The 57,671-nt window shown below is 62.3% G+C and carries 48 protein-coding genes and 1 other RNA gene (1 of these 49 running past the window's edge); 35 read left to right on the top strand and 14 right to left on the bottom strand.

From position 1 onward, the window contains the following. Positions 1-325 precede the first annotated feature (325 nt). The 5 genes from AC07VG_RS03930 (at position 326) to AC07VG_RS03950 (ending at position 11,785) form a co-directional block, all read left to right on the top strand. Positions 326-3,073, top strand: a complete 2,748-nt coding sequence (locus AC07VG_RS03930; RefSeq protein WP_495020527.1) for a winged helix-turn-helix domain-containing protein — start codon at positions 326-328, stop codon at positions 3,071-3,073. A 345-nt stretch (positions 3,074-3,418) separates the two neighbouring features. After that, positions 3,419-5,113 (top strand): putative bifunctional diguanylate cyclase/phosphodiesterase, encoded by a 1,695-nt coding sequence (locus tag AC07VG_RS03935; protein WP_495000614.1) that lies wholly within the window; start codon positions 3,419-3,421, stop codon positions 5,111-5,113. Between the two features lie 115 nt (positions 5,114-5,228). Next, entirely contained in the window at positions 5,229-9,515 is a 4,287-nt protein-coding gene (locus AC07VG_RS03940) for a CHASE domain-containing protein (protein ID WP_495020651.1), read from the top strand. Between the two features lie 43 nt (positions 9,516-9,558). After that, on the top strand, positions 9,559-10,854 hold the full coding sequence (locus AC07VG_RS03945; RefSeq protein WP_495020528.1) for an MFS transporter: 1,296 nt from the start codon (positions 9,559-9,561) through the stop codon (positions 10,852-10,854). A 97-nt stretch (positions 10,855-10,951) separates the two neighbouring features. Beyond that, positions 10,952-11,785 (top strand): YiaD family glycine zipper/OmpA-like lipoprotein, encoded by an 834-nt coding sequence (locus AC07VG_RS03950; protein ID WP_495000616.1) that lies wholly within the window; start codon positions 10,952-10,954, stop codon positions 11,783-11,785. Positions 11,786-11,865: 80 nt separating this feature from the next. Here the strand turns inward: AC07VG_RS03950 and AC07VG_RS03955 are convergent, their stop codons facing one another. Then, a complete protein-coding gene (locus tag AC07VG_RS03955; RefSeq protein ID WP_248798878.1) occupies positions 11,866-12,300 on the bottom strand; it encodes a Z-ring associated ZapG family protein in 435 nt (144 codons plus the stop codon). Between the two features lie 149 nt (positions 12,301-12,449). Between AC07VG_RS03955 and AC07VG_RS03960 the strand changes: the two genes are divergently transcribed. From AC07VG_RS03960 to zapE, 3 genes are all read left to right on the top strand, one after another. Then, entirely contained in the window at positions 12,450-13,079 is a 630-nt protein-coding gene (locus tag AC07VG_RS03960) for an alpha/beta hydrolase (protein WP_495000617.1), read from the top strand. Positions 13,080-13,093: 14 nt separating this feature from the next. Further along, positions 13,094-14,449 (top strand): tryptophan--tRNA ligase, encoded by a 1,356-nt coding sequence (locus AC07VG_RS03965; protein WP_495020529.1) that lies wholly within the window; start codon positions 13,094-13,096, stop codon positions 14,447-14,449. Between the two features lie 91 nt (positions 14,450-14,540). Continuing rightward, the gene (gene zapE, locus AC07VG_RS03970) at positions 14,541-15,635 is read left to right on the top strand and encodes a cell division protein ZapE (RefSeq protein ID WP_495020530.1); all 1,095 of its coding nucleotides are present in this window, start codon (positions 14,541-14,543) and stop codon (positions 15,633-15,635) included. Positions 15,636-15,671: 36 nt separating this feature from the next. Here zapE and AC07VG_RS03975 read toward each other — a convergent pair whose 3' ends face one another. Continuing rightward, on the bottom strand, positions 15,672-16,463 hold the full coding sequence (locus tag AC07VG_RS03975; RefSeq protein WP_495020531.1) for an MBL fold metallo-hydrolase: 792 nt from the start codon (positions 16,461-16,463) through the stop codon (positions 15,672-15,674). A gap of 71 nt (positions 16,464-16,534) precedes the next feature. Between AC07VG_RS03975 and AC07VG_RS03980 the strand changes: the two genes are divergently transcribed. Next, positions 16,535-17,521, top strand: coding sequence for a GlxA family transcriptional regulator (locus tag AC07VG_RS03980; RefSeq protein ID WP_495020532.1), 987 nt, complete (start codon positions 16,535-16,537; stop codon positions 17,519-17,521). Positions 17,522-17,735: 214 nt separating this feature from the next. On the opposite strand, the gene AC07VG_RS03985 is transcribed toward AC07VG_RS03980, so the two are convergent. From AC07VG_RS03985 to AC07VG_RS04005, 5 genes are all read right to left on the bottom strand, one after another. Continuing rightward, complete coding sequence (locus tag AC07VG_RS03985) at positions 17,736-18,719, bottom strand: asparaginase (RefSeq protein WP_495020533.1); 984 nt, start codon at positions 18,717-18,719, stop codon at positions 17,736-17,738. A gap of 259 nt (positions 18,720-18,978) precedes the next feature. Beyond that, positions 18,979-20,157, bottom strand: a complete 1,179-nt coding sequence (locus AC07VG_RS03990) for a hypothetical protein (RefSeq protein WP_495020534.1) — start codon at positions 20,155-20,157, stop codon at positions 18,979-18,981. An 11-nt stretch (positions 20,158-20,168) separates the two neighbouring features. Continuing rightward, positions 20,169-21,065, bottom strand: a complete 897-nt coding sequence (locus AC07VG_RS03995) for a nitrilase family protein (protein WP_495020535.1) — start codon at positions 21,063-21,065, stop codon at positions 20,169-20,171. A 112-nt stretch (positions 21,066-21,177) separates the two neighbouring features. Then, positions 21,178-23,157: a flavin monoamine oxidase family protein gene (locus AC07VG_RS04000; protein WP_495020536.1), complete on the bottom strand. Its 1,980-nt coding sequence runs from the start codon at positions 23,155-23,157 to the stop codon at positions 21,178-21,180. A gap of 137 nt (positions 23,158-23,294) precedes the next feature. Next, positions 23,295-24,191 carry a GlxA family transcriptional regulator gene (locus AC07VG_RS04005; RefSeq protein WP_495000788.1) on the bottom strand — a complete coding sequence of 299 codons (897 nt, stop codon included), beginning with the start codon at positions 24,189-24,191 and terminating at the stop codon, positions 23,295-23,297. Positions 24,192-24,453: 262 nt separating this feature from the next. On the opposite strand from AC07VG_RS04005, the gene AC07VG_RS04010 reads away from it, so the two are divergent. Next, the gene (locus AC07VG_RS04010; RefSeq protein WP_495000626.1) at positions 24,454-25,590 is read left to right on the top strand and encodes an acyl-CoA dehydrogenase family protein; all 1,137 of its coding nucleotides are present in this window, start codon (positions 24,454-24,456) and stop codon (positions 25,588-25,590) included. Between the two features lie 173 nt (positions 25,591-25,763). Here the strand turns inward: AC07VG_RS04010 and AC07VG_RS04015 are convergent, their stop codons facing one another. Continuing rightward, positions 25,764-26,804: an NADP(H)-dependent aldo-keto reductase gene (locus AC07VG_RS04015; RefSeq protein ID WP_495000627.1), complete on the bottom strand. Its 1,041-nt coding sequence runs from the start codon at positions 26,802-26,804 to the stop codon at positions 25,764-25,766. A gap of 245 nt (positions 26,805-27,049) precedes the next feature. On the opposite strand from AC07VG_RS04015, the gene rplM reads away from it, so the two are divergent. The 7 genes from rplM to AC07VG_RS04050 all read left to right on the top strand — a co-directional run bounded on the left by rplM (position 27,050) and on the right by AC07VG_RS04050 (position 31,979). Next, complete coding sequence (rplM, locus tag AC07VG_RS04020) at positions 27,050-27,478, top strand: 50S ribosomal protein L13 (RefSeq protein ID WP_191486125.1); 429 nt, start codon at positions 27,050-27,052, stop codon at positions 27,476-27,478. Positions 27,479-27,492: 14 nt separating this feature from the next. Beyond that, entirely contained in the window at positions 27,493-27,885 is a 393-nt protein-coding gene (rpsI, locus tag AC07VG_RS04025; RefSeq protein WP_495000628.1) for a 30S ribosomal protein S9, read from the top strand. Positions 27,886-28,162: 277 nt separating this feature from the next. After that, entirely contained in the window at positions 28,163-28,759 is a 597-nt protein-coding gene (petA, locus tag AC07VG_RS04030) for a ubiquinol-cytochrome c reductase iron-sulfur subunit (protein ID WP_495020537.1), read from the top strand. Further along, positions 28,759-29,970 carry a cytochrome b gene (locus tag AC07VG_RS04035; RefSeq protein WP_100941287.1) on the top strand — a complete coding sequence of 404 codons (1,212 nt, stop codon included), beginning with the start codon at positions 28,759-28,761 and terminating at the stop codon, positions 29,968-29,970. Before petA ends, AC07VG_RS04035 begins: the two co-directional genes overlap by 1 nt. Beyond that, a complete protein-coding gene (locus tag AC07VG_RS04040) occupies positions 29,970-30,752 on the top strand; it encodes a cytochrome c1 (RefSeq protein ID WP_495000630.1) in 783 nt (260 codons plus the stop codon). Before AC07VG_RS04035 ends, AC07VG_RS04040 begins: the two co-directional genes overlap by 1 nt. Before the next feature lie 184 nt (positions 30,753-30,936). After that, the gene (locus tag AC07VG_RS04045) at positions 30,937-31,554 is read left to right on the top strand and encodes a glutathione S-transferase N-terminal domain-containing protein (protein WP_495000631.1); all 618 of its coding nucleotides are present in this window, start codon (positions 30,937-30,939) and stop codon (positions 31,552-31,554) included. A gap of 11 nt (positions 31,555-31,565) precedes the next feature. Then, complete coding sequence (locus AC07VG_RS04050; protein WP_495000632.1) at positions 31,566-31,979, top strand: ClpXP protease specificity-enhancing factor; 414 nt, start codon at positions 31,566-31,568, stop codon at positions 31,977-31,979. Between the two features lie 166 nt (positions 31,980-32,145). On the opposite strand, the gene AC07VG_RS04055 is transcribed toward AC07VG_RS04050, so the two are convergent. From AC07VG_RS04055 to AC07VG_RS04070, 4 genes are all read right to left on the bottom strand, one after another. Next, positions 32,146-32,724 carry a BON domain-containing protein gene (locus AC07VG_RS04055; protein WP_495000633.1) on the bottom strand — a complete coding sequence of 193 codons (579 nt, stop codon included), beginning with the start codon at positions 32,722-32,724 and terminating at the stop codon, positions 32,146-32,148. Beyond that, entirely contained in the window at positions 32,721-33,314 is a 594-nt protein-coding gene (locus AC07VG_RS04060; protein WP_040070768.1) for a phosphoheptose isomerase, read from the bottom strand. Before AC07VG_RS04060 ends, AC07VG_RS04055 begins: the two co-directional genes overlap by 4 nt. 138 nt (positions 33,315-33,452) lie before the next feature. Continuing rightward, positions 33,453-33,824 carry a YraN family protein gene (locus tag AC07VG_RS04065; protein WP_495000634.1) on the bottom strand — a complete coding sequence of 124 codons (372 nt, stop codon included), beginning with the start codon at positions 33,822-33,824 and terminating at the stop codon, positions 33,453-33,455. After that, positions 33,824-35,635 (bottom strand): penicillin-binding protein activator, encoded by a 1,812-nt coding sequence (locus AC07VG_RS04070; protein WP_495000635.1) that lies wholly within the window; start codon positions 35,633-35,635, stop codon positions 33,824-33,826. Before AC07VG_RS04070 ends, AC07VG_RS04065 begins: the two co-directional genes overlap by 1 nt. Positions 35,636-35,871: 236 nt before the next feature. Between AC07VG_RS04070 and rsmI the strand changes: the two genes are divergently transcribed. The 18 genes from rsmI (at position 35,872) to lpxC (ending at position 55,318) form a co-directional block, all read left to right on the top strand. After that, entirely contained in the window at positions 35,872-36,726 is an 855-nt protein-coding gene (gene rsmI / locus AC07VG_RS04075) for a 16S rRNA (cytidine(1402)-2'-O)-methyltransferase (RefSeq protein WP_495000789.1), read from the top strand. A 132-nt stretch (positions 36,727-36,858) separates the two neighbouring features. Next, positions 36,859-37,212: RNase P RNA component class A (gene rnpB, locus AC07VG_RS04080), an RNA gene on the top strand. 310 nt (positions 37,213-37,522) lie between these two features. Next, positions 37,523-37,978 (top strand): division/cell wall cluster transcriptional repressor MraZ, encoded by a 456-nt coding sequence (mraZ, locus tag AC07VG_RS04085; protein WP_100941295.1) that lies wholly within the window; start codon positions 37,523-37,525, stop codon positions 37,976-37,978. Beyond that, positions 37,975-38,922, top strand: coding sequence for a 16S rRNA (cytosine(1402)-N(4))-methyltransferase RsmH (rsmH, locus tag AC07VG_RS04090; RefSeq protein ID WP_370868312.1), 948 nt, complete (start codon positions 37,975-37,977; stop codon positions 38,920-38,922). The genes mraZ and rsmH overlap by 4 nt, the downstream gene beginning before the upstream one ends. Next, positions 38,919-39,212, top strand: coding sequence for a cell division protein FtsL (ftsL, locus tag AC07VG_RS04095; protein WP_040070760.1), 294 nt, complete (start codon positions 38,919-38,921; stop codon positions 39,210-39,212). Before rsmH ends, ftsL begins: the two co-directional genes overlap by 4 nt. Next, positions 39,212-40,948, top strand: a complete 1,737-nt coding sequence (locus AC07VG_RS04100; RefSeq protein WP_495000790.1) for a peptidoglycan D,D-transpeptidase FtsI family protein — start codon at positions 39,212-39,214, stop codon at positions 40,946-40,948. Before ftsL ends, AC07VG_RS04100 begins: the two co-directional genes overlap by 1 nt. After that, positions 40,948-42,411, top strand: a complete 1,464-nt coding sequence (locus tag AC07VG_RS04105) for a UDP-N-acetylmuramoyl-L-alanyl-D-glutamate--2,6-diaminopimelate ligase (RefSeq protein WP_495020538.1) — start codon at positions 40,948-40,950, stop codon at positions 42,409-42,411. Before AC07VG_RS04100 ends, AC07VG_RS04105 begins: the two co-directional genes overlap by 1 nt. Then, entirely contained in the window at positions 42,404-43,786 is a 1,383-nt protein-coding gene (locus AC07VG_RS04110; RefSeq protein ID WP_495000637.1) for a UDP-N-acetylmuramoyl-tripeptide--D-alanyl-D-alanine ligase, read from the top strand. The genes AC07VG_RS04105 and AC07VG_RS04110 overlap by 8 nt, the downstream gene beginning before the upstream one ends. Continuing rightward, the gene (mraY, locus tag AC07VG_RS04115; RefSeq protein ID WP_495000638.1) at positions 43,786-44,868 is read left to right on the top strand and encodes a phospho-N-acetylmuramoyl-pentapeptide-transferase; all 1,083 of its coding nucleotides are present in this window, start codon (positions 43,786-43,788) and stop codon (positions 44,866-44,868) included. Before AC07VG_RS04110 ends, mraY begins: the two co-directional genes overlap by 1 nt. Positions 44,869-44,873: 5 nt before the next feature. Further along, positions 44,874-46,220 carry a UDP-N-acetylmuramoyl-L-alanine--D-glutamate ligase gene (murD, locus tag AC07VG_RS04120; protein WP_495020539.1) on the top strand — a complete coding sequence of 449 codons (1,347 nt, stop codon included), beginning with the start codon at positions 44,874-44,876 and terminating at the stop codon, positions 46,218-46,220. Further along, a complete protein-coding gene (gene ftsW, locus AC07VG_RS04125; protein WP_495000640.1) occupies positions 46,217-47,431 on the top strand; it encodes a putative lipid II flippase FtsW in 1,215 nt (404 codons plus the stop codon). The genes murD and ftsW overlap by 4 nt, the downstream gene beginning before the upstream one ends. Next, positions 47,421-48,491, top strand: a complete 1,071-nt coding sequence (gene murG / locus AC07VG_RS04130) for an undecaprenyldiphospho-muramoylpentapeptide beta-N-acetylglucosaminyltransferase (RefSeq protein WP_495020540.1) — start codon at positions 47,421-47,423, stop codon at positions 48,489-48,491. The genes ftsW and murG overlap by 11 nt, the downstream gene beginning before the upstream one ends. Continuing rightward, a complete protein-coding gene (gene murC, locus AC07VG_RS04135; RefSeq protein WP_495000642.1) occupies positions 48,484-49,938 on the top strand; it encodes a UDP-N-acetylmuramate--L-alanine ligase in 1,455 nt (484 codons plus the stop codon). The genes murG and murC overlap by 8 nt, the downstream gene beginning before the upstream one ends. Next, positions 49,935-50,891, top strand: a complete 957-nt coding sequence (locus tag AC07VG_RS04140) for a D-alanine--D-alanine ligase (RefSeq protein WP_495000643.1) — start codon at positions 49,935-49,937, stop codon at positions 50,889-50,891. The genes murC and AC07VG_RS04140 overlap by 4 nt, the downstream gene beginning before the upstream one ends. 4 nt (positions 50,892-50,895) lie before the next feature. Beyond that, positions 50,896-51,765: a cell division protein FtsQ/DivIB gene (locus tag AC07VG_RS04145; protein ID WP_495000644.1), complete on the top strand. Its 870-nt coding sequence runs from the start codon at positions 50,896-50,898 to the stop codon at positions 51,763-51,765. Positions 51,766-51,779: 14 nt separating this feature from the next. Then, on the top strand, positions 51,780-53,045 hold the full coding sequence (gene ftsA / locus AC07VG_RS04150) for a cell division protein FtsA (protein WP_248798936.1): 1,266 nt from the start codon (positions 51,780-51,782) through the stop codon (positions 53,043-53,045). Positions 53,046-53,100: 55 nt separating this feature from the next. Continuing rightward, on the top strand, positions 53,101-54,294 hold the full coding sequence (gene ftsZ / locus AC07VG_RS04155) for a cell division protein FtsZ (RefSeq protein WP_495000645.1): 1,194 nt from the start codon (positions 53,101-53,103) through the stop codon (positions 54,292-54,294). A gap of 112 nt (positions 54,295-54,406) precedes the next feature. Then, the gene (gene lpxC, locus AC07VG_RS04160) at positions 54,407-55,318 is read left to right on the top strand and encodes a UDP-3-O-acyl-N-acetylglucosamine deacetylase (protein WP_495000646.1); all 912 of its coding nucleotides are present in this window, start codon (positions 54,407-54,409) and stop codon (positions 55,316-55,318) included. Positions 55,319-55,367: 49 nt separating this feature from the next. On the opposite strand, the gene AC07VG_RS04165 is transcribed toward lpxC, so the two are convergent. Together AC07VG_RS04165 and AC07VG_RS04170 are read right to left on the bottom strand one after the other, a co-directional pair. Further along, positions 55,368-56,861 (bottom strand): sensor domain-containing diguanylate cyclase, encoded by a 1,494-nt coding sequence (locus tag AC07VG_RS04165; RefSeq protein ID WP_495000791.1) that lies wholly within the window; start codon positions 56,859-56,861, stop codon positions 55,368-55,370. 155 nt (positions 56,862-57,016) lie between these two features. Then, on the bottom strand, positions 57,017-57,671 hold the 3' end of the coding sequence (locus AC07VG_RS04170; RefSeq protein ID WP_495000647.1) for a heavy metal sensor histidine kinase. The gene runs 710 nt beyond the window's last position; the window shows 655 of its 1,365 coding nt (coding positions 711-1,365); its start codon lies off the right edge, out of view — the gene reads right to left on this strand; its stop codon occupies positions 57,017-57,019.

The following is a 57,671-nucleotide window of genomic DNA, read 5'->3' on the forward strand; positions in this document are numbered from 1 at the left end:
GTGCTTGCCCGCGAAGGGGCCGTTAAAGTCGCTAAAAGCTTCGCGGGCAAGCACCGCTCCCACAAAAGTTCTGCCCCCAAACAAGTTCTGCTCCCAAATAGACATCGCTCCCACATGCAACCCCGTTACAAGCGCAGGCGCATCCTGCGTTGAAACGCCCCGGCTGGTTCGGGGCGTTTTTTTGCTTGCGGGATATATGTCGCTAAATATTTCAAAGTCGATGCTTTTCGACAAAATTACGACAATAAGCCTTCATTACGGCGCTTTTTACCGCTAGTCTGCGAACAACTGCCCGCCGATAACAGCCCTTCAACAAGAGCCGGCCATGACTGATCTGTCCCGTATGCAAGGTCCCATGGGCCCGGCCATACCTGCCTCGGAAGGACGCTTCTACCGTCCGCCATTGCCGGACGGCTATGTGTTGCGACCCCGCCTGTGCGAACGCCTGGGTGCCGGGTTGCACGGCCGTCTGTTGCTGGTCAGCGCCCCGGCCGGTTTCGGCAAGAGTTCGTTAGCGGTGGAGTTCTGCCAGAGCCTGCCCGAACACTGGCAAAGCCTGTGGCTGGGGCTCAGTCCGCGGGACAACGATCCGGGACGTTTCCTCGAGCGCCTGCTCGACGGCCTGCAACACTACTTTCCAGACCTGGGCAGCCAGGCGCTGGGCCTGTTGAAAATGCGCCAGCGCCATCAACCCTTCGCTTTCGAGGAGTGGCTGGACGGCCTGCTCGACGAACTGGCGCTGCGCCTGTCCAGCAGCACACCGCTGTTGCTGGTGCTCGACGATTACCATCTGGCCCAGGGCCCGGTGCTGGATCGTTGCCTGCAGTTCTTCCTCAACCACCTGCCCGCGGGTTTGCTGGTGCTGGTCACCAGCCGACAGCGGCCGGAGTGGCACCTGGCACGCCTGCGACTGTCGCGGCAACTGCTGGAGTTGAACGAGCAAGACCTGCGCCTGACCCACGGCGAATCCCTGGACCTGTTCGAGCGCCACAGCAGTTCCTTGCGTGGCGAAGCGCTGAACAACCTGATCGAGCGCAGCGAGGGTTGGGTCGCCGGTTTGCGCTTCTGGTTATTGGCCGCGGCGCAGGCCAGCAGCGATACGGCGCTGCCTCAGGTCCTGCAAGGTGGTACCGGGTTGATTCGCGACTACCTGCTGGAGGAGGTGATCGACTGCCTGCCAGCCGAGGTCCAGAGCTTTCTCTACGACACCGCGCCCCAGGAGCGCTTTTGCAGCGAACTGTGCGATGCGCTTCGCGAGTCCCACGACAGCGCGCAGATCCTCAGCTACCTGCAATCGCACCAGGTGTTCCTGGTGCCGCTGGACCAACACGGCCACTGGTTCCGTTATCACCACCTGTTTTCCGATCTGCTGCGCAGCCGTCCACCGAGCAATGCGCTGGTCCCGGCCGCCAGTCTGCATCTGCGGGCCTGCCGCTGGTTCAGCAGCCAGGGCTTGCTCGACGAGGCGGTGGAACAGGCCCTGCGCGCCGGGCATCTGGATGTGGCGGCGAACCTGGTGCAGAACCTCTCGGAAGAGCAACTGCTGGCCGAACAGAACGTCGGCATGCTGCTGCGCTGGAAAAGCGACTTGCCCGATCGCCTGCTGGTCAGCACACCGCGGCTGATCGTGCTCTACGCCTGGGCTTTGGGACTGGCCTGCCAACTGGATGCGGCCGAAGAGCTGGCCAGTCACTTGAGCCGCTTCCTGCCCGCACCCTCGGCCACCGCGCAGAAGTCCATGCTCGCGCAATGGCTGGCCCTGAGCGGGATCATCGCCCGTGGCCGTGGCGATCGCCAGAAGACCCAGGCCTATTGCGGCGAAGCCTTGCTCAGCCTGCCGCACAAGCGCTATGGCCAGCGTCTGGTGTGCCTGTCGACCCTGTCCAACCTGGCGATTGCCGACGGTGACCTGTGGCGTGCCCGTGGCCTGAATCGTGAGTCGTTGGAGCTGGCCCAGCGGGTCGGCAACCCCTTGTTCGAGGCCTTGGCCCATTACGATCGGGCGCGGGTGCTGCAGGCCCGTGGCGAGGTATTGCGTGCGCTGGATGAGGTCCGCCAGGGCTTGCAGCGCCTGGAGGGTTTGTCCGCCCAGCGGCTGTATGCCGCCCGCGCCCGGTTGACGCTGTACGAGGGTTACCTGCTGACCCTGCGCCAGCAACCCGAAGCCGGGCGCCTTCGCTTGTTGGCGGGTCTTCACGAGGCCCGGGCCTGCCGCGATATCAGCGTGCTGGTGGGGCATTGCGTGATTGCCGGCCAGGAAGGGCGCAACGGTGAGTTCGCCAAGGCCTTTGCCGAACTGGCCGAGGCCGAGCGTCTGATGCATATCTGGGATGTGCCGCCGATTTATTACCTGGCGATGATCACCTTGATGAAGTGCCAACTGTGGCTGGCCCAGGGCCGCATCGACCTGGCCGAAGCCTGGCTGGGGCGCCTGGAACAGACCTATAACGGCGCTCAGCCGGCGGCGGCGCCGGAGTTCCACCCGCAACTGCCCTTGCATATCCAGTTGCAGCAGGCCTTGCTCGAAGCCATGCGCGGCCAGCCCGCGGCCGCGCAGCAGCGCCTGGCGAAACTGGTGGAGCAGGGCCAGGCCAGCGGCGCTCAACTGCTCAGCGTGATGGCCTGGAACCAGTGGCTGCTGGTGTTGCTGGCGACGGCCCGCGAGGCCGAAGCCCGGCCGCTGTTCGCCCGCGCGGTGGAAGCCACCACGGGCGGCGCTTTGTTGCCGTTCCAGGCCTTGGCCAAAGCGCATCCGCAGTGGATGCGTGAGCAATTGCTGCAAGGCCCGGACACGCCGCTGCGGCAAAGCCTGCTGGCGCTGCTGCCAGCCCAGGCGGTGCGCGAGGCCGGAGAGCTGGCGCAGCCCATCGACAGCCTGAGTAGCCGTGAACTGGCCGTCCTGCATTTGATCGCCCAGGGCTGTTCGAACCAGGAGATCAGCGACCAGTTGTTCATTTCCCTGCATACGGTGAAAACCCACGCCAGCCATATCAACGGCAAACTGCGGGTCGAACGGCGCACCCAGGCGGTGGCGCGGGCGCAGGAACTGGGGTTGCTGGGCGAATCGCGCTGACTGGCTTGAGCCGGGCGCTGGACAACACCACGACTCCTTGTAGGCGCCGGCTTGCTGGCGATAGCGATGTATATGACGCAGATGATGTGGTGGAGGTACTGGCCTCATCGCCGGCAAGCCGGCTCCTACGGGTTCGCGTATACCGGGATACCTGCTATTTGACCAAATGTACCGTCGAAGACGCTTCGGCGGGGTGGCTATGTGCCTTGCGTCAGCTATAACCAATAGACGTCTACCCTCCCTTTCAACGCCTGGAGTGACTGAAGGCTGGCGAGGGTGCAAAGAATGGGGCCACGTCAGCGCTCTTTGTTCATGAATTACAAAGGAATTGCCTGGGAGCAAGGAATGCGCGAGTCCACATTTAGCCCCGCTCCAGTCGTCCTGATCGTCGACGACCAAGCGACCGACGCGCTGATCCTCCGCGAGTCGGTACGGGATCTGGCCCAGGTGCATGTCGCCACCAGCGGTGAAGAAGCGTTGCGAGTCGCGCGCCAATGCCGTCCCGATGTGGTCCTGCTCGATATCGAGATGCCCGGCATGAACGGCTTCGAGGTCTGCAAGGCGCTGAAGGCCGACCCCAAGTTGTCCGACGCCGCGGTGATTTTCGTCACCTCCCATGCCCAGGCCGATTACGAACTCCAGGCCCTGGGCTACGGCGGCATCGACTTTATCCAGAAACCCTTGAATATCCCGGTGGCCAGGGCTCATATCAACGCCCATATCACCCTGCGCAATGAAGCCAAGCGCCTGGCCAACCACGACGCCCTGACCGGCTTGCCCAACCGTATGCTGTTGCAGGATCGTGCCGAGCAGGCGCTGAAAATGGCCCGGCGCAATCACGGGCGGCTGGCGATGCTGTTGCTGGACCTGGACAACTTCAAGGCCATCAACGATTCCATGGGGCATTCGGTCGGTGACCAGATGCTCAAGTACGTGGCGACACGCCTGTCGATGCTGCTGCGCGGCATGGATACTCTCAGTCGCCAGGGCGGCGACGAGTTCATCATCCTGTTGTCGGAGGTGGACGGTTTCGAGGCGGTGGGGGATTTTGCCGAGCAGGTGCTGACGGCCATTTCCAGCCCGTTTTCGCTGCAGGGCACGCGCTACGACCTGAGTGCCAGCATTGGTATCGGGGTCTTCCCGGAAGACAGCGACGACCTTGAGTCGCTCTACCGACATGCCGACGCCGCGATGTATCAGGCCAAGCTGGCGGGGCGTAACCGCTACCTGTTCTTTTCTCCCGGTATCGAAAGCGGCATGCGCGCCCGGCACCTGCTTGAACGGCATATGCGCGCGGCCATCGAGGAAGGGGTGTTCGAGGTGTTCTACCAGGCCAAGGTCGATGCCCGGGACCTGCGCGTGGTCGGCATGGAGGCGCTGATCCGCTGGCGCAACGGCGACGGCAACCTGGTCTCGCCGGCGGACTTCATTCCCCTGGCCGAAGAAACCGGCTTGATCATTCCCATCGGTAAATACGTGCTGCTCCAGGCCTGCAAGGACACCTGCAAATTGCATGAACTGGGCCATCCAGTCTGTGTCAGCGTGAACATCAGCGCCGTGCAGTTTCGTGAAGAGTCGTTCCTCGGCATGGTCAAGGGCATCCTGCGCGACTCCGGTCTGGCGCCGCAATGGCTGGAGCTGGAAATCACCGAAGGGGTCCTGGCCCGGGACATCGACAACGCCCGGGAAACCCTGATGGCGCTCAAGGAGTTGGGCGTACACGTGGCCATCGACGATTTTGGCACGGGTTATTCGAGCTTGGCCTATCTCAAGCGTTTTCCCATTGATGTGCTGAAGATCGACCAGAGCTTCGTGCGCGACATGCTCCTCGACAAGAGCGATCTGGCCATTGTCGAGGCGATCATCAAGCTGGGGCAGGCGCTGGGTCTTGAGCTGGTGGCCGAAGGCGTGGAGACCCAGCAGCAGGCCGACCTGCTGCTGGAGCAGGGCTGCCGGATCATGCAGGGCTTTCTGTATTGCCGACCGGTGCCGTTTACCCAGATAAGCACCTTCTTGTCTTCATGGTCACGAACGGTATGAGGGCAGCAAGGCCAGTCGCCGAAGATCGACATCCCGGCCCCCGGGATAGCCGCATTGCTCAAAGGAGTCTGTATTGAAACGAAAGAGTCTGTCTGCCCTGAATGGGCGCGCTGCGATGATCCTGGCCCTTGGGTTGGTGGTGACGGTCATCGGATGTCTGCTCCTGCAGAACAGTAATGAACAACGCACCCGCGAAGCTCTCGGCGTCACCGCCGAAAGAGCGCTGCAGTCGGTGGTGACCCGGTTGGAGTTGTATCAGTACGGGTTGCGCGGTACCCGTGGCGCGATTGTCACTGCCGGCGAGGATGGCATGACGCGGGAGATCTTCCACCGCTTCAGCCAGATGCGCGACGTGTCCAAGGAGTTTCCCGGTGCCCGCGGGTTCGGTTTTATCCGCCGGGTGTCGCCTCAGGACCTCGGGACATTCCTGCAGCAAGCCCGCGCCGATGGTGAGCCGGACTTCAGCATTCACCAGTTTGCGCCCCATGAAGGCGACCTTTATGTGGTCCAGTACCTGGAGCCCAACGCCGATCACTCCGCGGCGTTCGGCCTGGACATCGCCTCGGAGGCTGACCGGGCCGAGGCGGCACGGGCGGCCGCGCGCACGGGCGAAGCGCGGCTCACCGCGCCGATTACGCTGGAGCAGTCGCTGGACAAGCCGGAACAGGCGTTCTTGATTCTGTTGCCGATCTACAAGCACGGTATTGTGCTGCCCACCGAGTCGGAGCGAGAGGCGGCGATTGTCGGTTGGGGCTATGCGCCTTTGCAGATCGAGAATGTTCTGGAGGGGTTGGTGCCGCAAGGCGAGGCGGTCAACCTGCGGCTCAGGGACATCACTGTCCCGGGAGCCCCTGAGCAGTTTTACCAGAGCACTTATGAGTCGGGCGCCCAGCCGGCGGCCTTGATGAGCCATACCCTGGAACGGAATGTCTTCGGTCGGCGCTGGCAGATAGAGGTGCAGGCACTGCCGCTGTTCGCGCAGCACCTGCACCTGGTGTCGCCGATGCTGGTGCTTTTCCTTGGCATCCTGGCCAGCTTGCTGCTGGCCGCGCTCGCCGCCATTGCCAGGATCAGTTCCCAGCGGCGTCTGCAGGTGATCGCCCAGCAGGCCCGGTTGGCCTCGATCGTCGAAGGCTCGGCGGACGCGATCATCGGCAAGACCCTTGAAGGTATCGTCACCAGTTGGAACAAGGGCGCGCAGAACCTGTTGGGCTATACCGCGCAGGAGGCGGTGGGTCAGCCGTTGGTGAAGCTGATCGTGCCGCCTGAGCTGGTCTCGGAAGATATCGAGATCCTGAGGGGCATTGCGGGCGGTAAGGCGATTACCCATTTCGACACTCTGCGGCGCTGCAAGGACGGTCGCCGCATCTATGTTTCGGTGAACGTTTCACCCATCTGTGACGAAAGTGGCCGGGTGATCGGCGCATCGAAGACGCTGCGCGATATCAGCGCGCAGAAAGCCGCCGAGGCGCGGATTCTCGAGCTCAACTCCAGCCTCGAAGAGCAGGTGGCAGCGCGGACCTCGGAGCTGCGGCGGATCAACCTGTTGTTCAGCAGTGTGCTGCGTTCGGCCTCCGAGGTGTCGATCATCGCCACCGATCTGGACGGTGTGATCAGTGTATTCAACGAGGGCGCCGAGCACATGCTCGGTTATCGCGCCGAAGAACTGCTGGGCAAGGCCACCCCGGCGATCCTCCACGTGGAGCAGGAAATCATCGAGCGTGCTGCTGAACTCAGCGCGGAGTATGGACAGGTCATCGAGGGTTTCAGGGTCTTAGCCCACAAGCCGGAGTTCGAGCACTCGGAAACCCGCGAATGGACCTATGTGCGCAAGGATGCCTCCCATGTGCCGGTCAGCCTGGTGGTGACCGACCTGCGTGATGACGAGGGGCAACTGATCGGCTATCTGGGCATCGCCGTCGATATCACCCAGCGCAAGGCCGCCGAGCATCAACTGGAAGTGAGCCTGCAGGCGAGCCGGGTGATCCGCGACCAGTTGCTGATGGCCGCCGATGTGGCCGAACTGGGTATCTGGACCTGGACCCTGGCGGACAACAGGTTGCAATGGAACGACCGGATGTTCGAGTTCTATAGCCAGCCGCTGAGCTTGCGCGATAACGGTTTGAACTATGCACACTGGTATGAGCGGGTACACCCTGAGGACGTCGAGGCGGTGGCCGCGCAGTTGACTGCGGCCGTTGCCGGGGAGGGGGTGTATGACCCGATCTTCCGGCTGCTGGCGCCGGATGGGCGGATACGTTTCATCCAGGCCGGCGCCCAGGTCGAGCGCGATGCCCAGGGCCAAGCTCTGCGGGTGACCGGTATCAACCGCGATATCACCACCCAACGCGAGTTGGAATCGCACCTGCTGCGGGCCAAGAACCGCGCCGACAGCGCCAGCGCCGCCAAGTCGTTTTTCCTGGCCAACATGAGCCATGAAATCCGCACGCCGATGAACGCGGTGATGGGCATGTTGCAGTTGGTCCAGCACACCGACCTCAATGCCCGCCAGCGCGACTACGTGGTCAAGGCCCAGACGGCGGCCAAGTCACTGCTGGGCCTGCTCAACGACATCCTCGACTACTCCAAGATCGAGGCCGGCAAGCTGCGCCTGGATCCGCACCCCTTCGAGCTCGAACCGCTGATGCGTGACCTGGCGGTGGTGTTGGCGGGCAATCAGGGCAGTAAGGAGGTCGAGGTGATGTTCGACCTGGATTCCAACTTGCCCGGCAGCCTGGTGGGCGACAGCCTGCGCTTGCAGCAAGTGCTGATCAATCTGGCCGGCAACGCCCTGAAGTTCACCCAGCAGGGCCAGGTGGTGGTCAGTATCCGGCAGTTGCGGCGCCTGCACGGCTCGGTGAAAGTTCGGGTCGAGATTTGCGATACCGGCATCGGCATCAGTGCCGAACAACTGCAGCGCGTCTTTGACGGCTTCACCCAGGCGGAAGCCTCGACCAGCCGCCGTTTCGGCGGTACCGGACTGGGTCTGGTGATCTGCAAGCGGCTGGTGGGCCTGATGGGCGGCGAGTTGCAGGTGGAGAGTGAGGTGGGTGTCGGCAGCCGGTTCTGGTTCGATATCAGCCTCGACGTGGCCCGCGAGGAAGCCCTGCGGCTGTCCTGCCCCGGTGTCGATTCGACGATGCGCCTGCTGGTCGCCGACGACAACTCCATGGCCTGCGAACTGCTGCTGCGAACCGTGCGTTCCCTGGGCTGGACCGCCGACACGGTGAGTGGCGGCACGCTGGCGGTCGAGGGGGTGCGCAAGGCGCAGTTGCGTGGCGAACCCTATGACGTGGTGTTGATGGACTGGCGCATGCCGGACATGGACGGCCTCAGTGCCGCCCGCTTGATCAGCTTGCAGGAGCAAGCCGCGCCGCCGCCGATGGTGATCATGATTACCGCCTACGGACGTGAGGTTCTGGCGGATGTGCACCACGAAGGCGATGCGCCCTTTGTCGGTTTTCTCACCAAACCGGTGACGCCGCGGCAGTTGGCCGATGCGGTCCAGCGCGCTTTCAGCACCAGCGAGCCGCTGCCCGAAGCGTTGCCCGGCCCCGCCCGTCCTCGGCGCCTGGCCGGCTTGCGCTTGTTGGTGGTGGAAGACAATGCCCTCAATCGCCAGGTCGCCGACGAGCTGCTGAGAGGCGAAGGCGCCCAGGTCAGCCTGGCGGAAGGCGGATTGGAGGGCGTCAGCCAGGTCATGTCGGCTTCGACGCCGTTCGATGCGGTGCTGATGGATATCCAGATGCCGGACATCGATGGCCTGGAGGCGACGCGGCGGATTCGCCGCCACGCGCATTTTGCCCTGTTGCCGATCCTGGCGATGACTGCCAATGCCTCCAACAGCGACCGTGAAGCCTGTATCGCGGCGGGCATGAATGACCATGTGAGCAAACCCATCGACCTCGAGCAACTGGTGCAGACCTTGCGCGTCCAGACCGGGCGCGAGGCACCTCAACCCCTGATGATGAGCGAGGTGCATGGGTATTCAGTCGATAGCGTGCTCGAGGCGCGTGCGTCGATCATGAGTCGCTTCGGTAGCAATCTCGAGCTGATCTCCACCGTCTTGTACAGTTTCGGTTCCGAGTTGGAAAAGCAGCTGGCGCTGCTCCCGGCGCACCTGCAGGACCGCGACGGGCCGGCGGTGGCGGCGGTGCTGCATGCGATCAAGGGCAGCTCCGGCACCATGGGCGCGCAGGCCTTGTCACTGCGCGCCAGTGCCCTGGAGCGTGAGCTGTTGTATGGTGATGCGGCGGCGGTGAGGCGCGTGCTGGAGGATCCGCAATGGTTGCCGGAGCTCAAGGAATTGTTGGTGCGCAGTGTCGAGCAATTGAAGGCGACGTTTGGGACCGGGTATCGAGGGGATTCGTCTCGGGAGGCCGCCTCGGGGTCGTTCTCCTGAAACCCTGGTCTGCGTTTGGAGAGGGATTGCACCCGGATGCTTGATGAAACTGTTTAGGCCGCTGCTTCAGCGGCCGGTGGCGTTGCTCTGGGGCGGGCTGGCGCTCTCGGCAATCGGCGATGAGCTGTTCGCGATCGCCGTGGCCTGGATGGCGGTGCAGGTTGCCGGCAGCGATGCCAGCTGGCTCGGGGCGTTACGCGGTGCCGCGGCGTTGGCGGGTGCCTTGCTGGGCGGGATCTGGGCCGAACGCTGGGACCATCGACGCACGATGATCGGTGCCGACCTGGTGCGGTCCGGGATTGCCCTGATGCCGATGCTGGCCTGGGCGCTGGGGCTGATGAGCCTGTGGACCCTGGCGGTGCCGGTCATGCTGATGATGATCGTCAATTCCTTGTTCGAACCGGCGTTGCGCGCCAGTCTGCCACGGATTGTCGCGGTGCCGGAGCAGTTGCAGGCGCTCAACGCGCTGTTCGACGCGATCATCCGGGTGGCGCGGGTGATCGGACCGATGCTGGCGGCGGCCATCACCCTGCTGATTCCGCTGGAGCAGCTGTTTACCCTCAATAGCCTGACGTTCCTGATCTCGGCCTGGGCGCTGATGAAACTGGGCAAGGCCTTGCCGCGTCAACCCGGCAGGCTGACCAGCCGGCGTGCCGCCTTCACCGCCGGTTGGCGCAGCCTGCTCGGCCGCCGGCGGATGCAGGCGGTCTATGTGTGTGCCGGGTTGGGCAATGTCGCCTGGAGCCTGGGCGTTTCCATCGGCATGGCGCTGGCCGTGGTCAAATACGATATCCAGGGCTTTGGTGTCCATGGTTTTGCCGCCTACGGCCTGATCATGGGGGCTTATGGCGCGGGTAACCTGGTCGGCATTTTTGTCGTCGGCAACCTGCAACTGCGCCGCCTGTATGGTGGTTTCAGCTTCGGCTCGGTGGTCAACGGCCTGGGCATCTCGATCATCGGCGCGGCGGTGCTGTACCTGCCGGCGGAGCAGGTGCTGGTGGGCATGATGTTCGGCGCCGGCCTGGCCGCACTCGGCGGTCCGCTGATCGATATCTCGTTTATCCTGCTGATTCAAACCACCTTCAGGCAGGGCGAAATCGCCGGCTTGGCCAGGCTGCGTTTTGCCGCGCTGGGGGCGTCGATCCTGATTGCCGGAGCCTGTGGCGCGGCGCTGTATGCCCGCTTCGAAGCGGGCATGGTCATCGCTGGCAGCGGGATTTTTGAAATCATCGCCGGTGCCCTGGTATTGCTCGTGCCCAAGGGCAATGAGCGCGTCCCCGTTGGCCCCGACAGCCGCCTGGGCGAGGAGGTGCGCGAGAACCCTTTTATTCGCGCATGAGAAGTTTCATGGAATTTTTGCCATTCGTCATGTTCCAAGGCCAGCAGGAGTCTATTGTCAACGACTGTTGCACCTTCAATGAGTAGGAGCTTGATTCATGTTCACCTCGCGTCGCTTGATTATTGTCGCTACCGCCGTCGCCCTCGTGTCCGGCTGTGCATCGCAGAACCCCAACCCGTATGACAACCAAGGACAGGCACAGCAGCAACAAGGTTCGGGGGGCATGAGCAACACCGCCAAGTACGGCGGTATCGGCGTGCTGGCCGGGGCCGCGGCCGGTGCGCTGATCGACCACAAGAACCATGGCAAGGGCGCGCTGATCGGTGGCGCCCTGGCCGGCCTGGCCGGTGCCGGTTACGGCTACTACGCCGACCAGCAGGAAAAGAAACTGCGCGAGAGCATGGCCAACACGGGTGTCCAGGTGCAGCGCCAGGGTGATCAGATCAAGTTGATCATGCCCGGTAGCATTACCTTCGCAACCAACTCTGATGCGATCGCCAGCAGCTTCTATCAGCCGCTGAACAACCTGGCCAACTCGCTGAAGGAGTTCAGCCAGAACCAGATCGAAATCGTCGGCTACACCGACGGCACCGGCAGCCGCCAGTTGAACATGGACCTGTCCCAGCGCCGCGCTCAGAGCGTTGCCAACTACCTGACCTCCCAGGGTGTCAGCGGCGCCAACCTCTCGGCTCGCGGTGCCGGTCCGGACAATCCGGTGGCCAGCAACGCCGACGTCAACGGTCGGGCGCAGAACCGTCGGGTGGAGGTCAACCTGAAGGCGATTCCCGGCCAGCAGTACGGCCAGCCGCAGGGGCAACAGCAAGGCCAGACGCAGTATCAGCAGCAGGGCCAACCCCAGTATCAGCAGCAAGGCCAACCGCAATACCAGCAGGGCCAGCAGTATGGCCAGCCGGTGCAGCAGTACCCTTGATCACCTGACTGAACCCCAGGCGTAAAAAAGCCCGCCCGATCACTGATCGGGCGGGCTTTTTAATTGCGCTGGCAACCGGCTTATTTTTTCAGGCCGTAGTGCTCATCCAGCATGCCGGGCGCATTCGGCGCCTTGGGCGCGTAGTCGCGCGGCGGCTCCTGGCTGCGCGGTGGCGTCAGGCGTTCCCGTGGACCCGGTACCGCATCGGCGTGCAGGGCGGCGAGCAGGCGTTGGCGAGTCAGTTCGTCGAGGGCCAGGCGGTTGGCGCCCTCGGCGAGATGATCTTGCACTTCCTGGTAGCTCTGGGTGAGCTTTTTCACCAGGTTCGCGGTGCTGTTGAAGTGGGTGACCACTTCGTTCTGATAACTGTCGAAACGTTCCTGGATATCGTCCAACTGGCGCTGCGTGCTGCTCGGGGCGGCACTCGGTACCAGACGGGCGACCAGGAAACCAATGGCGACACCGGCAACCAGGGCAAGAGTCGGCAACAACCAAACTAAGAGCGAGTGTTCCACGAGTCCTTCCTCTATAAACGGCTTTGCTTTACGTTAACGGCTCGGACCTGCGCTGTATACCGCGATCTTAAGGTCGCAGTCATGTCAGGCACAGACTTTAAGCTAGACGAGTCGACCCCTTGAGAGGTCACGGAGTTCCTTCCTTGCTGATGCGTGAAACCCCTGTAATGATCGATGGCCCTGTCGGCCAACTGGAAGCCTTGTACCTGGACATGCCCGAAGCGCGTGGCCTGGCGCTGATCTGCCATCCCAACCCGGTGCAGGGTGGGACCATGCTCAACAAGGTCGTCTCGACCCTGCAGCGCACCGCCCGCGATGCCGGCCTGATCACCCTGCGCTTCAACTATCGCGGTGTCGGCGCCAGCGCCGGCAGCCACGACATGGGCCACGGTGAAGTCGATGATGCCCAGGCCGCCGCGCAATGGCTGCGCGCACAACACCCGGACTTGCCCCTGACCCTGTTCGGTTTTTCCTTCGGCGGTTTCGTCGCGGCGAGCCTTGGCGGTCGCCTGGAAGCCCAGGGCCAGACCTTGCAGCACCTGTTTCTGGTGGCGGCGGCGGTCATGCGCTTGCAAGCGGTCGACCGCCTGCCGGAACATTGCCCGCTGACCCTGATCCAGCCGGAAACCGACGAAGTGATCGATCCGCAGCTTGTCTATGATTGGTCCGCCGCGCTCGAACGTCCCCATGAGCTGCTGAAAGTGGCAGAATGCGGACACTTTTTTCACGGCAAGCTGACCGATCTCAAGGATCTGATCCTGCCGCGCCTCTCGAATTGAACAAGCGATCATCCATGACCACACGTACGCGCATCCTCACCGGTATCACCACCACGGGCACGCCGCACCTGGGCAACTACGCCGGCGCGATCCGTCCGGCGATCCTCGCCAGCCGTGCCAGCAACGCCGATTCGTTCTATTTCCTGGCCGACTATCACGCCCTGATCAAGTGCGATGACCCGCTGCGCATCCAGCGCTCGCGCCTGGAAATCGCCGCGACCTGGTTGGCCGGTGGCCTGGATGTGGACCGCGTGACCTTTTATCGCCAGTCGGATATTCCGGAAATCCCCGAGCTGACCTGGCTGCTGACCTGCGTCGCGGCCAAGGGCCTGCTCAACCGTGCGCATGCCTACAAGGCGTCGGTGGACAAGAACGTCGAAGGCGGCGAAGACCCGGATGCCGGGATCACCATGGGCCTGTACAGCTACCCGGTGCTGATGGCCGCGGATATCCTGATGTTCAACGCCCACCAGGTGCCGGTCGGTCGCGACCAGATCCAGCACGTGGAAATGGCCCGGGATATCGGCCAGCGCTTCAACCACCTGTTCGGCCAGGGCAAGGAATTCTTCGTCATGCCCGAAGCGCTGATCGAGGAAAGCGTCGCCACGCTGCCGGGCCTCGATGGGCGGAAAATGTCCAAGAGCTATGACAACACCATCCCGTTGTTCAGCAGCGCCAAGGACATGAAGGAGGCGATCTCGCGCATCGTCACCGACTCCCGCGCGCCAGGCGAAGCCAAGGATCCGGACAACTCGCACCTGTTCACCCTGTTCCAGGCGTTTTCCACGCCGGCACAGGCCGCCGAATTCCGTGGTGAGTTGCTGGGCGGGTTGGGTTGGGGCGAAGCGAAGAACCGCTTGTTCACCCTGCTCGACAATGACCTGGGCGAGGCCCGCGAGCGTTATTACGAACTGATCACCCGTCCGGCGGACCTGGAAGATATCCTCCAGGCCGGGGCGAAGAAGGCCCGCAGCGTGGCCACCCCGTTCCTCGGCGAACTGCGCGAGGCGGTGGGCCTGCGCTCCTTCGTCAAGCAGACCCAGGTGGCTGCGAGCAGCAAGAAGAAAGCCGCCAAGGCCGCGCGCTTTGTCAGCTTCCGTGAGGACGACGGCAGTTTCCGCTTCCGCCTGCTGGCCGCCGACGGCGAACAACTGCTGCTGTCGCGGCACTTTGCCGATGGCAAGAGTGCCGGCGCGGTGACCAAGCAATTGCAGTCCGGCCAGGCCCTGGACATTCGCGGCGAGGCCGGGCGTTTCAGCGTCTGGCTGGAAGGCGAGTGCGTGGCCGATAGCGCCGAGTTCGCCGACGAAGCGTCGTGTGACGCGGCCATTGAGGCGTTGCGGGTCGCTTTGACGCCGGCGCAGGACTGATTCGAGGCCTTCCCCGACCAAGGGTTGATTGCCATTCCCACGGGCCGTCGCTAAAGTGACGGCCCGTTTTTGTTACCTTGCTAACGAAATTATGACGCCCCTAGAACGATATCAAGCTGATCTGAAACGCCCCGAGTTCTTTCACGACGCGGCCCAGGAAACGGCAGTGCGCCATTTGCAGCGCCTGTACGACGACTTGATCGCGGCTTCGCAGAACAAGCCGGGCCTGCTCGGCAAACTGTTCGGCAAGAAAGACCAGGCGCCGGTCAAGGGCCTGTATTTCTGGGGGGGTGTAGGTCGCGGCAAGACCTACCTGGTGGACACCTTCTTCGAAGCGCTGCCGTTCAAGGAAAAGACCCGCACGCACTTCCACCGCTTCATGAAGCGGGTGCACGAGGAAATGAAGACCCTGACCGGTGAAAAAAACCCGCTGACCCTGATCGCCAAGCGGTTTGCCGCTGAAACCCGGGTGATCTGTTTCGACGAATTCTTTGTCTCCGATATCACCGACGCGATGATTCTCGGCACCTTGATGGAAGAGTTGTTCAAGAACGGCGTGACCCTGGTGGCCACCTCGAACATCGTGCCGGACGGCCTGTACAAGGACGGCCTACAGCGTGCGCGCTTTCTGCCGGCCATCGCCCTGATCAAGCAGAACACCGAGATCGTCAACGTCGACAGCGGTGTCGACTATCGCCTGCGTCACCTGGAGCAGGCCGAGCTGTTCCACTATCCGCTGAACGAAGCGGCGCACGAGAGCCTGCGCAAGAGCTTCCGGGCGTTGACGCCGGAGTGCACCCAGGCCATCGAGAACGACGTGCTGATGATCGAGAATCGCGAGATTCGTGCGATCCGCACCTGCGATGACGTGGCCTGGTTCGACTTCCGCGAGCTGTGTGACGGACCGCGTAGCCAGAACGACTACATCGAACTGGGCAAGATCTTCCATGCCGTGTTGCTCAGCGGCGTCGAGCAGATGAGTGTCACCACCGACGACATCGCCCGGCGCTTTATCAACATGGTCGACGAGTTCTACGACCGCAACGTCAAGCTGATTATCTCCGCGCAAGTGGAACTCAAGGACCTCTATACCGGTGGGCGTTTGAACTTCGAGTTCCAGCGCACCTTGAGCCGCTTGCTGGAAATGCAGTCCCACGAGTTCCTGTCGCGGGCGCACAAGCCTTAACCGTGATAGCCGCGCGGCCCTTGAGCCGCGCGCTGCTCAGGGCTGCGCGGGGGCGGGGAAGGTCAGGATGTCTCCGTCCTTGGGGATCAGCAGGCGCGCTTCGACACCGGCCAACTGCGCCGCGTCGGCCAGCGAGCGGCGTGTCACCGGGCAGTGACTGAGGGCTTCAAGGTGATTGGCGATCACCAGGCCCGCTGACAGCCGGGTGAACTCGACCACCTCTTCAACGCCCATGATGATGTCTCCGCCCAGATCGAAGCGCGCGCCGCCTGCCGGCACGACCGATAGCTGTGGTTGATGCTTGGTGACGAACGCCTTGACGGTCGGCGTGAGCAAGGTATCGCCACTCAGGTAGAGGCTGGGCTCGCCCGGCATTTCAATCAGATAACCCACCCCATGTTCCATCAGCTTGCCCACCAGCCCTTGCCCGTGGGTGCACCGGACCGTGCGAATCCGACCGCCGAGGAAAGGGCTGGGTTGTTCATGATCACTGGGCAACGGCTGCACATTCAAATCATGGCTGGCCAGATAGGCCGCGTCGTGGGGCGTGCAGATCACTGGCGTGCCGGTGTCGCGCAGCCATTTCTTCGCGGCGCGATCCAGGTGATCGAAGTGACCTTTCTGGCAGTGGGTGATCAGACAGTGGGTCACCGACTCGAGCGCTGCCGTTGCCGATGCCGGCAAGTCGACCAGCGGGTTGCGCTGCCGGGCGCTGAATACCCGCAGGGGCGGCAAGGAAAGTTTTCGCGCCAGCATCGGGTCGAGCAAAATACGATGGCGGCCGAACTCCAGGATAATCGTCGCATTGCGTAGCTGATGGATGTGCATGCTCATACCTCTGAGAAGAGCTTGCATTGTGTTCGACCGGGCGGTCACGCAGAATGGCAGGATTGGACATAATGGATTCTGTTTCTGCCATGCGCCGTCCCCTTCGAATCGGTTTGCTGCTTTACCCGGGGTGTCTGCCAGCGGGGCTGCTGGCCTTTGCCGATTTGCTGCATGCCGCTAACCGTCGTTCGGGAAAAACGCTCTTCGAAACGCTGTTCGTCGCCCAGCAGGTCGGCGCGGTGGCGTGTGCCCAGGGGCTGTCGTTGCAGGTGTCCAAGGCTTTGTCGGAGGCCAACGTCGATGCGCTGCTGATTGCTGGCTTCTGGGCCGAGTCGTCGCGGCAGGTCGAGAAGGCCGTGAGTGATAACAAGGCCTTGGTGGCGGCCCTGGCGGCTTGTTCGACACAGCTGCAGTTGTGGAGTTACTGCACCGGTGTCTGCCTGATCGCCGCAAGCGGGCGGCTGGAGGGGCAGGCGGCCACGGTGACCTGGTGGCTGGCGGGGACCATGGCCCAGCGTTATCCCAAGGTGAACTGGCAGAGCCAGCGTCACTGGGTGATCAACCCGTCGACCGCGACCGCGTCCGGGGTCAATGGTTATCTGCCGATTGCCCAGGCGTTGATTGAACGGGCTGTTGGCCAGGATATGTTTCACGACCTGGCGAAGCTGATGGTGCTGGCGCGCCCGGTCCAGTCTCACCCGGCCTTTGCGGCCATGAGCCTGATCGAGCAGTCCAGTTCGCTGTTGCGTCAGTTGCATCGCTGTGTTGAACAATCGCCGGCGGAGCAGATCACCGTGCAGCGGCTGGCGGAGCAGCTCGGGCTGTCCCCACGCACGTTGGCGCGCAGGGTCAGTGCGGAAACGGGGATTGCCGTGGCGGCTTATGCGCGCTGCATCAAGCTCAACCAGGTCAGTGAGCGGCTGATGCTGACGTCCACGGCGGTCAATACCATCAGCGCCGACCTGGGGTTCAGCAGTGATTCGAACCTGCGCCGGATGTTCAAGGAACTGACCGACTTGACCCCGCTTGAGTACCGGCAGCAGTTTGGGCGGCGTTGAGGAAAAATACTGCCAGGCTCAATTGTAGGCGCCGGCTTGTTGGCGATGGCGCCCGCATAAACGGTGCAAGGCTTGAGGGCCTCTTCGCGAGCAAGCTCTGCTCCTACAGGTTTATGCCAAACGCAAAATCTGTGCTTGGCGCTGTACTGTAAGAGCAGGGCTTGGTCCGGCGGCGTTCCGACGAAGCTTTTGGCGGCCTTGACTTCAACAGGGTCTATTTGAAATGGCGGAGATAATCGGGCAGTTCAACGCTTCGCTGGCAGCCGATCAGCAACCACAACAGAATCCGCGCTTTACGCGGACACAGAAAACCCGCCATCTGCGCCCCGCGCTGGATCAGGTCGATTTCGCTGCCGACAAAGCCATAAGAGTGGCTCGCTGTTGAACCGGCTCCGGTACGTGTGCCGATCACCACCGGGATCTTCAACGCCAACGACGTGATTGCCTTGGCCCAGCTTTCGCTGACGTGACCGGCGCCGAAGCCGGCGATCACCAGGCCGTCGTAGCCCAGCTCCAGCAGCCTCTCCAGCAGCAGCGTATCGGCCGACAGCGACGCTTCGAGCAGGGCGATCCGCTGTCCGCGGCGAACCGGTGACGGCAAGATTTTTCTCGGGGTGGGAGCGTGCAGATAACGCACGGCATTTTCGATGATCAGACCGGTGGGGCCGAATACCGTTGAACTGAAGGCTTCCAGGGCCAGGGCATCGCTCTTGCGCACGCGGCTCGCGCCGTGGACCTGGCCGTTGATGACCACCTGCACGCCGCGCCCACGGCTGGCGCTTGCCAGGCCGACCAAGCCGGCGTGCAGCAGGTTCGCCGGGCCGTCGGCACTGATCTCGGCGGCCGAGCGCATGGCGCCGGTCAGTACCAGCGGCTCTTCACGATCCCAAAGCAGATCGAAAAAGAACGCGGTCTCCTCCAGGGTGTCGGTGCCCTGGGTGATCACCACGCCGCTGGCGCCTTGTTCAACTTGGCGTTTGGCCCAGTCGAGGACACCGAGCAGAAAGTCGAAGTCCAGCGACGCGCTGGGTTGCAGGCACAAGGTCTCGACGTGAATCCGGGCCAGGGTCGTCAGTAGCGGCACCTGCTCCAGCAGGGCCTGGCCGTTGACGCTGGGCACCACGCCTTGGTCCGGGTGGGCGGCTTGCATGCTGACAGTGCCGCCCAGGGCGGCGATGGACAGTTGAGGCAGGGACATGGAACTCTCGCTGATAAAGGTCGGGAAGAGGTGATGCCGGCCGCACCAGAGTACCGCCGGCTGGAGGGGAAAGCGCGCTCGGTGGTGTTGTCCAGGGCGGCGCAAGGCTTGACGGCCTCATCGCCGGCAAGCCAGCTCCTACCCGGACCGGGGACGCTGCGAGCATCTGCGTTGAGGCACCCACCTGTGGGGCTTGCTGGCGATGGGGCCAGCAAGTCTTGCATCGCCTGCCCGAACGCCATCGCTGGCAAGCCGGCGCCTACAAGGACCGTGTCAGCCAGCCGATCAGCGGCACGATCAGTAGCGTGCTGAGGGCCATCGACAGCACATTGCCGATATACGGGTGCATATGCCCCGGGACCCGCCGCGATAGAGCGACGGCCAGCGGCGGTGCGAGCAAGGCCCCGAGCAGGGCGCTGGCGAGTACCACCAGTGGACCGCCACCATGAGTCAGCACCGCGGCCGGGGCAACCGAGACAATAGGGATGTAGGTCGGGTACCAGCCTCGCGCAATCCATTGCCCTCGCCAGACGACTACACCGATGGCCGACGCCAGGGCCTGGGCCGCGAGTATCGGCAGCAGCAGGTCCGAGCCATAAGCCGGTCCGGCCGGGTTGAGCCCGTAGGCCAGCAATACCCCCAACAGCAGCCCCAGGCTCGCCCATTCGTTACCGAAGAACGGCGCTTCGGAAAAATCGGCGAGTACCCGGCGCATGCCCCAGATCAGCCCATGTTTGCCGGCTTTCGGCGCAGGTGCCGAGGTCGTGGCCAGCGGCAGCTCGGGTTTCACCAGGGCTGGCCAGCGTCGATAGAGGGTGAAGGCGATTACGCTGCCGATGGCCATTCCCAGCACATTGCCGATGACCGCCGGCAGGTCCAACGGGTTGCAGACAAAGTTGACCAACAGCAGGCACAGCGGCGTGACCAGCAGCGCGCCCATGACCGCACCGCTGACGGCGATCCGCGTGCCGGCGCCGAACAGCAGCACGGTGGCGGCGGGAACGGAGACGAAGGCGGCGAAGGTCGGTTGCCAGCCATGACGCGGCACGCTCCAGCCCCACAGCAGGTTGCTCAACAGCAGGCCCAGCAGCGCACTGCCGATCAGCCAGGGCCACAGGCCGCTGCCATAGCAAATGGCAAAGCCCTGCCAGGCCTTGCCCCGGCGATGAGCCCAATGGGCCAGGCCGGCACCGGCCAGCAGGCCCAGCGAGGCCAGCTCATGTTTGTAGAAGGCCATTTCACTGATATCACCGAGCACCCAACGCAGCCAGGCACTGGGAGCGGGCAGGTTCTCCATCATATGCAGGTAGCCGGCCCCGCCGAGGGTATTGCCGAACAGGGTCAGCCAGGCAAGCAACAGGCCGGGCACGATCAGGCCCAGGGTGAACAGGCAGGCGGGCAGGTAAGCGAGCCTGCCCTGGTTGGGGGTGTTATTCATGTTGGCCCCCTTCAGCGCGGCAGGCCAGGGTGCTGGGTATAGCCGAGCATGCCGTCGTAGAGGTCGGTCCGGCGGTCCCTGGGCAGGTCGTTCAGGTTGTTCCAGATCGGCGCGCTACGGGCGCTGACCAGATCGATATCGGCAAACAGCACGGCCTCGTCGATGGGCGAGGCCACCTCGCTAAGCGGCCAGCCGTTGGTTCCGGCGATCAGCGAGCAGCCGAGGAAGCGCTCGCCGCGATCGCTGCCGACACGATTGGCGGCGGCGATAAACACGTTGTTGACGTGGGCGGCGGTGATGGTCAGGTACGAGGCCATGCATTTGCCGGTCTCATCGAACAGCGGTGGCGGGGTCCAGACCCAGTTGTTCAGGCTGCAGATGATATCCGCTCCCTGCTGGCTCAGCAGGCGCGGCACTTCGGGAAACCAGATATCCCAGCAGATCAGCAGGCCGATCCGCCCGATGGGCGTGTCGAAGACCGGAAAACCCAGGTTGCCCGGGGTGAACCAGAGTTTCTCCTCGTTCCACAAGTGCGCTTTGCGGTACTTGCCGATAAAACCGTCCGGGCCCACCAGCACGGCGGTGTCGAACAACTGCACGCCGTCACATTCAGCGATACCGGCCGCCAGGTAAATCCGATGTTCCTGTGCGAAATTTGCCCATGCCTGCACGCTGGGTCCTGCTGGTACGGCTTCGGCATGGGCGAAAGCCTCCTGACGGTTCTGGAAGCTGTAGCCGGTATTGGCCAGTTCCGGCAACACAATCAGATCGGCTCCGCCGCGCACGGCCTGGCCCGCCAGCGCGAGGCCGCGGTCCAGGTTATACGGGGTGTGGGCAACGCCGGCTTGGGGATCGAACTGCACAACGGCAACGCGGACGGGACTGATGGCGGGGCGAGATTCGTTCATTTGAGGTGCTCTCATTGTTGTTATTCAACTCGAATGAGTTGATGTGACTATGAGAAGCCATTCAATGAGTGGTGTATGTCGGTGGCCCTCCGGTAAGCCAGTCGGCTATTTCCTAGACCGACCTGGGAATACTGAACGCCATTGGTGGGTTGTTGGCGATCGGTCGGCCACCGTATTCGGGGTAGTGCTTCAGGCTGAAGCCGCCATTGAATGCCGCGCCGGTGCGCTGGCACAGATGGATGGTGGCATCGAGGGCGCCCCGCAGGCAGGGCTCGGTCCAGCCGGCGTCGACCGAAAAGGATTCGCCGCACAGGTAGAGCCCGGAATGCGCGGAATAGTGGCGGTTGTAGTTCATCAGATCGATGGCCTCGTAATAGGTGCCGGGGCGATAGAGCTTGGCGGCGCCGAGGGCATTGCGATCACTCATCCAGCGATGTACGGCAGCGTTTTGGGTGTCGATGTAAGGCGAGATCCGCCGATTGATATTGCGCGCGTGCAGCAATATTCGATCGAGCTCGCCGACGCACTTGTCCACCAGTTCCTGATCGGAAAACAGCGCGAGCTTGGTCGCATCGTCCTCCCAGGTGTAACTCAGCAGGATGCAGTCATACGGGTAGCTGTCGTTGTAGCGGTAGGTGTACATGTCATGGATCAGGCTGTCGGTGACCAGTGCCTGAGGGATGCCATGGGGTTCGTCGAAAAAGCTTTTTTTCAGCGGTGCAAAGACCTTGCAGCTGGTTTCCCAGTGGGCGGTCTTGTAGGCGCTGCGAATGTGGAACGGCAGCATTCGCTCGTCGAAGCCCTTGAGCTCGACGGTGGTTTCGATCAGCCAGGACGGCAGGGTGAGAATCACCGAGTCGAAGACTTCGCTACGCTGCTCGCGGTGATCTGGATCGTTCCATTGCCAGGCGTAGTCGACGCGAATTCGCTGGTTGGGCAGTTTGCTCAGACCGTTGACCTGGGCCTGGGTGGCGAACCCGGCACCGCGCTGTCGGCAATGCTCGTAGAAGGACAGGCCACGCGCTTCGACCGGCATGAACAACAGGCATTCGTCGAGGGCGGCAACGCCCAGGTAGCGGGGGGCGTCGAAGGCCAGGCCGTTGCAGTCGAGCAGTGTGCCCGCCTGCAGGTGCGGCGACGGCAGCGGATCGCCGCGCTCATCGACGCGGCCGTGCATCAATTGGAGGCGATTGCTGAAACCAAAGATGGCGGTGCGGATCGGGTACAGGCTGCAGGCGTCATAGAACGCGCCCCAACTGCCGTCGCCGATGCCGATGGCATAGAAGATCGCCGACTCTTCGGCGCTCATGCCGACGCCGCCGAAATCGCCCGGATCGTCCGCTTGCCAGTGACTGATCGCGGGCAGCGTGACCAGGTTGCGAAACGACAGGCTCTCATAGCGCCGGACAATCGCCGACCAGAGGCTTTCCCAGCCCTCGCTGGCGTAGCGGGCCTCTACCTGGCGAGTCATGCGTTCGGCGAAGAGGCGCCATTTGTCGTGGACCTGTTTCAGCAGTTTTCCCGGTGGCGGGGTCTGGCCGTCGCGGTTGTCCCAGATCAGCATTCGCGGGGTTTCCTGGCCCTCCAGCAGGCCTTCACGGAGGAAAATTCCGGTGCTCCTGACCTGGGCGCTGCCCGGGTTGGCGAAGTCGGAAAGGCGCAGGTCGAACTGTTCGGTGTAGTGCGCCAGCACGGAGCGCCCCTGCAGCGGCGTTTCATCGGCGCGATTGAAATACGGCAGACGCATCGCGCCCATTTCGAAGGGGGTGGAACCGGTGGTGGCGGGTTGGCTTTTGTCGATCACGGTCAGGTGCCGGCCACCGATCCGCCGGGACTGTTCGAGCAGGGTGATGTCAGTGAAGCCGCAGCGCAGCAGTTCACGCGCCGCGCTGAGACCGGTGACGCCGGCGCCGATGATGCAGATCCGGTGGCCCGTGGCGGTGGCGCGGGCGACGCCGCCGGGTTGCTCGACCAGTCGGCGATAGTCGAAGCACAGGTCCGGCGGATTGGGGAACCGGGCGCGCCAGGCGCGGTTGGGGTCTACCGTCGGTGTCGGGAATGAGGGCTGCTGTTGAGCCAATCCAATAGGCATGTACGACGCTCCTTGTCAGTGGCAATCGGTAGTGATTGCCGGAGCGAGTCTACGAAGGTGAGGGCAGGGCGCTGTGGTAATTAATTATGCAAGGTCGCGCGCCTGTTTCCGCTAGTGTCGAAACAGGCGCACGGGCTTCATGCCGCTTGCTGGAACTGCTGGCGATACTGGTTGGGGGACAGCTCGGTGTGCTGGCGGAACAGGCGCGCAAAGAAGCTGGCATCGTCATAGCCGACTTCGTAGCTGATGGTCTTGATGCTCTTGCGAGTGCCCGAAAGCAGGCCCTTGGCGGTCTCGATACGCAGGCGCTGCAGGTAGTGCAATGGCTTGTCGCCGGTGGCTGTCTGGAAGCGGCGCATGAAGTTGCGAATGCTCATGCCGTGTTCCCGGGCGACATCCTCGAAGCGGAACTTGTCGGCGAAATGCTCTTCGAGCCACTGCTGGATTTGCAGGATGATCACGTCCTGGTGCAGCTTCTGTCCGCCGAAGCCGATACGCCCCGGGGCGTAGCTGCGCTGGACCTCATAGAGGATATCGCGGGCCACGGCCTGGGCGACATTGGCCCCGCAGAAGCGTTCGATCAGGTAGATATAGAGGTCGCAGGCCGAGGTGGTGCCACCGGCGCAGTAGAGATTGTCGGCGTCGGTCAGGTGCTTGTCCTGGTTCAACTGGACGTTGGGGTAGCGCTCGCTGAAGGCGTTGAAGAACCGCCAGTAGGTAGTTGCTTCCTTGCCATCGAGCAGGCCAGCTTCGGCCAGCCAGAACACCCCGGTGGCCTCGCCGCAGAGCACGGCGCCGCGGGCATGCTGTTCGCGCAGCCAGGGCATGACTTGCGGGTAACGCCGACAGAGGGTTTCGAAGTCGTCCCAGAACGCCGGCAGGATGATCACATCAGCATTTTCCAGGCCGCCGTCGACCGGCAGGATCACATCGCTGAAGCTGCATACCGGTTTGCCGTCGGGACTGACCAGGCGGGTTTCGAAGGCCTTGGTGAGGCCTTGGCCGAGCTGTTTGCCATAACGCAGGCTGGCCAGGTGGAAGAAATCCTTGGCTTGCATAAGAGTGGAAGCGAATACCCGGTCGATAGCCAGGATGCTGACGCGCCGCAAGGGCGTGGAGAGTGGATTAGCCATAATTCCATTGTTCTTATTAGCGGAAAGTTCTTATAGGGGAAAGTGGTCAACAGACGGCTGGATCGTCTTATTTTTTGGCGCATGTGTCCAGTGTTACCCGGCAAAACACTGGCATAGGCTCTACAGGCCAATCCCGGCCTCAGTGTCCTTGCAGGTAGCCCCGATGATTCCCAGAACCCTGTTCAGTTCCGAGCACGAGCTGTTTCGCAGCAGCGTGCGCAAGTTTCTCGAGCAGGAGGCGGCGCCCTTCCATGCGCAGTGGGAGAAACGCGGCTATATCGACCGCGAGCTGTGGAACAAGGCGGGCGCGCAGGGGATGCTCTGCTCCCATCTGCCGGAGGCTTATGGCGGCATGGCGGCGGACTTTCTCTACAGTGCCGTGGTGATCGAGGAGATCAGCCGACAGGGCTTGAGCGGCATCGGTTTTTCCCTGCACTCGGACATTGTCGCGCCTTATATCCTGCATTACGGCAGTGAGGCGCTGAAGCTCAAGTACCTGCCCAAGCTGGTGTCCGGCGAGATGGTCACGGCCATTGCGATGACCGAACCGGGAGCCGGTTCCGACCTGCAAGGGGTGAAGACCACGGCGCTGCTGGACGGCGACGAGTATGTGCTCAATGGCTCGAAGACCTTTATCACCAACGGCTTTCTCGCCGACCTGGTGATTGTCGTCGCCAAGACCGATCCGCAAGCCGGGGCCAAGGGTACCAGCCTGTTCCTGGTCGAGGCCGATACACCGGGGTTCGCCAAGGGCAAGCGCCTGGAAAAGGTCGGCATGAAGGCCCAGGACACCTCCGAGCTATTTTTCCAGGATGTGCGGGTGCCCAGGGAGAATCTGCTCGGGCAGGCCGGGATGGGGTTTGCCTATCTGATGCAGGAGTTGCCCCAGGAACGCCTGACGGTGGCGATAGGCGGCCTGGCATCGGCCGAGGCGGCGTTGCAGTGGACGCTGGAATACACCCGCGAACGCAAGGCTTTCGGCAAAGCCATTGGTGACTTCCAGAACACCCGCTTCAAGCTGGCGGAAATGGCCACCGAGATCCAGATCGGCCGGGTGTTTGTCGACCGCTGCCTGGAGTTGCACCTGCAAGGCCAGCTCGATGTACCGACGGCGGCGATGGCCAAGTACTGGGGCACCGACCTGCAATGCAAGGTGCTCGACGAATGCGTGCAGCTGCATGGCGGCTATGGGTTCATGTGGGAATACCCGGTGGCCCGGGCCTGGGCGGATGCGCGGGTGCAGCGCATCTATGCCGGGACCAATGAGATCATGAAGGAGATCATTGCCCGGTCGCTTTGACGTCTTGGGTGGGTTTGCGAAGTGTGGTTATAGCCTTAAGGGCCTCTTCGCGGGCAAGCTCCGCTCCCACAATGTCCGGGTTGTGCTCAAGATCTGTGCACGACCGAAAACCTGTGGGAGCGGAGCTTGCCCGCGAAGACGTAGGAACAGGCACCGCCTGATCCGCAGGCCAGTTACGGCGCCGGGTTCGGGTGATCCTTGTGGATCGCCTCGATGCCCGCCAGCACTTCGTCCGATAGTTTCAGATTGGCGCTGGCAATGTTGCTGTCCAACTGCTCCAGCGTCGTTGCCCCGATGATGTTGCTGGTGACGAACGGTTGCTGGGTCACAAACGCCAGGGCCATCTGCGCCGGGTCCAGGCCGTGCTCACGGGCCAGGGCGACATAACGGCTGCACGCTGCTTCCGATTGCGGGTTGAAATACCGGCTGAAGCGGCTGTACAGGCTCAGGCGCGCCTTGTCCGGCCGCGCGCCGCCTTCATACTTGCCCGACAGGAAGCCGAACGCCATCGGCGAGTAGGCCAGCAGGCCGCACTGTTCGCGCAGGGCGACTTCCGCCAGGCCGACTTCGAAGCTGCGGTTGAGCAGGTTGTAGGGGTTCTGAATCGACACCGCCCGTGGCCAGCCGCGGCGCTCGGCTTCAAGGAGGAATTTCATGGTGCCCCACGGGGTTTCGTTGGACAGCCCGATATGGCGGATCTTGCCGGCCTTGACCTGCTCGTCGAGGGCTTCGAGGATGTCCTCGATCGGGGTGAAGCTTTCATCGGCCTTGTGCTTGTAGCCCAGTTGGCCGAAGTAGTTGGTGCTGCGCTCGGGCCAGTGCAACTGGTAGAGGTCGATCCAGTCGGTCTGCAGGCGCTTGAGGCTGGCATCCAGGGCTTCGACGATATGCTGGCGGTTATGCTTGAGCTGGCCGTCGCGGATATAGCCGATGCCATTGCCGGGACCGGCGATCTTGCTGGCCAGGATCCAGTCGGCACGGTCGCCGCGCTGCTTGAACCAGTGACCGATCATGCGCTCGGTGCTGGCGTAGGTTTCAGCCTTGGGCGGCACCGGGTACATCTCGGCGGTGTCGAGGAAATTGATGCCAGCGGCCTTCGCCCGTTCGATCTGGGCAAAGGCTTGATCCTGGGTGTTTTGCTCGCCCCAGGTCATGGTTCCCAGGCAAATTGCGCTCACATTCAGATCGGTCTGACCTAGCTGACGGTATTCCATTGGCGGCTCCTGTGGGAAAACACCCATAAAAGCAGGTTGAAATTTTTTTGGCAATCTGCATAATTACGCACCTCTTTATGCAGTGGAAGTGATGCGCCGCCGCCAAAGAATCTTGCCGTTGAACGGACGCGCCGACCCGAGCCCCCGAAAGCGTCTGTATCCGGCTGCCTTTGACCTTGTCAAAGTACGCACTATTCAGTAAGATCCGCCGTCTTATTTACAGGCGGCCCCTGAGGCTATAAAGAATGAAAACTTTTACTGCTAAACCGGAAACAGTTAAGCGCGACTGGTTTATCGTCGACGCTGCTGGTCAGACCCTGGGTCGTCTGGCCACCGAAATCGCGAGCCGCCTGCGTGGCAAGCACAAAGTCGAATACACTCCGCACGTTGACACCGGTGACTACATCGTTGTTATCAATGCCGAGCAAGTACGCGTTACCGGTGCTAAAACCACCGACAAAATGTACTACTCCCACTCCGGTTTCCCGGGCGGCATCAAGTCGATCAACTTTGAAAAGCTGATCGCCAAGGCCCCTGAGCGCGTGATCGAGACCGCGGTCAAAGGCATGCTGCCTAAGAACCCGCTGGGTCGCGACATGTACCGTAAGCTGAAAGTCTATGCGGGCGCTGTCCACCCTCATACTGCTCAGCAGCCCCAAGAACTGAAGATTTAACGGAATAGTTCATTATGTCGGCGACTCAAAATTACGGCACTGGCCGTCGCAAGACTGCAACCGCACGCGTTTTCCTGCGTCCGGGTACTGGCAATATCTCCATCAACAACCGCACCCTGGAGACGTTCTTCGGTCGCGAAACTGCCCGCATGGTAGTTCGCCAACCGCTGGAACTGACTGAGACTACCGAGAAATTCGATATCTACGTCACTGTCATCGGTGGTGGTGTAAGTGGTCAAGCTGGCGCAATCCGCCACGGTATCACTCGCGCTCTGATGGACTACGACGAGACTCTGCGCGGTGCGCTGCGCAAAGCCGGCTTCGTAACCCGCGATGCTCGTGAAGTTGAACGTAAGAAAGTCGGTCTGCGTAAAGCGCGTAAGCGTCCGCAGTACTCGAAGCGTTAATTCGGTTCTCGTACCGTTTTACGTTTCAGTTCTACGTTTTAAAAAAAAGCCCGGTTTCCTTGTGGAACCGGGCTTTTTTGTGGGCGAAATATTTTCCTGTGACAACTTGCCACATCCGTAGACCCCCTATACTACAAGGCTTGGGGCAAGGTGGGGCTGGTAATTACCTTGTCAGGCGTGGGGCTTTTCATTACCATTCGGCAAAATTTATAAGTACAAAGTTTTACTTAGTAGACGCCTGATTTAACAGGCCACAAAGCTGATGGGAGAGGACTGAATGAGTAGCAATGACGGCGTGAATGCAGGCCGGCGTCGCTTCCTCGTAGCAGCCACATCCGTGGTAGGAGCTGCAGGAGCGGTGGGGGCTGCGGTCCCGTTCGTGGGGTCATGGTTTCCCAGTGCCAAGGCGAAAGCCGCGGGGGCACCGGTGAAGGTGAATATCAGCAAGATCGACCCCGGACAGCAGATGATTGCTGAGTGGCGAGGTCAACCGGTTTTTATCGTTCACCGTACCCCAGAGATTCTGGGCAATCTCGCCAAGATCGAGGATCGCTTGTCCGACCCCGACTCCAAGGATTCCGTACAACCCACCTATGTTGACCCCAAGAACCGTTCGATCAAGCCAGAGCTGCTGCTGCTGATCGGGATCTGTACGCACCTGGGGTGTTCACCGACCTTCCGTCCGGAAGTGGCGCCCGCCGATCTGGGAAAAGATTGGGTCGGTGGCTATTTCTGCCCTTGCCATGGTTCTCACTACGATCTGGCTGGCCGTGTCTACAAGTCGCAACCCGCGCCTTTGAACCTGCCGGTTCCGCCGCATTCCTATGAGTCCGACACGATAATTGTGATTGGCGTCGATACGGAGAAAGCGTGATGAGCAAGTTCATGGATTGGGTCGATGCGCGTTTTCCCGCGACCAAGATGTGGGAAGACCATCTCAGCAAGTATTACGCTCCGAAGAATTTCAACTTTTTCTACTTTTTTGGCTCCCTGGCGCTGCTGGTGCTGGTCAATCAGATCGTCACTGGTGTCTGGCTGACCATGAGCTACACCCCGTCGGCGGAAGAAGCTTTCGCTTCCGTCGAATACATCATGCGCGACGTCGAGTACGGCTCGATCCTGCGCCTGCTGCACTCCACCGGCGCTTCGGCGTTTTTTATCGTGGTCTACCTGCACATGTTCCGTGGCCTGCTCTACGGTTCGTACCAGAAGCCCCGTGAGCTGGTGTGGCTGTTCGGCATGCTGATCTACCTGGCGCTGATGGCCGAGGCCTTCATGGGCTACCTGCTGCCGTGGGGGCAGATGTCCTACTGGGGCGCCCAGGTGATCATCTCGCTGTTCGGTGCCATCCCGGTCATCGGCAACGACCTGACCCAGTGGATTCGTGGTGACTACCTGATTTCCGGGATCACCCTGAACCGCTTCTTCGCCCTGCACGTGGTGGCCCTGCCGATCGTGATCCTCGGCTTGGTGGTGCTGCACGTACTGGCGCTGCACGAGGTCGGTTCGAACAACCCGGACGGCGTCGACATCAAGAAGCACAAGGATGAAAACGGCGTACCGCTGGATGGCATTGCCTTCCATCCGTACTACACCGTGAAGGATATCGTCGGTGTGGTGGTGTTCCTGTTCATCTTCTGTTCCATCGTGTTTTTCTTCCCGGAAATGGGCGGTTATTTCCTCGAAAAACCCAACTTCGAGGTGGCCAACGCCTTCAAGACCCCTGAGCACATTGCCCCGGTCTGGTACTTCACGCCGTTCTACGCGATCCTGCGGGCCGTTCCGGACAAACTCATGGGCGTCATGGCCATGGGCGCGTCGATCGCCGTACTGTTCGTCCTGCCGTGGCTGGACCGTAGCCCCGTCAAGTCCATGCGCTACAAGGGCTGGCTGAGCAAAATCTGGTTGTGGGTGTTCTGCATCGCCTTCGTCACCCTTGGCTGGCTGGGGGTGATGCCGCCGACACCGGAGCGCACGCTGCTGTCACGGATCTGCACGGTCCTGTACTTCGCCTACTTTATTCTGATGCCGTTCTATACCCGGCTCGAGAAGACCAAACCGGTTCCGGAAAGGGTGACTGGCTGATGAAAAAATTATTTGCAGTCTTGATGTTTGCGGCCCTGCCGCTGCTGTCCTTCGCCGCTGAGCATGGTGGTCCGGAACTGGAAAAAGTCGATATCGACGTTTCCGACAAGGCCGCCATGCAGGATGGTGCGCGGACCTTTGCCAACTATTGCATGGGTTGTCACAGTGCCAAGTTCCAGCGCTATGAGCGTGTCGCCGATGACCTGGGGATTCCCCATGACGTGATGCTCAAGAACCTGGTGTTCACCGGCGCCAAGATCGGCGACCACATGACCATCGGCATGCAGCCAGCCGACGCCAAGGCCTGGTTCGGCGCGGCTCCTCCCGACCTCACCCTGGTAGCCCGGGTGCGCGGTACTGACTGGCTCTACGGCTACCTGCGGTCCTTCTACGAAGACCCGACACGTCCCTGGGGCGTGAACAACAAGGTCTTCCCGAACGTCGGCATGCCCAACGTGCTGGTGGGGTTGCAGGGACGTCAGGTCGTCGGTTGCAAGCAGGTTCAAATCGTCGAGGACGGCAAGAAGCAGTATGATCCGCTGACCGGTACGGCTTTGACCCATGAAGCGTGCGACCAGCTGACCATCGTGCCGAAAACCGGTGCCTTGAACGAAGAGCAATTCGACGAGAAGGTCAAGAACCTGGTGACCTTCCTGGCCTACTCGGCCAACCCGGTGAAGCTGGAGCATCAGCGCATCGGTACCTACGTTTTGCTGTACCTGGCCTTCTTCTTCGTGTTCGCTTATCTGCTCAAGCGCGAATACTGGAAGGATGTGCATTGATAACGTTGTAACATAGCTGTCAATCGTGCGCGCCCAAGGGTGCCTCTGAAGATGTAGCCAGCAAGGACGGGTGGGTGAACCGGCAACGGTCTCACCCTCTGTTTGTTTCGTGGCTGCGGGAGGCTTGTCTTGGGCGCGCTCGTTTTTCTGTTTTCAATAATTTCAACAAGCGAGGAGGACCGCCATGGGCGTGACCAACCGGTTGGCCTGTTACTCCGACCCCGCCGACCACTATTCCCACCGGGTGCGCATCGTGCTCGCGGAGAAGGGTGTCAGCGCCGAGATCATTACTGTGGAAGTGGGGCGTCAACCGCCGAAGCTGATCGAAGTGAACCCTTACGGCAGCTTGCCCACCCTGGTCGATCGTGACCTGGCGTTGTGGGAGTCGACCGTGGTGATGGAATATCTGGATGAGCGTTACCCGCATCCGCCGCTGCTGCCGGTTTATCCCGTGGCGCGGGCGAACAGTCGTTTGCTGATCCATCGCATTCAGCGCGATTGGTGTGCGCTGGTGGATCTGATTCTGGATTCGCGCAGCAAGGAGCCGGCGCGGGTGCAGGCGCGCAAGGAGTTGCGCGAGAGCCTGACAGGGGCGTCGCCGCTGTTTGCCGACAAGCCATTTTTCCTGAGTAATGAGCAAAGTCTGGTGGACTGCTGTCTATTGCCGATACTCTGGCGTCTGCCGATTATGGGTATTGAATTGCCGCGGCCTGCAAAGCCGTTGCTCGATTATATGGAGCGCCAGTTTGCGCGTGAGGCTTTCCAGGCAAGCTTGTCTGGTGTCGAACGCGATATGCGCTAAGGAGCTGTTTTATGAACTCCAGTCGCCCTTATTTGGTTCGTGCGCTGTACGAATGGATAGTGGATAACGATTGTACGCCGCACATACTGGTCAATTCCGAGTACCCCTCGGTCCAGGTGCCGCAAGGTTTTGCCAGCGACGGGCAAATCGTCTTGAACGTTTCGCCCAGTGCAGTGCGTCACTTGCACATGGACAACGAGGCTGTCAGCTTCGAAGGGCGTTTCGGCGGTGTACCGCATACGCTTTACGTGCCGATCAGTGCCATTCTCGGGATCTACGCCCGGGAGAATGGCCAGGGCATGGTGTTCGAGTTGGAAGCGCCCCTGGAGGATGACGATGGGGTCGAGCCGGATGACGACGGTCCGCCGCCGGGTTCCGAGCCGCCGCGTCCTAGTGGTCGGCCAAGCTTGAAGGTTGTGAAGTAATAAAAAAGGCGCCTGCATCCGAGGCGCCTTTTTTACATCTGTATTTCGGCTGGATCGCGATCCTGTAGGAGCTGGCTTGCCGGCGATGAGGCCAGTCAACCTTGCGTCGCCTGATCGGCCGCCATCGCCGGCAAGCCGGCTCCCACAGTTAAGCGTAAGGGCTGGGTCAGTCGATGTACTCGAACAGTTTGACGATCTTCTGTACGCCGCTGACGCTCTGCACCAGGTTGGTGGCGCGAGTGCCTTCGGCCTGGGTGACCAGGCCCAGCAGGTAGACGATGCCGTTCTCGGTGACGACCTTGATGCGCGAGCCGGGAATGGCGTTGTCGGTCAGCATCTGGGTCTTGATCTTGGTGGTCAGCCAGCTGTCGCTGCTGCGGGCTGCCAGCGAGGACGGTTCGAGGACCTGCAGTTCGTTGTTGACCTTCTTCACCCGCTGGACCGCGGCGGCGGCCTGTTCGGCCTTGGCCTTGAGGTCTTCGCGTGGGGTCTGGCCAGCCAGCAGGACAATGCCGTTATAGCTGGTGACGACAATGTGCGAGCCGTTTTCCAGGCCAGGGTCGGCCTTGGCGACGTTGACCGCCACCTTGGTATCGATCAGCGAGTCATCGATCTTGCTGCCCAGGGTGCGGGTTCCGCGATCGTCGTTGATCGGTTCGTCGCGGGTGGCGGTCAGTACCGAACTGCAGCCGCTGAGGCCCAGGCACAGGGTCAAGGCCAGCAGGCTAAGGCGATTGATGGTCATTCTTCACTCCCGAACAATTGGCTGTCGATCAGATCACAGAGGCAATGGATCGCCAGCAGGTGGACTTCCTGAATACGTGCGGTGACGTTGGCCGGGACGCGAATCTCGACATCTTCGGGCAGCAGCAGGGAAGCCATGCCGCCGCCGTCGCGTCCCGTCAAGGCTACGACAATCATTTCGCGATCATGTGCGGCCTGGATGGCTTGAATAATGTTGGCGGAGTTGCCGCTGGTGGAAATTGCCAGCAGGACGTCGCCCGGTTGGCCCAGTGCGCGGATCTGTTTGGAGAAGACTTCGTTGTAGCTGTAGTCGTTGGCGATCGAGGTGAGGGTCGAGCTGTCGGTGGTCAGGGCAATGGCCGGCAGGCTCGGGCGCTCGCGCTCGAAACGGTTGAGCAGTTCCGAGGAAAAGTGCTGGGCATCGCCGGCGGAGCCGCCGTTGCCGCAGGAGAGCATTTTGCCTTCGTTGAGCAGGGCATTGACCATGACCTGGCTGGCTTGCTCGATGTGAGGTGCAAGAACGTCCATCGCCTGTTGCTTGGTGTCGATACTGGCCTGGAAAAGCTGGCGAATTCGGGATTGCATGTCCATCTATGTGACCTTAAGTAGGGCGGCTGGTCGAGCGCAGACCGGGTTTTCCCGGTGGCTGCCCGGCACAAGAATGTGCAGCCCGCAAAGCAAAGAGCAAAAATCGGTGGGTGAAAAGAGTAACCGGGCCGACAGCCTGGATCAGCTGTCGAAGGCATTCCTTAGCCAGTTCAGCTGGGGTGTCGCGTCGACCGGGCCGTCTATGGCCACCACGTCGAAGCGGCAGGGGCAATGGGCCCAGCGTGACTCGCGTTGCAGGAAATACTGCGCGGCGAATATTACCTTCTTGCGCTTGCGGGCATCGATGCTGCCCAGTGCGCCACCCCATTGGGTGTTTTTCCTGTAACGAACTTCGACGAATACTACTGTATCGCCGTCGAGCATGACCAGATCAAGCTCGCCCCGTTTACATGTCCAGTTCTGCGCCAGCAGGCGCAGACCCTGTTGTTCGAGATGCCGCCGCGCGAGGGACTCGGCCTCCTTGCCGTGTTCCAGGTGCGCGGCGGGGGCCATCAGCGTGGCGTGTCCGGCAGGCGCTGGACCTGGCCGCTGACGAACTGGGCCCAGGGCAATTGGCGTTCAATCCGTTGCGCCGGGTCCATGCTCAAGCTGCCCGAGAGGCCTTCGATACGGCTGTCGGGCAGGGCCTTGAGTTGGCCCAGGCGCGGTGCCAGGCGATAGGCGTCGACACCCATGGCGTACAGGCGACCGAGGGCGCCGCCGGCTTGTGGCCATTGTGTGGTGACCTGCTTGCGCAGCGGGTCGTTGGCGTCCAGCAGCCAGGGGGTTTCGCAGAAGCGCACGCCGTTCATGTCGTTGTACTGATTCTGGTCGCCGGTGGCACTGAACACGTGGGAGGTGGCGTATACCGGCACATCGCCGGCGTACTGGAAGTTCAGGGTCGGTTTGATCTGCTGCGCCTGTTGCGGTGTCGCGGCGAGGAAGATGAACTCGATGTCCTGGCGTCGCGACGGTTGGGCGGCAACCTGGCCACCTACGGTGCTTTGCAGGCTCTTGGCGCGACCTTCGCTCTGACGCAACTGGAACAGCTCGGCAATCTGCTGGGCCAGGGCGACCGGTTGATCGACGCGCTCGATACCGACCACGGTGCCGCCGTTGGCTTCCCAGTTCTGGCGGAAGGCCTTGAGCACGCGATCACCCCATTCGCCTTTCGGCACCATGGCGGCAGCGCGGTGCAGGCCGTCGGCGCGGGCACGACGGGCCACTTCGCGGGCTTCGTCTTCGGCGGCGAGGCCGAACTGGAACAGTTGCGCCGGGTTCTGCGCGCTTTCGCTGTAGTTCAGTGCCAGGGTGGTGATCGGCAATTGCGCGCGGGCGCTGAGTTGCTTGACCAGCGGCTTCTCCAGTGGCCCGATCACCAGTTGCACGCCGGAGGCCTGCGCCTTGCGATAGAAGTCATCCAGGGAGGTGAGACGCGAGCTGTCGTAGAACTCGATGACCGGCGGCTTCTGGCCGGCCTGCTGGGCCTGGTAGTGAGCGGCCATGAAGCCTTCACGCAGGGCCTTGCCGACCGAGGCCAGCGGACCTTCCTGAGGCAGCAGCAGGGCGATCTTGCTCAGTGGCTGGCTGGCCAGCTCCTTGAGTTTCACCAGGGGCAGCGGCAATTGCACGGCGGCCGGGTGCTTGGGGTTCTGCGCGCGCCAGGTGTCGATAGCCGTCTGCTGTTGCTCCAGGGTGCCGGACGATTTCACCGCCAGCGCCAGGCTCAGCCAACCGCTGAGGTCGTCGTTGCCGGTGGGTTGCAGCTGGTCGGTCGGCAGGGCCGCGATCAGTGCCCAGATGGCTTCGTGGTTGTTCTTCGCCGCATCGCCACTGAGCAGCGGGGCGATAAAGATGCGCTCGCGGGCGGCGGCCAGGGTCTGGCCATCGGCTTCGAGGGCGCGGGCGCGCACGGTCTGGGTGCGAACCTGCTGGTCCACCGGCAGTTCACTGAGGCGCTCCAGGCTCGGATGGCTCAATGCAGTCAGTGCCGCCTTGGGCTGGTTGCGGGTCATGGCCAGTTCGGCCGCCAGGGTACTGGCGTACACCTGTTGCGCCGGTTTGAGGGGCTCCAGGGGCACCTGCGCGAGAATCTGCGCGGCACGCCCGCTGTCTTTCTGGCGGTAGGCCAGGTCGGCAGCGGTCAGGCGCAGCAAGGCGGCTTGTTCCGGCGTCTTGCTGGAAGCCGCCTGCTCGAGCAATTGCTCGATGCTGGCATTCGGGGTCCGTGGGAGTTCGCCAAGGCTGGAAGAGGGCGAGCTGGCGCAAGCCGCCAGCAAGGCAGCGAGGCAGAGGGCAGAGAACAGCCGCAGGCAAGCGATCATGTAGTGTTCCTGATACTCGATCATATGAGCGTGGAATTGTACCCAAGCACTGGCCGGGGCGCGATGTTACTGGCGTGAAACGGTCAAATTAGGTCGTACAAAGCGTGTCACGGCACTCGAATCGCTCGCCTTTCAGGCCCGCGCTCGCCGTTGTGAAGCATATCGGCAGGGCCGCTACGCGCTACAATGGCGTTTTCGTTCTTCTCGAGGTGTGCGCTTTGACTGCTCCAGGTGCTTTGAATTCCGCTGTCGGCTCGCTTTATGTGGTGGCGACGCCCATTGGCAACCTGGATGACATCAGTGCGCGGGCAATGAAAGTGCTGCGCGACGTGTCGCTGATTGCCGCGGAAGACACCCGCCACTCACTCAGATTGCTGCAGCACTTCGGGATTGCGACACCGCTTGCGGCCTGTCACGAGCACAACGAACGTGACGAAGGCAGCCGTTTCATCGCCAAGTTGCTGGCGGGCGAGGACGTGGCCCTGATCTCCGATGCGGGCACGCCGTTGATCTCCGATCCCGGTTATCACCTGGTGCGCCAGGCGCGGGCGGCAGGTATCAGTGTAGTGCCGGTTCCCGGCGCCTGCGCGTTGATCGCCGCGCTCTCGGCGGCGGGGCTGCCGTCGGATCGCTTCATCTTCGAAGGTTTCCTACCGGCCAAAGCGGTGGGACGTCGGGCTCGCCTGGAGTTGCTGAAGGAAGAGTCGCGCACGCTGATCTTCTATGAAGCACCGCATCGGATCCTTGAGTGCCTGCAGGATCTGGAGACGGTCTTCGGCGCCGAGCGCCCGGCGCTGCTGGCCCGTGAGCTGACCAAAACCTTCGAGACCCTCAAGGGCTTGCCGCTGAGCGAGCTGCGCGGCTTTGTCGAGGCGGACGCCAATCAGCAGCGCGGCGAGTGCGTGGTGCTGGTCGCCGGTTGGACCGCGCCGGAAAACGACGACGCGGTCGGCGGCGAGGCGATGCGCGTCCTCGACCTGTTGCTCCAGGAGATGCCGCTCAAGCGTGCCGCGGCCCTGGCGGCGGAAATCACTGGGGTGCGGAAGAACCTGCTGTATCAGGTGGCGCTGGATCGGCAGAAAAATACCTGACTGATTAGGCTGTAGGTTGGATCCTATGCAGGTGTGGGATCCGGCCTGGCGCTGTTTGCCGGGACAGTGCCCGGCGGCGAAACGGCTTTAAAGCTTGTCCTTCAGGGCATGTGCCGGTAACCTTCGCGGCGGAGAGTCGATTGGACAGTCGCTGCCCCCTATGAAAATTAGGGGGGGGAGGAAAGTCCGGGCTCCATAGGGCGGAGTGCCAGGTAATGCCTGGGAGGCGTGAGCCTACGGAAAGTGCCACAGAAAATAACCGCCTAAGCGCTTCGGCGCCGGTAAGGGTGAAAAGGTGCGGTAAGAGCGCACCGCACGGCTGGCAACAGTTCGTGGCTAGGTAAACCCCACTCGGAGCAAGACCAAATAGGGTTCCAAGGCGTGGCCCGCGCTGGAACCGGGTAGGTTGCTAAAGATGTCCAGTGATGGCCATCGTAGAGGAATGACTGTCCTCGACAGAACCCGGCTTACAGATCGACTCTCCACCTCTTTCCTTCCCTGCACGCAATCGCTGGCAGAAGCGCATTTGTAATACCGAAAAAATCTTACTCTTCATAAATCACTTTAACTTCCGAACTCAAAATTCTGAGTGCGTTGAAGTTCGTCTCCGGAAACACTCTCCCGATTGTCGAATTACCTCCCTTTATGCTCCTAAATCTCCGATCTGTAAGGCTTTTCCTTAAGACCGCGCCTTGACGGTGTGGTGGGCGCATTCCTATAGTGTGCGCAAGTGGCGGAAAGTGGCATGAAGTGGGTTTTTTTGACGTAAAACGCTAATATTTGGAGAAACGCAGCTGTGTTTCGCGGAGCCAACGCTATCAGTCTCGATGCAAAGGGCCGTCTCGCTATGCCGAGCCGGTACCGTGACGAGCTCGTTTCGCGTAGTTCCGGCCAATTGATCGTGACCATTGATGCCGTGGACCCCTGTCTGTGTGTGTACCCGCTCGACGAGTGGGAGCTGATTGAAACCAAACTGCGGGCATTGCCGTCGTTGCGGGAAGAGAACCGCCGGCTGCAGCGTTTGCTGATTGGTAATGCCGTCGACCTCGAGCTCGACGGCAGCGGCCGTTTCCTGGTGCCGCCACGCCTGCGCGAGTACGCGAAGCTGGACAAGCACGCGATGCTGGTAGGCCAACTGAACAAGTTTCAACTGTGGGACGAGGACGCCTGGAACGCTGTATCGGCAGCGGACCTGGCGGCCATTCAACAACCGGGCGCCATGCCTGATGAACTGCGTGATCTGATCCTGTGACTATTGATAGCGGCTTTAACCACATCACCGTACTGCTTGACGAAGCCGTCGAGGCTCTCGCCGTACGTCCTGATGGCTGCTATCTGGATGGCACCTTCGGTCGTGGCGGGCATAGCCGGCTGATCCTCAGCAAGCTCGGGCCGGGTGGCCGACTCCTCGGATTCGACAAGGATCCACAGGCGATTGCCACCGGGCAAGCGCTAGCGGCCGAAGACGGCCGCTTTGTCGTTGTGCAGCGTAGCTTTGCCGAACTCGGTTCGGAAATCGTCGAGCGCGACATGGCTGGCAAGGTCAACGGCATCCTGCTCGACCTGGGTGTGTCGTCGCCGCAGCTCGACGATCCGGAGCGTGGCTTCAGTTTCATGAACGACGGTCCGCTGGATATGCGCATGGACCCGTCCCGTGGCATCAGTGCCGCCGAGTTCATCGCCACCGCGCCGGCTGAAGAAATTGCCCGGGTGTTCAAGGAATACGGCGAAGAGCGTTTCTCCGGACGCATGGCCCGGGCCGTGGTCGAGCGGCGTGTCATCAAGCCCTTCGAGCGCACCGCCGACCTGGCCGAAGTGCTGAAGGTCGCCAACCCGGCCTGGGAAAAGGGCAAGAACCCGGCGACCCGTGCGTTCCAGGGCCTGCGCATCCACGTTAACAACGAGCTGGGCGATCTGGAAACCGGCCTCGAAGCGGCGCTCGACGCCCTGGAAGTCGGCGGTCGCCTGGTAGTGATCAGTTTCCATTCGCTGGAAGACCGCATCGTCAAGCTGTTCATGCGCCGCCTGGTCAAGGGCGAAAGCGACAACCTGCCGCGTAACCTGCCGGTCCGCCACCAGGCTTTCGAGCCGCGGATCAAAGTGCATGGCAAGGCCCGGTTCGCCTCCGAAGCCGAGCTCAAGGCCAATCCACGTGCGCGCAGCGCAGTCATGCGCGTCGCGGAGAAGTTGCGGTGAGCAAGCTGTACGCCAAGCCACTTCCCGGCGGAAGCTTTTTCATGTTCCTGCTATTTATCGCCGTGCTGGTCTCCGCCATCGGCGTGGCCTACAGCGCGCACTGGAATCGCCAGTTGCTCAACTCGCTCTACAACGAACTGAGCGTGCGCGACAAGGCCCAGGCCGAATGGGGTCGGCTGATTCTTGAGCAGAGCACCTGGACCGCCCACAGCCGGATCGAAACCCTGGCCACCGAACAACTGAAGATGCGCATTCCCAGCCCATCTGAAGTCAGGATGGTGGCGCCATGATGAAACTCGAAGGCGCGCTCTATCCCTGGCGCTTCCGCGTGGTGCTCGGCGCACTGGCGATCATGGTCGGCTATATCTGCTGGAAGATCGTCGACCTGCAGGTCATCGACCGGGCGTTCCTGATCGGCCAGGGCGATGCCCGGAGCATGCGGCATATCCCGATTCCGGCACACCGTGGCCTGATCACCGACCGTAATGGCGAGCCCCTGGCCGTCAGTACCCCGGTGACCACGCTGTGGGCCAACGCCAAGGAAATGCAACTGGCCAAGGATCGCTGGCCGGCGCTGGCGATGGCGCTCGGGCAGGACCCGAAGCTGTTGACCGAACGCCTGGAACAACAGGCCAATAAAGAATTCATCTACCTGGTCCGTGGCCTGACCCCGGAGCAGGGCCAGTCCGTGCTCGACCTCAAGGTTCCCGGCGTCTACGGCATCGAGGAGTTCCGGCGGTTTTACCCGGCCGGTGAAGTGGCGGCCCATATGGTCGGCTTTACCGACATCGACGACCACGGTCGCGAAGGGGTGGAGCTGGCCTACGACGAGTGGCTGGCCGGGGTGCCCGGCAAGCGCCAGGTAATCAAGGACCGGCGCGGCCGGCTGATCAAGGATGTCCAGGTCACCAAAAACGCCAAGGCCGGCAAGCCCTTGGCGTTGTCCATTGACCTGCGCCTGCAATACCTGGCCAACCGCGAGCTGCGCAACGCCCTGGTGGAAAACGGCGCCAAGGCCGGCAGCCTGGTGATCATGGACGTGAAGACCGGCGAGATCCTTGCCATGGTCAACCAGCCGACCTACAACCCCAACAACCGACGCAACCTGCAACCGGCGATGATGCGCAACCGCGCGATGATCGACGTGTTCGAGCCGGGTTCGACGATGAAGCCGATCTCCATGAGCGCGGCCCTGGAAACCGGACGCTGGAAACCCAGCGACACGGTGGAGGTCTATCCGGGCACCCTGCAATTGGGCAAGTACACCATTCGTGACGTGTCCAAGACCGAAGGCCCGGTGCTCGACCTGACCGGCATCCTGATCAACTCCAGTAACGTCGGTATGAGTAAGGTCGCCTTCGATATCGGCGGCGAAGCGATTTTCCGCGTGATGCAGAAAGTCGGCCTGGGCCAGGACACCGGCCTCGGCTTCCCCGGCGAGCGGGTTGGCAACCTGCCGAACTACCGTGAGTGGCGCAAGGCCGAGACCGCGACCCTGTCCTACGGCTACGGCCTGTCGGTGACCGCGATCCAGCTGGTGCACGCCTTCTCGGCCCTGGCCAACAACGGCAAGATCGTGCCGCTGACCCTGATCAAGTCCGACAAGATTCCCGACGGTACCCAGGTTATCCCGGAAAATGTCGCCAAGACCATGCAAGGTATGTTGCAACAAGTGATCGAGGCCCCACGCGGTGTCTGGCGCGCCAAGGTCCCGGCCTATCACGTGGCCGGCAAGTCGGGTACGGCGCGCAAGACCTCGGTGGGCACCAAGGGCTATGAAGAAAACGCCTACCGTTCGCTGTTCGCCGGTTTCGGCCCGATGAGCGACCCGCGCTACGCCATCGTGGTGGTGATCGACGAACCGAGCAAGGCCGGTTACTTCGGTGGTCTGGTCTCGGCCCCGGTCTTCAGTAAAGTCATGTCCGGCACCCTGCGCCTGATGAACGTCATCCCCGACGACTTGCCGACAACGCCCCAACAGCAAGCCGTTGTCGCGCCTGCCCCGGTTAAAGGAGGGCGTGGTTAATGTCCCTGAGCCTGAACAAGATTTTTGCCCACGCTGGTCGCGATCTGCTGATTCGCGAGCTGGCGCTCGACAGCCGTAAAGTCCGTGCCGGCGACCTGTTCCTGGCGGTGCCGGGCGGCAAGGTCGACGGTCGCAACCATATCGCCGACGCCTTGCAGCGTGGCGCGGCGGCGGTCGCCTATGAAGTCGAAGGCGCCACGGTGTTGCCGATTACCGATGTGCCGCTGATTCCGGTCAAGGGCCTGGCCGCGCAACTCTCCGATATCGCCGGGCGGTTCTACGGCGATCCGAGCCGTCACCTGAACCTGGTGGGCGTGACCGGAACCAATGGCAAGACCAGTGTCAGCCAGTTGATCGCTCAAGCCCTGGACCTGTTGGGCCAGCATTGCGGCATTCTCGGCACCCTGGGCACGGGTTTTTACGGCGCGCTGCACAGCGCCGTGCTCACCACGCCGGACCCGATTGCCGTGCAGGCGAGCCTGGCCGACTTGAAGAAAGCCGGGGCCAAGGCCGTGGCCATGGAAGTGTCTTCCCACGGTCTGGATCAGGGCCGGGTGACCGCGCTGGCGTTCGACGTGGCGGTGCTCACCAACCTGTCTCGCGATCACCTGGATTATCACGGCACCATGCAGGCCTACGGCGCGGCCAAGGCCAAGCTGTTCGACTGGACCGACCTGAGCTGTCGCGTCATCAATATCGACGATGAGTTCGGTCGTCAGCTGGCGGCGGAAAAACACGAATCGCGCCTGGTGACCTATAGCCAGGAAGACTCGAGTGCCTACCTGTATTGCCGCGACGCGCAGTTCAGCGACGAAGGCGTACGCGCCACGCTGGTGACGCCGCAAGGCGAGCATCACCTGCGCGGTGCCCTGCTCGGACGTTTCAACCTGAGCAATCTGCTGGCGGCGATCGGTGCCTTGCTGGGCCTGGATTACCCGCTGGACGAGATCCTGCGTGTGTTGCCGCAGCTCGAAGGTCCGGCCGGTCGCATGCAGCGCCTGGGTGGCGGCTCCCGGCCATTGGTGGTGGTCGACTACGCCCACACCCCGGATGCCCTGGAAAAAGTCCTGCTGGCCCTGCGTCCGCACACTAAGGGCCAATTGCTCTGCCTGTTCGGCTGTGGCGGTGACCGCGATCGCGGCAAGCGTCCGCTGATGGCGGAAGTGGTCGAGCGTCTGGCCGATGTAGTGCTGGTCACCGATGACAATCCACGTACGGAAACCCCTTCGCGGATTTTCGACGATATCCGTGCCGGCTTCGTCGCCGCGGACAAGGTCCGTTTTGTCGCCGGTCGCGGTCTGGCCATCGCCGAACTGATTGCCGGCGCCTCGGCCGATGACGTGATCGTCCTGGCCGGCAAAGGTCACGAGGACTATCAGGAAATCAATGGCCAGCGCCATGACTTCTCCGATCTGGTCGAGGCCACCAAGGCCCTGGATGCCTGGGAGGTCGCGCATGCTTGAAGCGATGAAACTCAGCGAAGTGGCCAATGCGCTGTCGGCGCGTCTGGTGACGGCCGATGCCAGTTTCAATGGCGTGAGCATCGACAGTCGGGCGATTCAGCCGGGCCAGTTGTTTGTCGCGCTGGCCGGACCGCGTTTCGACGGTCACGATTATCTGGACGATGTCGCCGCCAAAGGTGCCGTTGCGGCGCTGGTCGAGCGTGAAGTGGCCGGCAGCAAGCTGCCGCAGTTGCTGGTTGCCGACAGTCGTCTGGCTCTGGGTCAGTTGGGCGCCCTGAACCGCGCTGGGTTTACCCGGCCGGTGGCGGCCGTCACCGGCTCCAGCGGCAAGACCACGGTCAAGGAACTGTTGGCGAGCATCCTGCGCACCCGTGGCCTGGTCTTGGCCACCCGCGGCAACCTGAACAATGACCTGGGCGTGCCGCTGACCCTACTCGAACTGGCCCCGGAACACAGTGCCGCGGTCATTGAACTGGGGGCGTCGCGCGTCGGCGAAATTGCCTATACCGTTGCCATGACCCGGCCACAGGTCGCTATCTTGAACAATGCCGGAACCGCCCATGTCGGCGAGTTTGGCGGCCCCGAGAAGATCATCGAGGCCAAGGGCGAGATCATTGAAGGGCTGCCGGCCGATGGCGTCGCGGTCCTCAACCTGGATGACAAGGCTTTCGGCATCTGGAAAACCCGTGCCGCCGGTCGAAAAGTCCTGAGCTTTGCCCTCGAAAACACCGCCGCCGATTTCCATGGCGGACAGATTTCCCGTGATCCACGCGGCTGCCCGGGGTTCGAACTGCACGGTCCGCTGGGCAGTGCCCGGGTCCAACTGAACCTGCTGGGCACCCACAACGTCGCCAATGCCCTGGCCGCCGCGGCCGCCGCCCATGCCCTTGGCGTGTCCCTGCCGGGCATCGTCGCCGGGCTGGAAGCGGTGCAGCCCGTCAAAGGCCGCGCCGTGGCGCAATTAGCAACCAATGGCATTCGTGTCATTGACGACACGTACAACGCCAACCCTGCCTCAATCGCCGCCGCCGTTGATATACTCGCCGGCTTTTCCGGCCGCACCGTTCTGGTGCTCGGAGATATCGGCGAGTTGGGCGAGTGGGCGGAGCAAGGACATCGTGAAGTAGGCGCTTATGCCGCCGACAAGGTTTCAGCGCTGTATGCGGTGGGACCGATGATGGTTCATGCCGTCAACGCCTTTGGTCCACACGCCCGTCATTTCGCCACCCAGGCCGATCTGATCGAAGCACTGGGCGCTGAGCAAGACACGGACACCACCATTTTGATCAAGGGTTCGCGCAGCGCTGCGATGGAAAACATCGTGGCGGCTTTGTGTGGGCCCGCTTCTGACGAACACAAGGGAGAGAAACATTAATGCTGCTGCTGCTAGCGGAGTACCTGCAACAGTTCTACAAAGGCTTCGCGGTCTTTCAGTACCTGACCCTGCGCGGGATTCTCGGGGTGCTGACCGCGCTGTCTCTGTCGCTGTGCCTGGGTCCCTGGATGATCCGTACGTTGCAGCATCGTCAGATTGGTCAGGCCGTGCGTAACGATGGCCCGCAATCGCACCTGTCCAAGTCCGGTACGCCGACCATGGGCGGTGCCTTGATTCTTTCGGCCATCGGCATCAGCACCTTGCTCTGGGCCGACCTGCACAACCGTTATGTCTGGGTGGTGCTGTTGGTCACCCTGCTGTTCGGCGCCGTCGGCTGGGTCGACGATTACCGCAAGGTGATCGAGAAGAACTCCCGTGGTTTGCCGAGCCGCTGGAAATATTTCTGGCAATCGGTGTTCGGCCTCGGGGCGGCGATCTTCCTGTTCATGACCGCGCAAACTCCAGTGGAAACCACCCTGATCGTGCCGATGCTCAAGGATGTCAGCATCCCGTTGGGTGTCGGCTTCGTGGTCCTGACCTACTTCGTCATCGTCGGCTCGAGCAACGCGGTCAACCTGACCGATGGCCTCGACGGCCTGGCGATCATGCCGACGGTGATGGTCGGCGGCGCACTGGGGATCTTCTGCTACCTGTCGGGTAACGTGAAGTTCGCCGAATACCTGCTGATTCCTTATGTTCCGGGCGCGGGCGAACTGATTGTGTTCTGCGGCGCGCTGATCGGTGCCGGCCTGGGCTTCCTCTGGTTCAACACCTATCCGGCGCAGGTCTTCATGGGCGACGTCGGCGCACTGGCGCTGGGCGCGGCCCTGGGCACCATCGCCGTGATCGTGCGCCAGGAAATCGTCCTGTTCATCATGGGCGGGGTATTCGTGATGGAAACCCTGTCGGTGGTGATCCAGGTCGCTTCCTTCAAATTGACTGGCCGCCGTGTATTCCGCATGGCGCCGATCCACCACCACTTTGAACTCAAGGGTTGGCCCGAGCCACGGGTGATCGTCCGTTTCTGGATTATCACCGTGATCCTGGTGCTGGTCGGCCTTGCCACCCTGAAGCTGAGGTAGAGCACGTGTCACTGATCGCTTCTGACCACTTCCGCATCGTTGTCGGCCTCGGCAAGAGCGGCATGTCCCTGGTTCGCTTCCTGGCGAACCGGGGCATTGCCTTTGCCGTGGCCGATACGCGGGACAATCCACCGGAGCTGGCCACGCTGCGCCGTGACTATCCGCAGGTGGAAGTGCGTTGTGGCGAGCTGGACGTCGAATTCCTCTGCCGTGCCGACGAGCTCTACGTGAGCCCCGGCCTGGCCCTGGCGACGCCGGCCCTGCAAGCCGCCGCCGCGCGTGGCGTGAAGTTGTCCGGCGATATCGAGCTGTTCGCGCGTCACGCGAAGGCGCCGATTGTCGCCATCAGCGGTTCCAACGCGAAAAGCACCGTCACCACCCTGGTGGGCGAGATGGCCGCCGCGGCCGGTAAGCGTGTCGCCGTCGGCGGCAACCTCGGCACTCCGGGGCTGGACCTGCTCAGCGACGACGTCGAGCTGTACGTGATGGAACTGTCGAGCTTCCAACTGGAAACCACTGAGCACCTCGGTGCCGAAGTGGCCACCGTGCTCAATGTCAGCGAAGACCATATGGACCGCTACAGCGGCCTGCCGGCCTATCACCTGGCCAAGCACCGGATCTTCCGTGGCGCCAAGCAGGTGGTGGTCAACCGCCAGGACGCCTTGTCCCGGCCGCTGATGAGCGAAGGCTTGCCATGCTGGACCTTTGGCCTTGGCAAACCGGACTTCAAGGCCTTCGGCCTGCGTGAAGAGAACGGTGAGAAGTACCTGGCCTTCGAATTCCAGAACCTGATGCCGGTGAGCGAGTTGCGGATTCGTGGCGCCCACAACCAGGCCAATGCCCTCGCGGCCCTGGCTCTGGGCCATGCGGTCGGGCTGCCGTTCGACGCCATGTTGTCGAGCCTGCGCACCTTTGCCGGTCTCGAGCATCGCTGCCAGTGGGTGCGTGAGCTGAACGGCGTGAATTACTACAACGACTCCAAGGCCACCAACGTCGGTGCGGCCCTGGCTGCCATCGAAGGCCTCGGCGCCGACATTGCCGGCAAGCTGGTACTGATTGCCGGTGGCGATGGCAAGGGCGCGGACTTCAGCGGCCTGCGCGGTTCGGTCGCGAGCCATTGCCGGGCGGTGGTCCTGCTTGGCCGCGACGCCGAGCTCCTGGCTCAGGCCCTGGGCGACGGCGTGCCGCTGATTCGCGTGCAGAGCCTGAACGAGGCCGTGCAGCGCTGCGCCGAACTGGCCGAGCCGGGTGACGCGGTGCTGCTGTCGCCGGCCTGTGCAAGCTTCGATATGTTCAAGAACTACGAAGAACGCGGGCGCCTGTTCGCCCAGGCCGTGGAGGGGTTGGTATGAATTTCAACATTATCAAGCCTTACCCGTCGCCGATTATCAGCGGGCGTGGCGTCGACGTTGACTTTCCGATGCTGGCCGGCGCCCTGGGGCTGCTGGGCCTGGGCCTGGTCATGATTACCTCGGCGTCGTCGGAAGTCGCCGCCGTGCAGTCGGGCAACGCGCTGTACCACATGATTCGCCACCTGATCTACATGGTCATCGGCCTGGGGGCCTGCATCGCCACCATGATGGTGCCGATCGCCACATGGCAGCGCATGGGCTTCATGATGCTGGTCGGTGCCTTCGGCTTGCTGGTCATGGTGCTCTTGCCGGGCATCGGCCGTGAGGTGAACGGTTCGATGCGCTGGATCGGCTTCAGCTTCTTTAACGTGCAGCCCTCGGAAATCGCCAAGGTCTTCGTGGTGATCTACCTCGCCGGTTACCTGGTGCGGCGACAGAAGGAAGTGCGCGAAAGCTGGATGGGCTTCTTCAAGCCGTTCATCGTCTTGCTGCCGATGGCCGGGCTGTTGCTGATGGAGCCGGACTTCGGCGCCACCGTGGTAATGATGGGCGCGGCGGCGGCGATGTTGTTCCTCGGCGGGGTCGGGCTATTGCGCTTCGGCCTGATGGTCATGCTCGCGGTGGTGGCGGTGGTGGTGCTGATCAAGGCGCAACCCTACCGGATGGCGCGTCTGACCACCTTTACCGACCCCTGGGCCGACCAGTTCGGTTCCGGCTACCAGTTGACCCAGGCGCTGATCGCCTTCGGTCGCGGCGAATGGCTGGGCGTGGGCTTGGGCAACAGCGTACAGAAACAGTTCTACCTGCCCGAAGCGCACACCGACTTCGTGTTCTCGGTATTGGCCGAAGAGCTGGGGGCCGTGGGCTCGCTGGCCACGGTCGCGCTGTTCGTCTTCGTCAGCGTGCGGGCCATGTACATCGGCCTGTGGGCGGAAAAGTCCAAGCAGTTCTTTGCCGCCTATATGGCCTACGGCCTGGCGTTCCTGTGGATCGGTCAATTTTTGATCAATATCGGCGTGAACGTCGGCCTGTTGCCGACCAAGGGCCTGACCCTGCCGTTCCTCAGTTACGGCGGTAGTTCGTTGGTGATTTGCTGTGCCCAGCTCGGCTTGTTGTTGCGCATCGAGTGGGAGAGTCGAACCCATCTGGGCAGTGAAGAGATGGAGTTCGATGAAAGTGACTTCGCCGAGGAGTCGCCCCATGGCCGATAAAGTGCTGATCATGGCCGGCGGCACCGGCGGACACGTGTTCCCGGCGCTGGCCTGTGCGCGGGAATTCCAGGCGCGCGGCTTCGACGTGCACTGGTTGGGCACGCCGCGTGGCATCGAGAACGAGCTGGTGCCGGGCGCCGGCCTGCCGTTGCATCTGATCCAGGTCACGGGGCTGCGGGGCAAGGGCAAGTTGTCGCTGCTCAAGGTGCCGTTCGTCCTGCTCAAGGCGGTATGGCAGGCGCGCAAGGTCATGCGTGAACTGAAGCCGGTCTGTGTGCTGGGCTTCGGCGGTTACGTGACCGGCCCCGGTGGTGTAGCCGCGCGGATGGCCGGTATTCCGGTGATCGTTCACGAACAGAACGCCGTGGCGGGTACCGCCAATCGGCTGCTGGTGCCCTTGGCGACCCGGGTCTGCGAAGCTTTCCCGAATACGTTTGGCGCGTCGAGCAAACGGCGGACCACCGGCAACCCGGTACGTACCGAACTGTTCCTGGAAACGCCGCGCCAGGATCTGGTTGGACGCCGTGCGCGTCTGCTGATCCTGGGGGGCAGCCTGGGGGCCGAGCCGTTGAACAAGCTGTTGCCCGAAGCCCTGGCGCAAGTGCCGGCCGAGTACCGCCCGGAAGTGTTCCACCAGGCCGGGCGCAATCACGACGAAATCACCGCCGAACGCTACCGGGCGGTCGGCGTCGAGGCGCAAGTGGCGCCCTTTATCAAAGACATGGCCCAAGCCTATGGCTGGGCCGACCTGGTGGTCTGCCGTGCCGGCGCCTTGACCGTCAGTGAACTGGCCGCCGCCGGTCTGCCGTCGTTGCTGGTGCCCTTGCCCCATGCGATCGACGATCACCAGACCCGCAATGCCGAATATCTGGCCGGGGAGGGCGCTGCCTTCCTGCTGCCGCAAAGAACGACTGGCGCCGCCGACCTGGCGGCTCGCCTGACAGAGGTTTTGATGCAACCGGAACGACTGAACAGCATGGCGCGCACTGCCCGCCGCCTGGCCAAGCCAGATGCCACCCGCACCGTGGTCGAGATTTGCCTGGAGGTGGCCCATGGTTGAGAGTAAGAAAGCCATGCCGCAACCGGAAATGCGCCGCATCCGCCGCATCCACTTCGTCGGTATCGGTGGCGTGGGCATGTGCGGTATCGCCGAAGTGTTGTTGAACCTGGGCTATGAAGTGTCCGGTTCCGACCTCAAGACTTCGCCGGTGACCGAGCGCCTGGAGTCCTTCGGTGCGCACATCTTTATCGGCCACCACGCCGAGAACGCCGCCCACGCCGATGTGCTGGTGGTGTCGAGTGCCGTGAACAAATCCAACCCGGAAGTCGCCACCGCCCTGGAACGGCGCATTCCAGTGGTGCCGCGCGCCGAGATGCTGGCCGAGCTGATGCGCTATCGCCACGGCATCGCTGTCGCCGGTACCCATGGCAAGACCACCACCACCAGCCTGATCGCCTCGGTGTTCGCCGCCGGCGGCCTCGATCCGACCTTTGTCATCGGTGGCCGGCTGAATGCCGCGGGCACCAATGCCCAGCTTGGCACCAGCCGTTATCTGATCGCCGAAGCCGATGAAAGTGACGCCAGCTTCCTGCACCTGCAACCGCTGGTCGCCGTGGTCACCAATATCGACGCCGACCATATGGACACCTACGAAGGCGACTTCAACAAACTGAAGAAGACCTTCGTCGAGTTCCTCCACAACCTGCCGTTCTATGGTCTGGCCGTGGTCTGCCTGGACGATCCGGTGGTGCGCGAAATCCTCCCGCAGATCGCCCGTCCGACCGTGACCTACGGTGTCCACGAAGACGCTGACGTGCGCGCGATCAATATTCGCCAGGCCGGCATGCAGACCTACTTCACCGTGTTGCGCCGCGACCGCGAGCCGCTGAACGTGTCGGTGAACATGCCCGGCAACCACAACGTGCTCAATTCCCTGGCAACCATCGCCATCGCCAGCGACGAGGGCATCAGCGATGAAGCCATCGTCCAGGGCCTGTCGGGCTTCGAGGGCGTCGGCCGACGCTTCCAGGTCTACGGCGAACTGCCAGTGGACGGTGGCAGCGTGATGCTGGTGGACGACTACGGTCACCACCCGACCGAAGTCGCCGCGGTGATCAAGGCCGTGCGTGGCGGCTGGCCGGAGCGCCGCCTGGTGATGGTCTACCAGCCACACCGCTACACCCGGACCCGTGACCTGTACGACGATTTCGTCCAGGTGCTGGCCGACGCCAATGTTCTGTTGCTGATGGAAGTCTATCCGGCCGGCGAGGAAGCGATTCCCGGCGCGGACAGCCGTCAGCTGTGCCGCAGCATTCGCCAGCGTGGCCAGCTCGACCCGATCTATATCGAGCGCGGCGTGGAGCTGGCACCGTTGGTCAAGCCGCTGTTGCTGCCCGGTGACATCCTGCTCTGCCAGGGCGCCGGCGATATCGGTGGCCTGGCCCCGCAGTTGCTCAAGAGCCCGCTGTTCGTCAGTGCCGTAGTCAGTCAGGGGGAAACGAAATGACCGCTGCCTACGCCAACCTGTTCTCGACCGTCGAGCCGAAAGCCTTCGGCCGCGTCGCCGTGCTGTTCGGCGGCAAGAGCGCCGAGCGCGAGGTTTCGCTGAAGTCCGGCAATGCGGTGCTTGAGGCGCTGCAAAGCGCCGGTGTCGATGCCTTCGGTATCGATGTGGGCGACGATTTCCTGCAACGCCTGCTCAATGAAAAGATCGACCGTGCCTTTATCATCCTGCACGGTCGCGGCGGCGAAGACGGTAGCATGCAAGGCCTGCTCGAATGCCTGGGGATTCCCTACACCGGTAGCGGCATCCTGGCTTCGGCCCTGGCCATGGACAAGCTGCGGACCAAGCAGGTCTGGCACAGCCTGGGTATTCCGACGCCGCGTCACGCCGTGTTGGGCTGCGAGGCCGACTGTATTTCAGCCGGCGCGGAACTGGGTTTCCCTTTGATCGTCAAACCTGCTCATGAAGGCTCCAGTATTGGGATGGCCAAGGTGAGCAGCGTCGATGAACTGATCGTCGCCTGGAAAGCCGCCGCCGCCTACGATTCGCAAGTATTGGTCGAACAGTGGATTCAAGGTCCGGAGTTCACCATCGCCACCCTGCGCGACCAGATCCTGCCGCCGATTGCCCTCGGCACCCCGCACTCTTTCTACGACTACGACGCCAAGTACCTGGCTTCCGATACCCAGTATCGGATTCCCTGCGGCCTCGATAGCGCCAAGGAAAAGCAATTGATGGACCTCACGGCCAAGGCCTGCGAGGCGCTTGGTATCGCCGGTTGGGGCCGGGCCGACGTGATGCAGGACGCCGACGGGCAGTTCTGGTTCCTGGAAGTCAACACCGCGCCGGGCATGACCGACCACAGTCTGGTCCCCATGGCCGCGCGGGCCGCCGGCCTGGATTTCCAGCAGCTGGTGCTGGCGATCCTGGCGGCCAGCATAGAGGCGCGAGGTTAAGACCATGCAAGGCGCATCGATTCGTCATCAGTCACCCGCTCCCGGCCGCAACAAGCCGGTGCCGCGCGGTGCCAGCCGGATGGTGGCTAAAGAGCCGATGTCGGTGCGCCTGCCGAAAGCCAATTTCGGTTTTTTGAAGAGCCTGATGTGGCCGGTGCTGCTGGTGGCCCTGGGGTTCGGTACCTACGAAGGTGCCCAGCGCCTGTTGCCCTATGCCGATCGGCCGATCAGCAAGATCAATGTGCAGGGTGACCTCAGCTACATCAGCCAGCAGGCGGTGCAGCAGCGGATCGCACCGTACGTCGCGTCGAGCTTCTTCACCATCGACCTGGCGAGCATGCGCGCCGAGCTTGAGACCATGCCATGGATCGCCCACGCCGAGGTCCGGCGTGTGTGGCCGGACCAGGTAGTGATCCGCCTGGAAGAACAATTGCCGGTGGCCCGCTGGGGCGACGGGGCGTTGTTGAACAACCAGGGCCAGGCGTTCGCGCCACGGGAACTGGCGAACTACGAACATCTGCCACAGCTGTTTGGTCCCCAGCGGGCCCAGCAGCAGGTGATGCAGCAGTATCAGGTGTTGAGCCAGATGCTGCGCCCGTTGGGCTTTTCGATTGCCCGGTTGGAGCTGCGTGAACGTGGCAGTTGGTTCCTGACCACCGGCGCGGGTAGTGCGGGGCCGGGAATCGAGTTGTTGTTGGGCCGCGACCATCTGGTCGAGAAGATGCGCCGTTTCATTGCCATATATGAAAAAACGCTGAAAGAACAGATTACGAACATTGCCAGCATCGATCTGCGCTACTCCAACGGCCTGGCCGTCGGATGGCGGGAACCTGTGGCGCCCGTGACGGCCAAACCCGCCGTTGCGAAGAATTAAGAAGAGGCAGGACCATGGCAAACGTGCAAAGCGGCAAAATGATCGTCGGGCTGGATATCGGCACCTCCAAGGTGGTGGCGCTGGTGGGCGAGGTCGCGGCCGATGGCACGCTGGAAATCGTCGGTATCGGCACCCATCCTTCGCGCGGCCTGAAGAAGGGCGTGGTGGTGAATATCGAGTCCACCGTGCAATCGATCCAGCGCGCGGTAGAAGAAGCGCAACTGATGGCCGGTTGCCGGATCCACTCGGCGTTCGTCGGCGTGGCGGGTAATCACATCCGTAGCCTGAACTCCCACGGCATCGTCGCGATCCGTGATCGCGAAGTCAGCGCGGCGGACCTCGAGCGTGTGCTCGATGCCGCCCAGGCCGTGGCGATCCCGGCGGACCAGCGGGTTCTGCACACCCTGCCGCAGGACTACGTGATCGATAACCAGGAAGGCGTTCGCGAGCCCCTGGGCATGTCCGGCGTACGTCTGGAAGCCAAGGTCCATGTGGTCACCTGTGCGGTGAACGCAGCGCAGAACATCGAGAAGTGCGTACGCCGTTGTGGTCTGGAAATCGACGACATCATTCTTGAGCAACTGGCCTCGGCGTACTCGGTACTGACCGACGACGAGAAAGAGCTGGGCGTGTGCCTGGTGGACATTGGCGGCGGCACCACCGACATCGCGATCTTCACCGAAGGCGCGATCCGCCACACCGCGGTGATCCCGATTGCCGGCGACCAGGTGACCAACGACATCGCCATGGCGTTGCGCACCCCGACCCAGTACGCCGAAGAGATCAAGATCCGCTACGCCTGTGCCCTGGCGAAACTGGCCGGTGCCGGTGAAACCATCAAGGTGCCGAGCGTCGGCGACCGTCCGCCGCGCGAACTGTCGCGCCAGGCCCTGGCCGAAGTGGTCGAGCCGCGTTACGACGAACTGTTCACCCTGATCCAGGCCGAACTGCGTCGCAGCGGCTACGAGGACCTGATCCCGGCCGGCATCGTGCTGACCGGCGGTACCTCGAAGATGGAAGGCGCGGTCGAACTGGCCGAAGAGATTTTCCATATGCCGGTGCGCCTGGGCGTGCCGCACACCGTTAAAGGGCTGTCGGACGTGATCCGCAACCCGATCTATTCAACTGGGGTAGGGCTGTTGCTGTACGGGCTGCAAAAGCAGTCGGACGGCATTTCCCTGTCCGGCTACAACGGCGGCAACAGAAACGACTATCGCGATGAAGAACAGAAAGCACCTGTGCTGGAGCGCTTGAAGCGCTGGGTCCAGGGCAACTTTTAAAGTTTCAAAGCAGTAGAAGTAGGCGAAAAAACTAGAGAATGAAAGGAGAGGGAACATGTTCGAACTCGTAGACAACGTCCCACAAAGTCCGGTAATCAAAGTTATCGGCGTCGGCGGTGGCGGCGGCAACGCCGTTAACCATATGGTCAAGAGCAACATTGAAGGCGTCGAGTTCATCTGCGCCAACACCGATGCCCAGGCCCTGAAAAACATTGGTGCGCGGACTATCCTGCAACTGGGTACCGGCGTGACCAAGGGCCTGGGTGCTGGTGCCAATCCGGAAGTCGGTCGTCAGGCCGCGCTGGAAGATCGCGAGCGCATCGCCGAAGTGCTGCAGGGCACCAACATGGTGTTCATCACCACCGGCATGGGTGGCGGTACCGGTACCGGTGCGGCCCCGATCATTGCCGAAGTGGCGAAGGAAATGGGTATCCTCACCGTTGCGGTGGTGACCCGTCCGTTTCCGTTCGAAGGCCGCAAGCGCATGCAGATCGCCGATGAAGGCATCCGCGCGCTGAGCGAAAGCGTCGACTCGTTGATCACCATTCCCAACGAGAAGCTGCTGACCATCCTGGGTAAGGACGCCAGCCTGCTGTCGGCTTTCGCCAAGGCTGACGATGTACTCGCCGGTGCCGTTCGCGGTATCTCCGACATCATCAAGCGTCCGGGCATGATCAACGTCGACTTCGCCGACGTGCGTACCGTGATGAGCGAAATGGGCATGGCAATGATGGGCACTGGCTGCGCCAGCGGTCCTAACCGTGCACGTGAAGCGACCGAGGCGGCGATTCGCAACCCGCTGCTCGAAGACGTCAACCTGCAAGGCGCGCGTGGCATCCTGGTGAATATCACCGCCGGTCCTGACCTGTCCCTGGGTGAGTACTCCGACGTGGGTAGCATCATCGAAGCCTTCGCTTCCGAGCACGCCATGGTCAAGGTCGGTACCGTAATCGATCCGGACATGCGCGACGAGCTGCACGTGACCGTGGTTGCCACCGGCCTGGGTGCACGTATCGAGAAGCCTGTGAAGGTCATCGACAACACCCTGCAGACCAGCCAATCGGCTGCCGCCCAGACGCATGCACCCTCGCGTCAGGAACTGCCGTCGGTAAACTACCGTGACCTCGACCGTCCGACCGTCATGCGCAACCAGGCCCAGGCCGGTGCTGCGACTGCCGCGAAGATGAACCCGCAAGACGACCTGGACTATCTGGATATCCCGGCTTTCCTGCGTCGCCAGGCTGATTGATGGAATGTATCAGGAGTATTAGGGTGATTGGTGTTCAGCAAAGGCCTGGTCTGCTATTATCGCCAGCCTTTGTTGATACCTGTTCGCAATTTGCGCTGAAGCGGCCCATGCCATGATTAAACAACGCACCCTGAAAAATATTATCCGTGCTACAGGTGTCGGCCTGCACTCCGGTGAGAAGGTCTACCTGACCCTCAAGCCCGCGCCTGTGGACACCGGTATCGTGTTTTGTCGTGCTGACCTCGACCCTGTGGTGCAGATCCCTGCTCGCGCGGAAAATGTTGGTGAAACCACGATGTCGACCACGTTGGTCAACGGTGACGTCAAGGTGGACACGGTGGAGCACTTGCTCTCGGCCATGGCCGGCCTGGGCATCGATAACGCCTACGTCGAGCTCTCCGCGTCCGAAGTCCCGATCATGGATGGTAGCGCTGGACCCTTCGTATTCCTGATTCAATCTGCCGGCCTGGAAGAACAGGACGCAGCCAAGAAGTTCATCCGTATCCTGCGTGAAGTCACAGTGGAGGACGGCGACAAGCGCGCCACTTTCCTGCCTTTCGAAGGTTTCAAGGTGAGCTTTGAGATCGATTTCGATCACCCGGTGTTCCGTGACCGCATCCAGAGTGCCAGCGTGGATTTTTCCAGCACTTCGTTCGTAAAAGAAGTCAGCCGCGCCCGGACCTTTGGTTTCATGAGTGATATCGAGTACCTGCGCAAGCACAACCTCGCACTCGGCGGTAGCGTGGAAAACGCCATCGTGGTCGATTCGGACGGTGTACTGAACGAAGACGGCCTTCGTTACGAAGACGAATTCGTCAAGCACAAGATCCTCGACGCTATCGGTGACCTCTACCTGCTGGGCAATAGCCTGATTGGTGAGTTCAGAGGCTTCAAGTCGGGTCACGCCCTGAACAACCAGCTTCTGCGTAAGCTCATCGAGCAGAAAGATGCCTGGGAAGTGGTGACCTTCGAAGACGCCAGCACCGCGCCGATCTCTTACATGCGTCCCGTTGCGGCCGTGTAACGACTCTCTCCTTTTGTTGCATTTGAAAGCCGCCCTCGGGCGGCTTTTTTTATATGCATCTGTAGGCGCTCGCATGCACCGCGCGATCGCGGCCGTCGTGCTTGGCCTGATACAGCGCCTGGTCGGCACTGCGCAGCAATTGCTCCAGCGTACCTTCGCCGGGCGGGGACGCGGTGCTGGCACCGATGCTGACGGTGATCGGCTGGCGGTCACCGTTGAAAGGCGCCAGCGCGGCCATCGCCGACCGGATCTGTTGCGCCAGGTTCAACGCACCTTGCGCATCGGTCTCCGGCAAGACCACGGCAAACTCTTCGCCGCCATAACGTGCCGCCATGTCACCTGGACGACGAATGCTGGCGTCGATCACCCGCGCCAGCCGTCGCAGGGCCTCGTCACCGATCGGGTGACCATGGCGGTCGTTGAAGGCCTTGAAGTGGTCGGCATCGATCATCAGCAGTGACAGCGCTTTGCCCGAGCGTTGCGCCCTGGCCCACTCGCGCTGCAGGGCTTCATCCAGCGCCCGGCGATTGGCCAGGCCGGTCAGCGAGTCGGTTGCCGCCAGTTCGGCGAGTTCCTCTTCGGCGCGCAAGCGCAGGCGCAGTTCCCGTGACAGCAGCCAGGTCAGCCAGAGCAGGATCAGACACAGAGTGCCCGTGGCCAGGCCGATCAGCAATGCGGTGCGCCTCCAGGCGCCATAGACATCATCGGTGGAGAGCGCGATGACCACGATCAATGGCAATTCCCCCACCTGGGAGAAGGTATATAGCCGCTCGGTACCGTCGACACTGGAGATGCTGGTAAAGCTGCCTTCACCCTCGCGCAGGATACGAATGAAGTTGGGGCGTTTGCCGAAGTCCTTGCCGATCAGTTCTTCGGCCAGTGGTGGCTGCTGGGCGAGGAGAATCCCCTCGGTGCTGACCAGGTTGACCGAACTACCCTTGCCGACGTTCAGGGTCTTGAACAGCTCGTCAAAGTAACTCAGGCGCATGGCGGCAGCGGCGACCCCGAGAAACTCTCCATCCGTCGTGGATAACCGCCGACTGAAACCGATCAACCACGGATGGGGGGCTCGGCGAGCCTTGAACGGGCGACTGATCATCAGGTCCGGGTTCGGGTTGTGCAGATGCGCCTGGAAGTATTCGCGGTCGGAAAAGTTATCGACCCGCGGTGTGATCGAGAGCGAGTCGGCGATGACATCGCCATGACGATCAAGCAGGAGCACATCGCCCCGATGGGACGCGGTCGAGGAGCGGTCGAAGAGTGCGAGGTGACGAACCTGGGGCGGTACGTTCAACAGGTCCTTGCGTTGCGAAGCCTCGATCAGACCTTTGACCGCCAGGTCGTAGAGTTCCACGTTGCGCAGTACATCGGCATCGATCAGTTGCACGATATTGCTCGCTGCCCGGGCGGCGGCCTGGGCGGCACTCTCGCGCTCGCGGACCAGCAGATAGGTGACGATGGCGAGAATGGCGACGACCGTTAGCGTGCCACCCAGAATCAGCAGCAGTTGCGGGTTGGCGGGTTTTACCGGGCGGTGATTGATAATGGCACTCTCGATCGCAGGGTTTATTGGCGCATGTATACGGCCCACGCAAGAAAAAGGCCAGTCTCAGGCGGCTGGCCTTTTCCGTTCCACTTCTGGAAAGCCTTGATCGGGGAGGTCTTGGGGCGGAAACCGGTAACAGTGGCCGCGGCGCTTCAGGCCGGAAGGTAGAGGCCAAAGGTATTGATCCCGTCGTGACTACGCACGAACACATCGCCGCCATGCATCAGCGCGATGGCCTTGACGATGGCCAGCCCCAGTCCGTGATTGGCGCCACTGTTGCTGCGCGAGGCATCGACCCGATAGAAACGTTCGAACAGCCGCGAAAGATGCTCCGCGGCAATGGCTTCGCCGGGGTTGGACACGGCGATTGCCACGTGCTCGCGCTGGCGTTCGATGCGCACCACGATCACCTGCCCGGGCGCGGTGTGCTGCACCGCATTGCTCAGCAGATTGATCAAGGCACGGCGCAGGTGGGCGATCTCGATGCTCACCTGGGCATCGCCGCTGACCCGCACCTGGACCTGGGCATCTTCGAGAATGAAATCCAGATAGTCCAGGGTGGTTGCCACCTCGCCAGCCAGCGACGTGCTGATCAGCTTGGTGGCCTTGCTGCCCTGGTCGGCGCTGGCCAGGAACAGCATATCGTTGATGATCGAACGCAGGCGCTCCAATTCTTCGAGGTTCGATTGCAGGACCTCGAAATAATGCTCGGCCGAGCGCCCGCGGGTCAGGGCCACCTGGGTCTGGCCGATCAGGTTGGTCAGCGGCGAGCGCAGTTCATGGGCGACGTCGGCGTTGAACGACTCC

This window comes from Pseudomonas sp. GW821-FHT03C07 (assembly GCF_059420925.1).

Bases quoted from the DNA above. Each gene is read 5' to 3' on its own strand.
- AC07VG_RS03930 (WP_495020527.1), top strand. From the start codon at position 326: ATGACTGATCTGTCCCGTATGCAAGGTCCCATGGGCCCGGCCATACCT.
- AC07VG_RS03935 (WP_495000614.1), top strand. From the start codon at position 3,419: ATGCGCGAGTCCACATTTAGCCCCGCTCCAGTCGTCCTGATCGTCGAC.
- AC07VG_RS03940 (WP_495020651.1), top strand. From the start codon at position 5,229: ATGATCCTGGCCCTTGGGTTGGTGGTGACGGTCATCGGATGTCTGCTC.
- AC07VG_RS03945 (WP_495020528.1), top strand. From the start codon at position 9,559: ATGAAACTGTTTAGGCCGCTGCTTCAGCGGCCGGTGGCGTTGCTCTGG.
- AC07VG_RS03950 (WP_495000616.1), top strand. From the start codon at position 10,952: ATGTTCACCTCGCGTCGCTTGATTATTGTCGCTACCGCCGTCGCCCTC.
- AC07VG_RS03960 (WP_495000617.1), top strand. From the start codon at position 12,450: ATGCGTGAAACCCCTGTAATGATCGATGGCCCTGTCGGCCAACTGGAA.
- AC07VG_RS03965 (WP_495020529.1), top strand. From the start codon at position 13,094: ATGACCACACGTACGCGCATCCTCACCGGTATCACCACCACGGGCACG.
- zapE (WP_495020530.1), top strand. From the start codon at position 14,541: ATGACGCCCCTAGAACGATATCAAGCTGATCTGAAACGCCCCGAGTTC.
- AC07VG_RS03975 (WP_495020531.1), bottom strand. From the start codon at position 16,463: ATGCACATCCATCAGCTACGCAATGCGACGATTATCCTGGAGTTCGGC.
- AC07VG_RS03980 (WP_495020532.1), top strand. From the start codon at position 16,535: ATGGATTCTGTTTCTGCCATGCGCCGTCCCCTTCGAATCGGTTTGCTG.
- AC07VG_RS03985 (WP_495020533.1), bottom strand. From the start codon at position 18,719: ATGTCCCTGCCTCAACTGTCCATCGCCGCCCTGGGCGGCACTGTCAGC.
- AC07VG_RS03990 (WP_495020534.1), bottom strand. From the start codon at position 20,157: ATGAATAACACCCCCAACCAGGGCAGGCTCGCTTACCTGCCCGCCTGC.
- AC07VG_RS03995 (WP_495020535.1), bottom strand. From the start codon at position 21,065: ATGAACGAATCTCGCCCCGCCATCAGTCCCGTCCGCGTTGCCGTTGTG.
- AC07VG_RS04000 (WP_495020536.1), bottom strand. From the start codon at position 23,157: ATGCCTATTGGATTGGCTCAACAGCAGCCCTCATTCCCGACACCGACG.
- AC07VG_RS04010 (WP_495000626.1), top strand. From the start codon at position 24,454: ATGATTCCCAGAACCCTGTTCAGTTCCGAGCACGAGCTGTTTCGCAGC.
- AC07VG_RS04015 (WP_495000627.1), bottom strand. From the start codon at position 26,804: ATGGAATACCGTCAGCTAGGTCAGACCGATCTGAATGTGAGCGCAATT.
- rplM (WP_191486125.1), top strand. From the start codon at position 27,050: ATGAAAACTTTTACTGCTAAACCGGAAACAGTTAAGCGCGACTGGTTT.
- rpsI (WP_495000628.1), top strand. From the start codon at position 27,493: ATGTCGGCGACTCAAAATTACGGCACTGGCCGTCGCAAGACTGCAACC.
- petA (WP_495020537.1), top strand. From the start codon at position 28,163: ATGAGTAGCAATGACGGCGTGAATGCAGGCCGGCGTCGCTTCCTCGTA.
- AC07VG_RS04035 (WP_100941287.1), top strand. From the start codon at position 28,759: ATGAGCAAGTTCATGGATTGGGTCGATGCGCGTTTTCCCGCGACCAAG.
- AC07VG_RS04040 (WP_495000630.1), top strand. From the start codon at position 29,970: ATGAAAAAATTATTTGCAGTCTTGATGTTTGCGGCCCTGCCGCTGCTG.
- AC07VG_RS04045 (WP_495000631.1), top strand. From the start codon at position 30,937: ATGGGCGTGACCAACCGGTTGGCCTGTTACTCCGACCCCGCCGACCAC.
- AC07VG_RS04050 (WP_495000632.1), top strand. From the start codon at position 31,566: ATGAACTCCAGTCGCCCTTATTTGGTTCGTGCGCTGTACGAATGGATA.
- AC07VG_RS04055 (WP_495000633.1), bottom strand. From the start codon at position 32,724: ATGACCATCAATCGCCTTAGCCTGCTGGCCTTGACCCTGTGCCTGGGC.
- AC07VG_RS04060 (WP_040070768.1), bottom strand. From the start codon at position 33,314: ATGGACATGCAATCCCGAATTCGCCAGCTTTTCCAGGCCAGTATCGAC.
- AC07VG_RS04065 (WP_495000634.1), bottom strand. From the start codon at position 33,824: ATGGCCCCCGCCGCGCACCTGGAACACGGCAAGGAGGCCGAGTCCCTC.
- AC07VG_RS04070 (WP_495000635.1), bottom strand. From the start codon at position 35,635: ATGATCGCTTGCCTGCGGCTGTTCTCTGCCCTCTGCCTCGCTGCCTTG.
- AC07VG_RS04100 (WP_495000790.1), top strand. From the start codon at position 39,212: ATGAAACTCGAAGGCGCGCTCTATCCCTGGCGCTTCCGCGTGGTGCTC.
- AC07VG_RS04105 (WP_495020538.1), top strand. From the start codon at position 40,948: ATGTCCCTGAGCCTGAACAAGATTTTTGCCCACGCTGGTCGCGATCTG.
- AC07VG_RS04110 (WP_495000637.1), top strand. From the start codon at position 42,404: ATGCTTGAAGCGATGAAACTCAGCGAAGTGGCCAATGCGCTGTCGGCG.
- mraY (WP_495000638.1), top strand. From the start codon at position 43,786: ATGCTGCTGCTGCTAGCGGAGTACCTGCAACAGTTCTACAAAGGCTTC.
- ftsW (WP_495000640.1), top strand. From the start codon at position 46,217: ATGAATTTCAACATTATCAAGCCTTACCCGTCGCCGATTATCAGCGGG.
- murG (WP_495020540.1), top strand. From the start codon at position 47,421: ATGGCCGATAAAGTGCTGATCATGGCCGGCGGCACCGGCGGACACGTG.
- murC (WP_495000642.1), top strand. From the start codon at position 48,484: ATGGTTGAGAGTAAGAAAGCCATGCCGCAACCGGAAATGCGCCGCATC.
- AC07VG_RS04140 (WP_495000643.1), top strand. From the start codon at position 49,935: ATGACCGCTGCCTACGCCAACCTGTTCTCGACCGTCGAGCCGAAAGCC.
- AC07VG_RS04145 (WP_495000644.1), top strand. From the start codon at position 50,896: ATGCAAGGCGCATCGATTCGTCATCAGTCACCCGCTCCCGGCCGCAAC.
- ftsA (WP_248798936.1), top strand. From the start codon at position 51,780: ATGGCAAACGTGCAAAGCGGCAAAATGATCGTCGGGCTGGATATCGGC.
- ftsZ (WP_495000645.1), top strand. From the start codon at position 53,101: ATGTTCGAACTCGTAGACAACGTCCCACAAAGTCCGGTAATCAAAGTT.
- lpxC (WP_495000646.1), top strand. From the start codon at position 54,407: ATGATTAAACAACGCACCCTGAAAAATATTATCCGTGCTACAGGTGTC.